At 71.5% G+C, this 56488-nt stretch carries 53 protein-coding genes (2 of these 53 cut by a window edge); 36 read left to right on the top strand and 17 right to left on the bottom strand.

The window, feature by feature from the left end:
- Positions 1-1164: the 5' portion of an amino acid permease gene (locus IOD14_RS30705; protein WP_212672085.1), read on the bottom strand. It extends 408 nt beyond the left edge of the window; 1164 of the gene's 1572 nt are visible here — the first part of the coding sequence; the start codon lies at positions 1162-1164; its stop codon lies off the left edge, out of view.
- A 220-nt stretch (positions 1165-1384) separates the two neighbouring features.
- Here IOD14_RS30705 and IOD14_RS30700 point away from each other — a divergent pair, with 220 nt between their 5' ends.
- From IOD14_RS30700 to IOD14_RS30690, 3 genes are all read left to right on the top strand, one after another.
- Complete coding sequence (locus tag IOD14_RS30700) at positions 1385-1999, top strand: PadR family transcriptional regulator (RefSeq protein WP_123988056.1); 615 nt, start codon at positions 1385-1387, stop codon at positions 1997-1999.
- A 193-nt stretch (positions 2000-2192) separates the two neighbouring features.
- Positions 2193-3182 (top strand): ATP-binding cassette domain-containing protein, encoded by a 990-nt coding sequence (locus IOD14_RS30695; protein ID WP_123988055.1) that lies wholly within the window; start codon positions 2193-2195, stop codon positions 3180-3182.
- Positions 3179-3955, top strand: a complete 777-nt coding sequence (locus IOD14_RS30690; RefSeq protein ID WP_212672084.1) for an ABC transporter permease — start codon at positions 3179-3181, stop codon at positions 3953-3955. Before IOD14_RS30695 ends, IOD14_RS30690 begins: the two co-directional genes overlap by 4 nt.
- A gap of 119 nt (positions 3956-4074) precedes the next feature.
- On the opposite strand, the gene IOD14_RS30685 is transcribed toward IOD14_RS30690, so the two are convergent.
- Both IOD14_RS30685 and IOD14_RS30680 read right to left on the bottom strand, forming a co-directional pair.
- On the bottom strand, positions 4075-4920 hold the full coding sequence (locus IOD14_RS30685) for a siderophore-interacting protein (RefSeq protein WP_123988053.1): 846 nt from the start codon (positions 4918-4920) through the stop codon (positions 4075-4077).
- 93 nt (positions 4921-5013) lie between these two features.
- Positions 5014-5943, bottom strand: coding sequence for a 5'-3' exonuclease (locus tag IOD14_RS30680; protein ID WP_174269290.1), 930 nt, complete (start codon positions 5941-5943; stop codon positions 5014-5016).
- Positions 5944-6173: 230 nt separating this feature from the next.
- Between IOD14_RS30680 and IOD14_RS30675 the strand changes: the two genes are divergently transcribed.
- The 4 genes from IOD14_RS30675 (at position 6174) to IOD14_RS30660 (ending at position 11404) form a co-directional block, all read left to right on the top strand.
- Positions 6174-7223: a betaine/proline/choline family ABC transporter ATP-binding protein gene (locus IOD14_RS30675; protein WP_212672083.1), complete on the top strand. Its 1050-nt coding sequence runs from the start codon at positions 6174-6176 to the stop codon at positions 7221-7223.
- The gene (locus IOD14_RS30670) at positions 7216-9825 is read left to right on the top strand and encodes an ABC transporter permease/substrate binding protein (RefSeq protein WP_212672082.1); all 2610 of its coding nucleotides are present in this window, start codon (positions 7216-7218) and stop codon (positions 9823-9825) included. Before IOD14_RS30675 ends, IOD14_RS30670 begins: the two co-directional genes overlap by 8 nt.
- 293 nt (positions 9826-10118) lie before the next feature.
- On the top strand, positions 10119-10688 hold the full coding sequence (locus IOD14_RS30665; RefSeq protein ID WP_123988049.1) for an XRE family transcriptional regulator: 570 nt from the start codon (positions 10119-10121) through the stop codon (positions 10686-10688).
- Positions 10685-11404, top strand: coding sequence for a helical backbone metal receptor (locus tag IOD14_RS30660; protein ID WP_123988048.1), 720 nt, complete (start codon positions 10685-10687; stop codon positions 11402-11404). The genes IOD14_RS30665 and IOD14_RS30660 overlap by 4 nt, the downstream gene beginning before the upstream one ends.
- Here the strand turns inward: IOD14_RS30660 and IOD14_RS30655 are convergent.
- A complete protein-coding gene (locus IOD14_RS30655; RefSeq protein ID WP_212672081.1) occupies positions 11316-12440 on the bottom strand; it encodes a TDT family transporter in 1125 nt (374 codons plus the stop codon). The two genes, IOD14_RS30660 and IOD14_RS30655, sit on opposite strands and share 89 nt — an antisense overlap.
- A gap of 70 nt (positions 12441-12510) precedes the next feature.
- Here IOD14_RS30655 and IOD14_RS30650 point away from each other — a divergent pair, with 70 nt between their 5' ends.
- Positions 12511-13437: a LysR family transcriptional regulator gene (locus tag IOD14_RS30650; RefSeq protein WP_123988046.1), complete on the top strand. Its 927-nt coding sequence runs from the start codon at positions 12511-12513 to the stop codon at positions 13435-13437.
- 190 nt (positions 13438-13627) lie between these two features.
- On the opposite strand, the gene IOD14_RS30645 is transcribed toward IOD14_RS30650, so the two are convergent.
- Positions 13628-14320, bottom strand: a complete 693-nt coding sequence (locus tag IOD14_RS30645; protein ID WP_123988045.1) for a gamma-glutamyl-gamma-aminobutyrate hydrolase family protein — start codon at positions 14318-14320, stop codon at positions 13628-13630.
- A gap of 66 nt (positions 14321-14386) precedes the next feature.
- Complete coding sequence (locus IOD14_RS30640) at positions 14387-15124, bottom strand: FCD domain-containing protein (RefSeq protein WP_123988044.1); 738 nt, start codon at positions 15122-15124, stop codon at positions 14387-14389.
- A 92-nt stretch (positions 15125-15216) separates the two neighbouring features.
- Here IOD14_RS30640 and IOD14_RS30635 point away from each other — a divergent pair, with 92 nt between their 5' ends.
- From IOD14_RS30635 to IOD14_RS30620, 4 genes are read left to right on the top strand one after another with little or no spacing between them, the layout of a single operon-like run.
- The gene (locus IOD14_RS30635) at positions 15217-16575 is read left to right on the top strand and encodes a glutamine synthetase family protein (protein ID WP_212672080.1); all 1359 of its coding nucleotides are present in this window, start codon (positions 15217-15219) and stop codon (positions 16573-16575) included.
- Between the two features lie 11 nt (positions 16576-16586).
- Entirely contained in the window at positions 16587-17969 is a 1383-nt protein-coding gene (locus IOD14_RS30630) for an aldehyde dehydrogenase family protein (RefSeq protein ID WP_212672079.1), read from the top strand.
- On the top strand, positions 17966-18748 hold the full coding sequence (locus IOD14_RS30625; RefSeq protein WP_123988041.1) for a 3-oxoacyl-ACP reductase: 783 nt from the start codon (positions 17966-17968) through the stop codon (positions 18746-18748). The genes IOD14_RS30630 and IOD14_RS30625 overlap by 4 nt, the downstream gene beginning before the upstream one ends.
- Before the next feature lie 21 nt (positions 18749-18769).
- Positions 18770-19552, top strand: a complete 783-nt coding sequence (locus IOD14_RS30620; RefSeq protein ID WP_212672078.1) for a DUF2510 domain-containing protein — start codon at positions 18770-18772, stop codon at positions 19550-19552.
- A gap of 1 nt (position 19553) precedes the next feature.
- Here the strand turns inward: IOD14_RS30620 and IOD14_RS30615 are convergent, their stop codons facing one another.
- Together IOD14_RS30615 and IOD14_RS30610 are read right to left on the bottom strand one after the other, a co-directional pair.
- Positions 19554-20756 carry an amino acid deaminase/aldolase gene (locus tag IOD14_RS30615; RefSeq protein ID WP_212672077.1) on the bottom strand — a complete coding sequence of 401 codons (1203 nt, stop codon included), beginning with the start codon at positions 20754-20756 and terminating at the stop codon, positions 19554-19556.
- A 1166-nt stretch (positions 20757-21922) separates the two neighbouring features.
- Positions 21923-22591 carry a hypothetical protein gene (locus tag IOD14_RS30610; RefSeq protein ID WP_212672076.1) on the bottom strand — a complete coding sequence of 223 codons (669 nt, stop codon included), beginning with the start codon at positions 22589-22591 and terminating at the stop codon, positions 21923-21925.
- Here IOD14_RS30610 and IOD14_RS30605 point away from each other — a divergent pair.
- Positions 22590-23435 (top strand): hypothetical protein, encoded by an 846-nt coding sequence (locus tag IOD14_RS30605; RefSeq protein WP_249126105.1) that lies wholly within the window; start codon positions 22590-22592, stop codon positions 23433-23435. The genes IOD14_RS30610 and IOD14_RS30605 overlap by 2 nt on opposite strands.
- The gene (gene mycP / locus IOD14_RS30600; RefSeq protein WP_212672075.1) at positions 23432-24616 is read left to right on the top strand and encodes a type VII secretion-associated serine protease mycosin; all 1185 of its coding nucleotides are present in this window, start codon (positions 23432-23434) and stop codon (positions 24614-24616) included. Before IOD14_RS30605 ends, mycP begins: the two co-directional genes overlap by 4 nt.
- 14 nt (positions 24617-24630) lie before the next feature.
- Here mycP and IOD14_RS30595 read toward each other — a convergent pair whose 3' ends face one another.
- On the bottom strand, positions 24631-25626 hold the full coding sequence (locus IOD14_RS30595) for a serine hydrolase (protein ID WP_212672074.1): 996 nt from the start codon (positions 25624-25626) through the stop codon (positions 24631-24633).
- A gap of 150 nt (positions 25627-25776) precedes the next feature.
- On the opposite strand from IOD14_RS30595, the gene IOD14_RS30590 reads away from it, so the two are divergent.
- Positions 25777-26508 carry an SseB family protein gene (locus IOD14_RS30590; protein WP_212672073.1) on the top strand — a complete coding sequence of 244 codons (732 nt, stop codon included), beginning with the start codon at positions 25777-25779 and terminating at the stop codon, positions 26506-26508.
- Position 26509: 1 nt separating this feature from the next.
- Here IOD14_RS30590 and IOD14_RS30585 read toward each other — a convergent pair whose 3' ends face one another.
- Positions 26510-26884, bottom strand: coding sequence for a DUF1844 domain-containing protein (locus IOD14_RS30585; RefSeq protein WP_212672072.1), 375 nt, complete (start codon positions 26882-26884; stop codon positions 26510-26512).
- Positions 26885-27254: 370 nt separating this feature from the next.
- Between IOD14_RS30585 and infC the strand changes: the two genes are divergently transcribed.
- The 10 genes from infC to IOD14_RS30535 all read left to right on the top strand — a co-directional run bounded on the left by infC (position 27255) and on the right by IOD14_RS30535 (position 38049).
- Positions 27255-27920, top strand: coding sequence for a translation initiation factor IF-3 (infC, locus tag IOD14_RS30580; RefSeq protein ID WP_123988034.1), 666 nt, complete (start codon positions 27255-27257; stop codon positions 27918-27920).
- Between the two features lie 109 nt (positions 27921-28029).
- Complete coding sequence (gene rpmI, locus IOD14_RS30575; RefSeq protein WP_003977225.1) at positions 28030-28224, top strand: 50S ribosomal protein L35; 195 nt, start codon at positions 28030-28032, stop codon at positions 28222-28224.
- Positions 28225-28325: 101 nt separating this feature from the next.
- The gene (gene rplT / locus IOD14_RS30570) at positions 28326-28709 is read left to right on the top strand and encodes a 50S ribosomal protein L20 (protein WP_020137982.1); all 384 of its coding nucleotides are present in this window, start codon (positions 28326-28328) and stop codon (positions 28707-28709) included.
- Positions 28710-28896: 187 nt separating this feature from the next.
- Positions 28897-29748, top strand: a complete 852-nt coding sequence (locus tag IOD14_RS30565) for an RNA methyltransferase (protein ID WP_123988033.1) — start codon at positions 28897-28899, stop codon at positions 29746-29748.
- A 49-nt stretch (positions 29749-29797) separates the two neighbouring features.
- Positions 29798-30916: an ATP-binding protein gene (locus IOD14_RS30560; RefSeq protein ID WP_212672071.1), complete on the top strand. Its 1119-nt coding sequence runs from the start codon at positions 29798-29800 to the stop codon at positions 30914-30916.
- A gap of 143 nt (positions 30917-31059) precedes the next feature.
- A complete protein-coding gene (gene pheS / locus IOD14_RS30555) occupies positions 31060-32181 on the top strand; it encodes a phenylalanine--tRNA ligase subunit alpha (RefSeq protein WP_212672070.1) in 1122 nt (373 codons plus the stop codon).
- Positions 32181-34679, top strand: coding sequence for a phenylalanine--tRNA ligase subunit beta (gene pheT, locus IOD14_RS30550; RefSeq protein WP_212672069.1), 2499 nt, complete (start codon positions 32181-32183; stop codon positions 34677-34679). The genes pheS and pheT overlap by 1 nt, the downstream gene beginning before the upstream one ends.
- Before the next feature lie 144 nt (positions 34680-34823).
- Complete coding sequence (locus IOD14_RS30545; RefSeq protein WP_212672068.1) at positions 34824-35882, top strand: PP2C family protein-serine/threonine phosphatase; 1059 nt, start codon at positions 34824-34826, stop codon at positions 35880-35882.
- Between the two features lie 205 nt (positions 35883-36087).
- A complete protein-coding gene (locus IOD14_RS30540; protein ID WP_123988028.1) occupies positions 36088-37428 on the top strand; it encodes a transcriptional regulator in 1341 nt (446 codons plus the stop codon).
- 75 nt (positions 37429-37503) lie between these two features.
- Positions 37504-38049 (top strand): NUDIX hydrolase, encoded by a 546-nt coding sequence (locus tag IOD14_RS30535; RefSeq protein WP_123988027.1) that lies wholly within the window; start codon positions 37504-37506, stop codon positions 38047-38049.
- Between the two features lie 25 nt (positions 38050-38074).
- On the opposite strand, the gene IOD14_RS30530 is transcribed toward IOD14_RS30535, so the two are convergent.
- Together IOD14_RS30530 and IOD14_RS30525 are read right to left on the bottom strand one after the other, a co-directional pair.
- Positions 38075-38332, bottom strand: coding sequence for a hypothetical protein (locus IOD14_RS30530; RefSeq protein WP_123988026.1), 258 nt, complete (start codon positions 38330-38332; stop codon positions 38075-38077).
- A 209-nt stretch (positions 38333-38541) separates the two neighbouring features.
- Positions 38542-39441: a 3-hydroxybutyryl-CoA dehydrogenase gene (locus tag IOD14_RS30525; protein ID WP_280843508.1), complete on the bottom strand. Its 900-nt coding sequence runs from the start codon at positions 39439-39441 to the stop codon at positions 38542-38544.
- 157 nt (positions 39442-39598) lie between these two features.
- Here IOD14_RS30525 and IOD14_RS30520 point away from each other — a divergent pair, with 157 nt between their 5' ends.
- Complete coding sequence (locus IOD14_RS30520) at positions 39599-40858, top strand: family 10 glycosylhydrolase (RefSeq protein ID WP_212672067.1); 1260 nt, start codon at positions 39599-39601, stop codon at positions 40856-40858.
- Here IOD14_RS30520 and IOD14_RS30515 read toward each other — a convergent pair.
- Complete coding sequence (locus tag IOD14_RS30515; RefSeq protein WP_123988024.1) at positions 40827-41027, bottom strand: DUF1918 domain-containing protein; 201 nt, start codon at positions 41025-41027, stop codon at positions 40827-40829. The two genes, IOD14_RS30520 and IOD14_RS30515, sit on opposite strands and share 32 nt — an antisense overlap.
- 90 nt (positions 41028-41117) lie before the next feature.
- On the bottom strand, positions 41118-42029 hold the full coding sequence (locus tag IOD14_RS30510) for a DMT family transporter (protein WP_212672066.1): 912 nt from the start codon (positions 42027-42029) through the stop codon (positions 41118-41120).
- On the opposite strand from IOD14_RS30510, the gene IOD14_RS30505 reads away from it, so the two are divergent.
- On the top strand, positions 42028-43458 hold the full coding sequence (locus tag IOD14_RS30505; protein WP_123988022.1) for a PLP-dependent aminotransferase family protein: 1431 nt from the start codon (positions 42028-42030) through the stop codon (positions 43456-43458). The two genes, IOD14_RS30510 and IOD14_RS30505, sit on opposite strands and share 2 nt — an antisense overlap.
- Here the strand turns inward: IOD14_RS30505 and IOD14_RS30500 are convergent.
- Complete coding sequence (locus IOD14_RS30500) at positions 43455-44075, bottom strand: DUF6461 domain-containing protein (RefSeq protein ID WP_212672065.1); 621 nt, start codon at positions 44073-44075, stop codon at positions 43455-43457. The genes IOD14_RS30505 and IOD14_RS30500 overlap by 4 nt on opposite strands.
- 91 nt (positions 44076-44166) lie before the next feature.
- Here IOD14_RS30500 and IOD14_RS30495 point away from each other — a divergent pair, with 91 nt between their 5' ends.
- On the top strand, positions 44167-44607 hold the full coding sequence (locus IOD14_RS30495) for a GNAT family N-acetyltransferase (RefSeq protein WP_212672064.1): 441 nt from the start codon (positions 44167-44169) through the stop codon (positions 44605-44607).
- A gap of 73 nt (positions 44608-44680) precedes the next feature.
- A complete protein-coding gene (locus IOD14_RS30490) occupies positions 44681-45274 on the top strand; it encodes a histidine phosphatase family protein (RefSeq protein WP_123988019.1) in 594 nt (197 codons plus the stop codon).
- On the opposite strand, the gene IOD14_RS30485 is transcribed toward IOD14_RS30490, so the two are convergent.
- Positions 45256-45699 carry a DUF6314 family protein gene (locus tag IOD14_RS30485; protein ID WP_123988018.1) on the bottom strand — a complete coding sequence of 148 codons (444 nt, stop codon included), beginning with the start codon at positions 45697-45699 and terminating at the stop codon, positions 45256-45258. The genes IOD14_RS30490 and IOD14_RS30485 overlap by 19 nt on opposite strands.
- A 138-nt stretch (positions 45700-45837) precedes the next feature.
- On the opposite strand from IOD14_RS30485, the gene IOD14_RS30480 reads away from it, so the two are divergent.
- The 7 genes from IOD14_RS30480 to IOD14_RS30450 all read left to right on the top strand — a co-directional run bounded on the left by IOD14_RS30480 (position 45838) and on the right by IOD14_RS30450 (position 56073).
- Positions 45838-48315 (top strand): alpha-L-arabinofuranosidase C-terminal domain-containing protein, encoded by a 2478-nt coding sequence (locus IOD14_RS30480; protein ID WP_212672063.1) that lies wholly within the window; start codon positions 45838-45840, stop codon positions 48313-48315.
- 228 nt (positions 48316-48543) lie between these two features.
- A complete protein-coding gene (locus IOD14_RS30475; protein WP_212672062.1) occupies positions 48544-51177 on the top strand; it encodes a YfhO family protein in 2634 nt (877 codons plus the stop codon).
- Positions 51178-51242: 65 nt separating this feature from the next.
- Positions 51243-52271, top strand: coding sequence for an N-acetyl-gamma-glutamyl-phosphate reductase (argC, locus tag IOD14_RS30470; RefSeq protein ID WP_123988015.1), 1029 nt, complete (start codon positions 51243-51245; stop codon positions 52269-52271).
- On the top strand, positions 52268-53419 hold the full coding sequence (gene argJ / locus IOD14_RS30465; protein ID WP_123988014.1) for a bifunctional glutamate N-acetyltransferase/amino-acid acetyltransferase ArgJ: 1152 nt from the start codon (positions 52268-52270) through the stop codon (positions 53417-53419). The genes argC and argJ overlap by 4 nt, the downstream gene beginning before the upstream one ends.
- Positions 53416-54324: an acetylglutamate kinase gene (gene argB / locus IOD14_RS30460; protein ID WP_123988013.1), complete on the top strand. Its 909-nt coding sequence runs from the start codon at positions 53416-53418 to the stop codon at positions 54322-54324. Before argJ ends, argB begins: the two co-directional genes overlap by 4 nt.
- A complete protein-coding gene (locus IOD14_RS30455) occupies positions 54321-55508 on the top strand; it encodes an acetylornithine transaminase (protein ID WP_123988012.1) in 1188 nt (395 codons plus the stop codon). Before argB ends, IOD14_RS30455 begins: the two co-directional genes overlap by 4 nt.
- Positions 55509-55527: 19 nt before the next feature.
- On the top strand, positions 55528-56073 hold the full coding sequence (locus tag IOD14_RS30450; RefSeq protein WP_007380783.1) for an arginine repressor: 546 nt from the start codon (positions 55528-55530) through the stop codon (positions 56071-56073).
- A 70-nt stretch (positions 56074-56143) separates the two neighbouring features.
- Here IOD14_RS30450 and IOD14_RS30445 read toward each other — a convergent pair whose 3' ends face one another.
- Positions 56144-56488, bottom strand: the end of a protein-coding gene (locus tag IOD14_RS30445; protein WP_249126104.1) for an FAD:protein FMN transferase. Its footprint extends 456 nt past the window's final position; only the last 345 of its 801 coding nucleotides appear in the window; the start codon falls outside the window, past its right edge — the gene reads right to left on this strand; its stop codon occupies positions 56144-56146.

Raw genomic sequence — 56488 nt, 5'->3', positions numbered from 1 at the left:
GTTGAGCAGGAGCAGAGCGGCGGCCAGGATGCCGACGATCAGGGCGGGGGCCGTGGGCATGCCCGTGCGGGGGTTAACGCGCGCGAGGCGGGCCGCGAAGGGCAGTTGGCCGTCGCGGGCCATGGAGAAGAGCATGCGGCAGGCCGCTGTCTGGATGGCGAGCGTGGCCACCGTGATCGCGATGACCACGTCGGCCAGCAGCGCCTTGCCGACGCCGTCGCCGAGGCTGCTGGTGAGGACGTAACTGAGGCCGTCGACCCCGAGGCGGCCGTCGGTGAGGCTGGGGGCGGCGAGCAGCCCGGCCAGGACGATCAGTCCGCCGAGCGCGCCGGCCGCGCCGAGCGCCGTGAGGATCGTGCGGGGCGCGGTGCGGCGCGGGGACCGGGTCTCCTCGCTCATCTCGCCCGCGCTGTCGAAGCCGATCATCACGTACGCCGCCGTGAACGAGCCCACCAGCAGTGCTCCGACGAGACCGTTCTGCGCGGCGCCCGTGGTGTGGAAGGTGATGCTCGGTGTGCGCTCGGAGTGGGTCAGCAGGAGCACGATGATCAGCACCGCGCCGATGATCTCGGCGGTGACACCGACCCGGTTGACCAGGGACAGGACACGGTTGTCGACGATGTTCACCACGGTCGTCAGGACCAGCAGGATCACGCCCAGGACCGCCGCGTTGGCCGCCCCGTCGGCCGAGGTCGGCGCCGGGTCCGTGCCGACCAGCTGGAAGCCGGACCAGATCGCGGGGAGCACCATCTGCAGGGCGAGTGCCGCCGCGGCGACCACGACGATCTGACCGATCACCATGATCCAGCCGGCGAACCAGCCGAAGGCCGGGGTGGAGAGGCGGGACGACCACTGGTAGATCGCGCCGGAGAGGGGGTAGCGGGCGGCCAGTTCCGCGAAGCAGGCCGCCACCAGCAGCTGCCCCACCAGCACCACCGGCCAGGCCCAGAAGAAGACGGGCCCGCCGAACGCGTACCCGAAGGCGAAGAACTGGAAGACGGTGGTCAGGACGGAGATAAAGGAGAAGCCCGCCGCGAAGGAGGCGTACCGGCCCAGGCTGCGGTGCAGCTCCTGGGGGTAGCCGAACTCGGCGAGGGACCGGTCGTCGGGGGAGGGGGAATGCGGTGGATCGGGACGAACGTCGGAGGGACTGGTCGTCGTCACGGCGGCACCTGCCTTCGGCGGCGAATTCCTGTCGGGCGACAGAAATTAGGGATCCGCTGTTTCCGGTGCGTGACGCGGTCGTGTCGGGGTTGGGCCCAAGTCCTCACGTCCGTGCGGCGGTCTCTGCCGAAACGCGATACATCGTGTCTCTTGACGTCCCGGCGTAGATCGCGATATGTTCGGCCACGGATATTCGATCGCGAGGATGTGAGGTGGGGTCATGCAGCGCCGCAGACTGCGCAACCCCCTGGCGCTCGCCGTCCTGGCCACCCTGTGGCAGAAGCCGATGCATCCCTACGAGATCGCCCAGACCCTGCGCAGCCAGGGCAAGGACTCCAGCACGAAGATCAACTACGGCTCGCTCTACACCGTCGTGCAGAACCTCGAAAAGCACGGCTTCGTCGAGGTCACCGACGTGGAGCGGCAGGGCAACCGGCCCGAGCGCACGGTCTACGGCATCACCGAGACCGGACGGCAGGAGGCGACGGAGTGGATGTCGGACCTGATAGCCGTCCCGGCCAAGGAGTTCCCGATCTTCGAGACCGCGCTCTCCCTGCTCGGTGTCCTGCCGCCCAGTGATGTGGAGCGGCTCCTCGAGGAGCGGCTCAAGGCCCTGGACGTGCAGGTGGCGAGCGGCCGCGGGGCCCTGGAGAAGCTGTACGAGACGCTGCCTCGGCTCTTCCTCGTGGAGAACGAGTACCAGCTCCACATGACCGAGGCCGAGGCCGCATGGGTCCGCGGCTTCCTCGACGAACTCAGAACGGGCGCGCTTCCCGGAATCGACCTGTGGAAGTCGTTCCACGAGCCAGGAGGAGAGCAGGACACCAGGACCTGAACAAGAACAGGCCCCGGCACAGCTGTTGCAGCAGCGCGCCGGGGCCTCGAACCCCGAACTGAATCCGCCCTGAGGCACATCCAGGCGATCGAGGTGCGGCACACCCAGGATAGCCCGGTGCTCCTCAAGCGGATCAGTTGTCATCCGTTCCCGGATCCGTCCACCGGATCCGTTCACCGGGAGAGCACCTGTCATGAACACCCGTGCGCCCGCCATCGAGGCGCGTCAACTGACCAAGACCTACGGCGGTGAGGTCACCGCGCTCAGCGGCATCGACGTCGTCGTCGAGCGGGGCGGCGTCTTCGGCCTGCTCGGCCCGAACGGCGCGGGAAAGTCCACCACCGTCAAGATCCTCACCACCCTGGCCCGCCCCGACTCGGGCTCGGCCACCGTCGCGGGCCATGACGTGCTGCGCCACCCGGACCGGGTCCGGCGGGCCATCGGCGTGGTCGCCCAGGGCTCCGGCGCCGACCCGGTCGCCACCGGACGCGAGAACCTCCGGCTCCAGGGCAGGCTCCACGGCCTGAAGGGCGCCGCCCTCGAACAGCGGGTGGACGAGCTCCTCGACCGTTTCACGCTCACCGAGGCCGCCCGGCGCCCGGTCAAGGGCTACTCCGGCGGTATGCGACGCCGGCTCGACGTCGCCCTCGGCCTCGTGCACCGCCCCGAGGTGCTCTTCCTCGACGAGCCCACCACCGGTCTCGACCCCGAGGCCCGCACCGCCATGTGGGACGAGATCGGCCGGCTCGCGGGGGAGGAGGGGCTGACGATCCTGCTCACCACCCACTACCTCGAAGAGGCCGACCGGCTCGCCGAGCGGGTCGCGGTGGTCGACCGCGGCCGGATCGTCGTCGAGGGCACCCCGGACGCCCTCAAGGGCGAACTCCGCGGTGACGCGGTGCACATGGAGCTGCGCGAGCCGCTCGGCGACGCAGGGCGCATCCTGCTGACCGGTGCCCTGCGCGAGGTTCCCGGCGTCCATGAGGTGCTGGCCGACGGACGCCGCGTCAGCGTCCGCACCGACGACGGGGCCGCCGCCGTACCCGCGCTGCTCGCCGCGCTGGAGCGGGCCGGGGTCAAGGTCGCCTCCGCGACCGTCGCCCGCCCGTCCCTCGACGACGTCTACCTGCGCTACGCGGGCCGCCGTTACGCCGACGCCGAAGCCCTGGTGGGTGCCCGATGAGCACGGCCGTCTCCCAGACCTGGTACATGACGCAGCGTCAACTCATGGTGTTCGTACGGCAGCCCGCGTACGCGATCATCACCCTGATCCAGCCGGTGATCTGGCTGTTCCTGTTCGGCAGCCTCTTCCGGAAGGTCGTCGAGCTCGGCGGCTTCGGCACCACCTCCTATCTCGACTACCTCGTCCCGGGCGTGGTCGTGATGAGTGCGCTCAGCTCCAACATGTGGGCGGGGATGGGCACGTTGGAGGAGATCCAGCGCGGCACCCTCGACCGCTTCCTGACCACTCCGGTCAGCCGGGCCGCGCTGATGAACGGCAACGTCGTCAACAACGGCCTGGTCACCGCCTTCCAGTCCGTGGTGATCGTGCTGCTCGGGCTCCTCGGCGGCGCCGACTATCCGGGCGGTGCCGTGGGGATCGCGGTCCTGGTGCTCGCCTCGGTGCTGCTCGGCACCGTCTTCGGGGCGCTGTCCAACGCGCTCGGCATGCTGGTGCGCGAGCGGGAGTCGATCATCGGGATCAACACCTTCCTGCTGCTCCCGCTCACCTTCCTGTCCAGCGCCTTCATGGCGCCCTCGCAGATGCCCGCATGGATGCGGCACACAGCCGACTTCAACCCGCTGAACTGGGCGATGGTGGCGGGCCGTTCGGCCCTGTCCGCCGACCCGGACTGGGGTGTGGTCATCGGTCGCGGGGGAGCGCTGCTCGGGCTGGCGGTCGTCGCGGTGTGGCTGTCGATCCGGACGTTCCGGTCGTACCAGCGGTCGGTGTGACTCCGGGTACCGCTGGAGTGCGGTGCCGGGTGTGACGAGGCGGCGGTACCTGAGGGGTGCCGCCGCCTGTACTGCCGTAGAACCGGGGTGGTGCTGTTGTGGAACTGGAGCGGTGCGGTCTAAGCGGCCGGGGCCGCTCCCTCCTGCTCGGCCTCGATGCGGGCGTTCCAGTCGCGCTTGGAGGCCTGCCAGCCGTCCTCGTTGTGGCCCAGGCGCCAGTAGCCGGAGATCGACAGGTCCTCGCGCGGGATGGCGCGTTCGACCCGCAGCAGGTGGCGCAGCTGCTTCACGAAGTGCGCCTCGCCGTGCACGAACGCGCACAGCCGGCCCTCCGGGAAGTCCAGCGCGCGCACGGCCTCCACCAGGGCCTCGCCGACAGGGCGGGAGCCGCGGTGCAGCCAGACGACCTCCACGTCGGAGTCGATCTTCTGCTCCTCCTCGGGGCCGGAGACCTCGATGAAGGCGTGTGCCCGGGTGCCGTCGGGCAGCGACTCCAGGGAGCGGGCGATCGCGGGCAGCGCGCTCTCGTCGCCGACGAGCAGATGCCAGTCGGCGTCGAGGTCGGGGGCGTAGGCCCCGCCCGGGCCCATGAAGTGCACGGTCTCACCGGGCTGGACGCGCGCCGCCCAGGGGCCGGCGAGGCCCTCGTCGCCGTGGACCACGAAGTCCAGGGTGAGCTCGCGGTGTTCGGCGTCCCAGTGGCGCACGGTGTAGGTGCGGGTCACGGGCCACTGCTCGCGCGGGAACTCCTCGCGGATGCGCTGCACGTCGAAGGGCTCGGGGTAGGTCGCGCCCTCGGCCGGGAACAGGATCTTGACGTAGTGGTCGGTGCAGGTGTCCGCCGTGAACTCGGAGAGTCCCTCGCCGCCGAGCACCACGCGCTGCATGTGCGGAGTGAGGCGTTCGGTGCGGACCACCTGCGCGGAATGAGGTTTCCGCGGCTTGCGTCCCGGTCCTTCTGCCATGGCGGCCTCCCAGTTCCCTGTGCTTAGGCTTACCTAAGTTAGCATCCGCCCCCCTGGCGATGGCATGCCACTCGTGGAAAGCGAGGGCAATATTTACGCGCCGAGCGTCGCCGTCAGTCGCCGCAGTGATCCACCCAGCCCCCAGCGTTCGGCCAGCTTCTCCAGTGCCGCGGGATCGCGCGGGGTGCGCGGAAGCGCGGTCTCCACCTTCGGCAGCGGCACGTCACCCGCCACCCGCACGACCTTCGGTGCCACGGCCACGTAAGGCCGCGACTCGTCCAGCCGCTTGCGCTGCGAAGGAGTGAGCTTCGCCTTCGGGTCGTCGACCGCGGCCATGATCCCGGCCACGTCACCGAACTCGGCGAGCAGCTTGGCGGCCGTCTTCTCGCCGATGCCGGGCACGCCCGGCAGACCGTCGCTCGGGTCGCCCCGCAGCAGCGCCAGATCCGCGTACCCACGGCCGTCGACGCCATACTTCTCGCGCAGCCACGCCTCGTCGGTCAGCTGGAGCGTGCCCACGCCCTTGAGGGGGTACAGCACCCGCACCTGCCGTTCGTCGTCCACCAGCTGGTACAGGTCGCGGTCGCCGGTGACGATGTCGACCGGTCCCGTCGCCAGAGCGGTGAACGTCCCGATCACGTCGTCCGCCTCGTAGCCCGGCACGCCCACGCGCGCGATCCCGAGCGCGTCCAGGACGGCCTCGATGACCGGCACCTGCGGCGACAGCGTGTCCGGCACCTCCTCCTCGTCCGGGCCGGTCTCGCGCTCCTCGGCGACGCGGTGGGCCTTGTAGGAGGGGATCAGGTCGACCCGCCACTGGGGGCGCCAGTCGGCGTCCATGCAGGCCACCAGCGCGTCGGGGTGGTGGTCCTTGACCAGGCGGTCGATGAATTCGAGAAGCCCGCGCACAGCGTTCACCGGGGTGCCGTCCGGCGCCTTCACCGACTCCGGCACGCCGAAGTAGGCACGGAAGTAGAGCGAGGCGGTGTCAAGGAGCATCAGTCGTCCGGTCACGCCTCGCATCATGCCGTACGGCACCGACAGCGGCCGCCGCCGTGTCCCTCGTCCGGCGGGTGCCCGCCTCCCGCGCGGGTGTGAGCGTCCTGTGAACCGCGACACCAGCGTGTTTGGCCGAAAGGCATTCGGGCAGGCGCGGCCCCGGAGCGAGGCAGGTTGCATCTTCAACTGTTCGCGGCCCTTCGTCTCCCCCTGTCGCCGGGGATCCCCTGTTGTCGAGGAGACGAGAGATACGCGTGTCATCAAGGCTTGAGGCAGAGCAGCTGTACAAGGTCTTCGGAAGACGGCCCCACGAGGCCGTCGAGCGGCTCCGCGAGGGCGCCGACCGGGAGGGACTGCGCGCCGACGGCACCACCGCCGCGGTGATCGACGCCTCCTTCACCGTGGACCCGGGGCAGATCTTCGTCGTCATGGGCCTGTCCGGCTCCGGCAAGTCCACCCTGCTGCGCATGCTCAACGGCCTCCTGGAGCCGACCGCGGGCCACGTCCGCTTCGACGGCCAGGACCTCACCGCCCTCACCGACCGCGAACTGCGGGCCGTACGCGCCCAGAAGATCAGCATGGTCTTCCAGCACTTCGCGCTCTTCCCGCACCGCAGCGTCCTGGAGAACGCCGCCTACGGGCTCGCCGTCCAGGGCGTCGCCAAGGCCGAGCGCATCGAGCGGGCCACCGAGGCCCTGGACCTGTGCGGACTGGGGGGCTGGGAGAAGTCCTGGCCCGACGAGCTGTCCGGCGGCATGCAGCAGCGCGTGGGCCTGGCCCGCGCCCTCGCCACCGACGCCGACCTGCTGCTCATGGACGAGTCCTTCAGCGCGCTCGACCCGCTGATCCGACGGGACATGCAGGACCAGCTCCTCCAGCTCCAGAAGACCCTGAAGAAGACCATCGTCTTCATCACCCACGACCTCAACGAGGCCATGCGGCTCGGCGACCGCATCGCCGTCATGCGCGACGGCCGGATCGTCCAGATCGGCAGCGCGGAGGACATCCTGGTGCGGCCCGCCGACGACTACGTCGCCTCCTTCACCAAGGACGTCGACCGCTCCCGCGTCCTGACCGCGTCCGCCGTCATGGACACGGACGTGCGCGGCGACGAGGCCGACTGCGGCTGTGCGAGCGACTGCGAGACCGCGACGCCCGACACCCCGTTCACCGAACTGTGCGCGATCAGCGCGCGCTCGACGCACCCGGTGGCGGTCCTCGACGACAAGCAGCGGCTCGTCGGGGTCGTGCCCCAGCAGCGGCTCGTGGGCTTCATCGGCGACGAGGAGGCCGCCCATGCCTAGGATCCCGCTCGGCGACTGGGTCAACGACACCGTCGACTGGCTGCTCGATCACGTGGCCTGGCTCTTCGACTTCTTCAAGACCGTCTTCACCGGCACCTACGACGGTATCGACGCCGTCCTCCAGGCGCCCCAGCCCCTGCTCCTCGCGGGCATCTTCGCCGTGATCGCCTTCTGGCTGCGCGGCACCCTCGCCGGCCTCCTCACCTTCGCGGGATTCGCCTTCATCGACTCCCTCGAACTGTGGGAGAACGCGATGATCACGCTCTCGCTGGTCCTCGTGGCCACGATCATCGCGCTGGTCGTGGCCGTACCCGTGGGCATCTGGGCGGCCCGTTCCGACCGGGTCAGCGGCATCGTCCGCCCCGTTCTGGACTTCATGCAGACGCTGCCCGCGATGATCTACCTCATCCCGGCGATCCTGTTCTTCGGCACCGGCGCCTCCGCGGGCATCGTCGCCACACTGATCTTCGCGCTCGCCCCCGGCGTCCGCATGACCGAGCTCGGCATCCGCCAGGTCGACAAGGAACTGGTCGAGGCCGCCGAGGCGTTCGGCACCACGCCCCGCGACACCCTCCTGCGCGTCCAGCTGCCCCTGGCCCTGCCCACCGTGATGGCGGGCGTCAACCAGGTCATCATGCTGGGCCTGTCCATGGCCGCGATCGCCGGCATGGTCGGCACCGGCGGCCTCGGCGGTGACGTCAACGAGGCCATCGGCCAGCTCAACGTGGGCCTCGGCTCCGAGGCCGGTGTCGCCATCGTGATCCTCGCGATCTACCTCGACCGCATGACCAGCGCGCTCGGCACCCAGGTCTCCCCGCTGGGCCGGCGCGCCGCCGCCAAGGCCCGTGCCGCGCAGGGCGGCCTGAAGATCTGGTCCTACCGCCCCCGTCCCCAGATCGCTGTCATCGGTGTCGTCGTCCTCGCCCTCGTCGCGGGCGGCATGGGCGTCTTCGGCGGCACCTCCGGCGAGGCCACGGCCGTCTCCGGTGGCAAGGACGTTGGCCAGGGCAAGAAGATCAGCATCGGCTACGTCCCCTGGGACGACGGCGTCGCCTCCACCTTCCTCTGGAAGGAGATCCTGGAGGAACGCGGCTACCAGGTCGACGCCAAGCAGTTCGACGCCGGACCGCTCTACACCTCCATCGCCTCCGGCAACGCCGACTTCATGACCGGCGCCTGGCTGCCCACGACCCACGAGCAGTACTGGAAGAAGTACGGCGGCGAACTCGACGACCTCGGCGCCTGGTACGACAAGACGTCTCTCGAGCTGACCGTCCCCTCGTACATGAAGGACGTCGACTCCCTGGCCGACCTCAAGGGCAAGGCCTCGCAGTTCGGCGGGAAGATCACCGGCATCGAGTCCAGCGCCGGCGAGACGGCCCTGCTGAAGAGCAAGGTCCTGAAGGCGTACGGCCTCGACAAGGAGTACAAGGTCGTCGACAGCTCCACGCCCGCCATGCTGGCCGAGCTGAAGCGGGCGTACGCCCAGAAGGACCCGATCGTCGTCACGCTCTGGTCGCCGCACTGGGCGTACAACGACTACGACCTGAAGAAGCTCAAGGACCCCAAGGGCGCCTGGGGCTCCGGCGACGGCATCCACACGGTGGCCCGCAAGGGCTTCGCCGACGACAACCCGGTCGTCGGACAGTGGCTGAAGAACTTCAAGCTGGACGAGAAGCAGCTCACCAGCCTGGAGGCCGAGATCAACAAGGCCGGCAAGGGCAGGCAGCAGGACGCCGTGCGCACCTGGCTGAAGCGGAACCCGGGTCTGGTCGACAGGCTGGCCCCGGTCCGGGAGGCGGCGGCGGAGACGAAGCGGCCGGTGAACGTGGCCTGGTTCCCCTGGGACGAGGACATCGCCGTCACCTACCTGTGGAAGAACGTCCTCGAGAAGCGCGGCTACAAGCTCAACCTCAAGCAGATGGACGTCGGCCCGGTCTACACCGGCCTCGCCTCCGGTGACCTGGACCTCAACTTCGACGCCTGGCTGCCGTACGCCCAGAAGAACTACTGGGACCAGAGCAAGGACAGACTCAAGGACCTCGGCACCTGGTACCGGCCGACGTCCCTGGAGGTCGCCGTGCCCTCGTACGTCAAGGGTGTGAAGTCCTACGAGGACCTCAAGGGCAAGGCGGACCTCTTCGACGGGAAGATCATCGGGATCGAGCCGGGCACCGGCGAGATGAACCTCCTCAAGAACAAGGTCCTGCCCGGCTACGGCCTCGACAAGGAGTACGACGTCGTCGACGGCTCCACGCCCGCGATGCTGGCCGAGCTCAAGCGTGCCTATGCCAGGAAGCAGCCCGTCGCCGTCGTCCTGTGGTCCCCGCACTGGGCGTACAGCCAGTACGACCTGACCAAACTGAAGGACGACAAGAAGCTCTTCGGCGAGGGCAACACGATCCGCACCATCTCCCACGAGGACTTCCCCTCGCGCTACCCGCAGCTCACCAAGTGGATCAAGGGTTTCCATATGAGCGAGGACGAGCTCGGCACCCTGGAGAGCGAGATCAACAAGTACGGCCAGGGCCACGAGGAGCAGGCGGTCGACGCCTGGCTGAAGGAGCACCCCGAGATGATCGGGCGGATGACACCGTCATAACCGCTGCGCGAGCACGGTAAGAATCCGGCCAACCACATAGAGCTACGCCATCACCCGAACTCGGATGCCGACAAGGGGACTTGGGTGCCCCGTGGCGGACGGGTGACCGAGAACCGGCCCCCTGGCAGATTCCAGGGGGCCGTTCGGCTGGCGCGAAGTGTGAGGTACGGTCGCACGCCGTGTGACATCGATGTGACGGCCGCGTGAAACGGTTTGCCGAACATGCGTAGGGTGCAGACAACTCATCAGGGGACGTGTCCGAGGACCGACGAGCGGAGGAGGGAGCCGGAGCCATGGGCGACCACAAAGAACAGCCCCTTCGGGTCGGCGCGGCCGTGCGCCGCAGGCGCCGTGCGCTGGAGCTCACCCTCGCCGTCGTCGCCGAGCGCAGCGGCCTCTCGGTCCCCTTCCTGAGCCAGATCGAGAACGAACGCGCCCGCCCGAGCCGCAGCTCCCTGGAGAAGGTCGCCGACGCCCTGCGCACCACCGCCGTCGAACTCCTCGCGGCCGCCGACCCGGCGTGCAGCGTCGACGTCGTGCACGCCGAGGGCCCGGAACCGCGCGACGAGCCGCGGATGCGGTCCCTGGTGCGCGGCCACCACCAGATGCATGCCCAGGAGTTCACCGGCGACCATGACGCGGGCCGTGAACTGCAGTACCGCAACGACCAGTTGATGTACGTCGCCGACGGCGCGGTGGACGTCGAGGCGGAGGGCCGCGCCTACCGTCTCGGGCGCGGCGACACCCTGTACCTGACCGGTGGGGTGCGGCACCGCTGGCGGGCGACCGTGGCGGACACCCGCGTGGTCGTCGTCGCGGTTGCCGAACACATCGAGGCGGTCCAGGACCGGCCCCGGCAGTGAGAGTCGTCTCCCTGGTCCCCTCGCTCACCGAGGCGATCGCCCGCTCGGCACCCGGCGCCCTGGTCGGCGCCACCGACTGGTGCACCCACCCGGCGGACCTCGACGTCACTCGGATCGGCGGCACCAAGAACCCGAAACTCGACCGGATCGTCGCCCTCGCACCCGACCTGGTGATCGCCAACGAGGAGGAGAACCGCGAGCCGGATCTCGCGGCGCTGCGCGAGGCGGGCCTGGAGGTCCTGGTCACCGAGGTGCGGGACGTCCCGCAGGCGTTCCGGGAACTGGCGAGGGTCGTGACGGCGTGCGGAGTGCCCGTACGACCGCGCTGGCTGGACGAGGCCGAGGAGGCGTGGTCGGTGCTCCCCGCGGACGAGCATCGGGTGACGGCGGTCGTGCCGATCTGGCGCAGGCCGTGGATGGTGCTGGGCCGCGACACCTTCGCGGGCGACGTGCTCTCCCGCCTCGGCGTGGACCATCTGTACACCGGCCACGGGGACCGCTATCCGAAGGTCCCCCTGGAGGAGTTGCGGGCGGCGGCCCCTGACGTGGTCGTCCTGCCCGACGAGCCGTACGCCTTCACCCCCGACGACGGCCCGGAGGCCTTCCCCGGCCTGCCCTGCGCCCTCGTCAGCGGACGGCACCTGACGTGGTACGGGCCGTCGCTGGCCGAAGCACCACGGGCGCTGGGCGAGGCCCTGCGAGCAGCGCTCCGCTGACGACTCCGCGCGCGGTGTGCACGGCGGCGATGGCCCAGGCGGCGACGAGGACGACGTACAGACCCGTGGCGAGCCAGTCGTAGACGACGAGGCCCGTGTGCCGGGCCAGCGCCTCGGCGCCCGTGACGCAGGTGCCGACCGGGAAGGTGAACGCCCACCAGGTCATCGAGAACCCCATCCCGTGCCTGCGGGCGCGCACCACGTGCGCGGTGGCGAGCCCCAGCCACAGCAGGGCGAACCCCATCACGGGGACGCCGTACAGGACCGCGAGGACGCCGAAGCCCTGGCTGTACGGGGCCGGTACGACCCCGGGGGCCACGTCCGCGAACTTGCCGACGGCGGTGGTGGACTGGCCGAGCGGACCGAGGACCAGGAAGAGCGCCGGGGTGAGGGCGAGGGGGAGCGGGCCGCCGGTGACGATCCGGGCGAAGACCAGCGGCAGCATGACGAGGGTCGCGAGGAGGCTGAGCCCGAACATCGCGAAGCAGGCGAGGAGCAGGGTCTCCCGCGGCTGCCCGGCGGGGAGATGCGGCACGAGGAGCGGCCCGAGCGCGGCGGACACCATCGGGGCGACCAGGGGCAGCAGCCACACGGGTGTGGCCTGCTGCGGCTCCACCTTGTGCCGTACGGCCATGAGGTACGGCACGACGACGGCGGCCGCGAGCCCCACGGCCGTGCCGGCGGTGAACAGCACGGCGTCGAGGGCGACCGCGGCCGTGGTGCCGATCCAGTACCGGCCGACGGTGAGGGCACCCCCGCCGACGGCCAGCAGGGCCATCGCGAGGCAGCCGTAGAAGGGCGCCGCGGCGGGGTCCAGGAGGTGGGCGCGGGCCTGGTCGGCGTGGTGGCGCCAGTGCAGGGCGCGGGCGCAGAGGAGGGTGAGCAGCAGGGCGAGCGACAGCAGCCAGACGGCCGCGCAGATCGTGCGCAGGCCGGGGAGGTGCACAGGAAGCGCGACGCCGGCGGTGGCGACGATCGCGGTGCCCATGACGGAGGCGTACCAGTTCGGCCCGAGGTGACGGACGGCGGTGACCATGGCTCCACGGTGCCGCCGGGGGAGGGCCGCGACCAGGGAGTACGGCTCTATGAGGGCATAAGCTGTCTTTATGAGCGGTGAGGGAGAGGTTCGGCCGGCGGTGGGCGGGATGCTGGCACATCGCGTGCCCGATCTCGGGGCGCTGGAACTGCTGCTGGCCGTGGCGCGCCTCGGCAGTCTCGGTGGGGCGGCTCGGGAGCTGGGCATCACGCAGCCGGCGGCGAGCAGCCGCATCCGCTCGATGGAACGGCAACTGGGGGTCGCCCTGGTCGACCGCTCGCCCCGGGGGTCCCGGCTCACCGACGCCGGGGCGCTGGTGACGGACTGGGCGCGGCGGATCGTGGAGGCGGCGGAGGCCTTCGATGCCGGGGCGCAGGCGCTGCGGGTCCGCCGCGACTCGCGGCTGCGGGTGGCGGCGAGCATGACGATCGCGGAGTACCTGCTGCCGGGATGGCTGCTCGCCCTGCGCGCGGGACGCCCGGACACGGCGGTGTCGCTGCACGCGGGGAACTCGGCGACGGTCGCGGAACGGCTGCTGGCGGACGAGGCCGACCTCGGCTTCGTGGAGGGCCTGACGGTCCCTTCCGGCCTCGACTCGGTGGTCATAGCCCACGACCGCCTCATCGTGGTGACGGCGCCGGGCCACGTCTGGGCCCGGCGCCGACGCCCCCTGGAAGCCGCCGAACTGGCCGCGACGCCGCTGATCCTGCGCGAGAAGGGCTCGGGCACCCGCCAGGTCCTGGACGCGGCGCTGGGAGGACTGGCCCGCCCCCTGATCGAGCTCTCGTCCACCACGGCGGTGAAGGCGGCGGCGGTGGGCGGAGCGGGTCCGGCGGTCCTGAGCGAACTGGCGGTAGGGGACGAACTCGCCCTGCGGCGACTGGTGGCGGTCCCGGTCGCGGGCGTGTCCCTGGCCCGGGACCTGCGCGCGGTCTGGCCCACGGGCCACCGTCCGGTGGGACCGGCCCGGGACCTGCTGTCGCTGACGCGGGCGTAGGGGGGGCCGCGGCGAGGCGGGGGAGGGGGCGTCGGGAAACGGGGCGAGTCGGTTGAGGCGGGCGTCGGGAAACGGGGCGAGTCGGTTGAGGCGGGCGTCGGGAAACGGGGCGAGTCGGTTGAGGCGAGCGTCGGGAAACGGGGCCAGTCGGTGGACGCCGGCCCATGCCGGCCCTGGCTCCGGTGACGGCTCACCTGGAGCCGGCGGCCGTCACCAGCCCCCGCATCACCCGCAGGTCCGCACCCATCTCCGGATGCCACTGCACGCCCAACACCCAGTGGGGGCCGGGGAGTTCGACCGCCTCCACGGTGCCGTCCGGGGCGTGTGCCGAGGGCAGCAGGTCCGTTCCGAGGCGGTCCACCGCCTGGTGGTGGTAGGTCGGTACGGCGGTCTCCTCAGGGGCGAGGTCGCCGTACACCGTGCCCGGTACGGGCTTGACCGCGTGATGGCCGAAGACGCCCGGGGTCACCGCGTGCCCGTCGATGTGCTGGGTGAGCGTGCCGCCCAGGGCCACGTTCAGCAGCTGCATGCCCCGGCAGATGCCCAGCAGGGGGACGCGGGCGGTCAACGCCGCCTGGATCAGGGCCAGTTCCCAGGCGTCACGGGCGCGTGCCGGCGGTCCCGTGCGGGGGTCGGGCGTCGCGCCGTAGTGGACCGGCTCCACGTCCGGGCCGCCCGCGATCACCAGGCCGTCCAGGCGGGCCACCGTCGCCGCCGCGTGCTCCGGGGCGTCCGGCGGGAGCATCGCGGCCAGACCGCCCGCACGCTGGACCAGTCGCGGATAGCCGGCCGGGAGCAGAGCCGCCTCCAGCTCCCAGACGCCCCAGCGCGCGCCCGCCTCCAGATACGTGCTGACACCGATCAGCGGTCGTACGGTCGTCACTCGGCCCTCCCAGGCTTGCAATGGCCCACAGTCATACCTTTGCCTTCCGGGTGCCCGGCCGCAAGGTCACGCCAGGAATCCCCGCAGCAGGGCCGCCGTCCCCGCGCAGTGCTCCCGCATCATCTCCCGCGCCCCGTCGGCGTCCCCGTCGAGGACCGCCTCGACCAGCGCCGCGTGCTGCCGCTGCGAGTGCTCCAGGTTGCGGACCAGGAGCGGGATGCAGTCCAGGAGGTCGTTCACCGAGGCCCGTACCGCCGCGTACTGGGCGGTCAGCGTCGGTGAACCGCACAGCTCCGCCAGGGTCAGGTGCAGCAGGGTGTCCAGGCGCCGGTAGTCCGCCAGCGGCGCCTCCTGCGTGGCCGCAAGCGCCTCGCGCAGCCGCTCCGCCTGCTCCTCGGTGAGGCCGTGCGCCGCGCACAGGCCCGCCGCACCCACCTCCAGGACCTCACGGAAGCGCAGCACGTCCTCGATGTCCACCTCGGCGATCCGGCGCCGCAGCTCCTCCTCGCCGATGGCGTCCTGGGCGCGGGGCAGCACGAACGTGCCGCCGTACCGTCCGCGCCGCGACTCCACGAGACCCTGGTCCTGGAGCACCTTGAGGACCTCGCGCAGCGTCACCCGGCTGATCCCGAGCCGCTCCGCGAGCTCCCGCTCCGCCGGCAGCCGCTCGCCCCCCGGCACCAGCCCGAGCCGCACGACCTGGAGGATCTGCTCCAGCGCCTCCTCGAAGCCGTTGCCCGCCCTGACCGGCCGCAGTACCGGAGTCAACCTGTCGTCCGGACCGCCGTCAGCGTCCACCGACATATGGCCGAGCCCCCTTCCCAAGCAATGGTTCAGAGCAATACCTTATGGCTCCCGGCCCGGTCGGAAAAACGCGCAGCCGAAGGAGCTCTCCCGTGGCAGACCGCACACCCCCGCTCAGCGTCGAGGAGCTGCACGCCCTCGTCGCGAGCGGCGAGATCGACACTGTCGTCCTGGCCTTCCCCGACATGCAGGGACGGCTCCAGGGCAAGAGGTTCGCCGCCCGCTTCTTCCTCGACGAGGTACTCCACCACGGCACCGAGGGCTGCAACTACCTCCTCGCCGTCGACACCGAGATGAACACTGTCGACGGCTACGCGATGTCCTCCTGGGACCGCGGCTACGGCGACTTCGCCATGCACCCCGACCTCGCCACCCTGCGCCGCGTGCCCTGGAACGCCGGGACGGCCATGCTCATCGCCGACCTCGCCTGGGAGGACGGCTCGCCGGTCGTCGCCGCGCCCCGCCAGATCCTGCGCCGCCAGCTGGAGCGGCTCGCCGAGCACGGCTTCACGGCCAAGGTCGGCACCGAGCTGGAGTTCATCGTCTTCAAGGACACCTACGAGCAGGCCTGGGACGCGAACTACCGGGGGCTGACGCCGGCGAACCAGTACAACATCGACTACTCGGTGCTCGGCACCGGCCGCATCGAACCCCTGCTCCGGCGCATCCGCAACGACATGACCGGCGCCGGTCTCACCGTCGAGTCCGCCAAGGGCGAGTGCAATCCGGGCCAGCACGAGATCGTGTTCAAGTACGACGAGGCCCTGACCACCTGCGACCAGCACGCCATCTACAAGACCGGCGCCAAGGAGATCGCCGCCCAGGAGGGCGTGTCGCTCACCTTCATGGCCAAGTACAACGAGCGCGAGGGCAACTCCTGCCACATCCACCTCTCGCTCGCCGACGCCGCCGGCAACAACGCGATGGCGGGCCCCGACGGCATGTCCGACGTGATGCGGTACTTCCTCGCCGGACAGCTCGCGGCCCTGCGGGACTTCTCGCTGCTCTACGCCCCCAACATCAACTCCTACAAGCGCTTCCAGCCGGGTTCCTTCGCCCCGACGGCCGTCGCGTGGGGCAACGACAACCGCACCTGCGCGCTGCGCGTCGTCGGCCACGGCCGCTCGCTGCGCTTCGAGAACCGGCTCCCCGGCGGGGACGTCAACCCGCACCTCGCGGTCGCCGGGCTGGTCGCGGCCGGCCTCCACGGCATCGAGCACAAGCTGGAGCTGCCCGAGGCGTGCCCCGGCAACGCCTACACCGCCGACTTCGCCCACGTCCCGACCACCCTGCGCGAGGCCGCCGAGCTCTGGGAGAACAGCCCCATCGCCAAGGCCGCCTTCGGCGACGAGGTCGTCGCGCACTACCGCAACATGGCCCGCGTCGAACTCGAAGCCTTCGACGCGGCGGTCACCGACTGGGAGCTGCGCCGCTCCTTCGAACGTCTGTGAAAGGTACTTCGTTGTCCCCGTCGTCCAACGAGCATGAGCTGACCGTCCTCAACCCGGCCACCGAGGAGGTCGTCGCCACCGTCCCCGCCGCCACCGCGGCCGACGTGGACGCGGCGGTCGCCCGAGCCGCAGCGGCACAGGTGAAGTGGGCCGCGGCGGCCCCCGCCGACCGGGCCCGGCTGCTGCGCCGGTTCGCCGACGTCGTCGACCAGCACGTGGAGGAACTGGCCCGGCTGGAGGTCCGCGAGGCCGGCCACCTCCTCGGCAACGCCCGCTGGGAGGCCGGCAACGTCCGGGATCTGCTGGCCTACGCGGCGGGCGGAGTGGAGCGGCTGAACGGCCGCCAGATCCCGGTCCCCGGCGGCCTCGACGTCACGATCCTCGAACCACTCGGCGTGGTCGGCGTCATCGCGCCCTGGAACTTCCCCATGCCGATCGCCGCCTGGGGCACGGCCCCCGCGCTCGCCGCCGGCAACGCGGTGGTCCTCAAGCCCGCCGAGACGACCCCGCTGACCGCCCTGCGGCTCGCCGAGCTCGCCCTGGAGGCAGGGCTGCCGGAAGGCCTGTTCCAGGTGCTGCCTGGCCACGGGCCGGTCGCGGGCACCGCCCTCGTCGAGCACCCCGGCGTCGCGAAGATCGTCTTCACCGGCTCCACCCGCACCGGCCGTGACGTCATGGAGCGCTGCGCCCGCCAGGTCAAGCCGGTCACGCTCGAACTCGGCGGCAAGAGCCCCAACATCGTCTTCGCCGACGCGGACCTGCGCACGGCCGTCGACCCCTTCTCCTTCCTCGACAACTCCGGCCAGGACTGCTGCGCCCGCACCCGGATCCTGGTCCAGGAACCCGTCTACGACGAGGTCCGGGAGCTGCTCGCCGACGCCCTGAGCGCGGTGGTCGTCGGCGACCCGGCCGACGAGAAGACCCAGATGGGCCCGCTGATCTCCCGTCAGCAACTGGACCGCGTACGGGCCCTGGTCCCCGAGGACGCCCCCGGCCTGCGCGGCAGCGCACCCGACGGGCCCGGCTTCTGGTTCGCCCCGACCGTCCTCACCGGCGAGGCGCCCGACTCCGAGGCCGCCCGTGAGGAGATCTTCGGCCCGGTCGCCGTCCTGTTGCCCTTCACCGACGAACAGGACGCGATCCGGCTCGCCAACGACACCCCCTACGGCCTCTCCGGCTCCCTGTGGACCCGCGACATCGGCCGCGCCCTGCGCCTCTCCCGGGCCGTCAGGGCGGGCAACCTGTCCGTCAACTCCCACTCCAGCGTCCGCTACTGGACCCCCTTCGGCGGCTACAAGCAGTCCGGACTCGGCCGCGAGCTCGGCCCGGACGCCCTGACCGCCTTCACCGAAACCAAGAACGTCTTCATCAGCACGGAAGGCCCCGCCCAGTGACCGATCAGATTGTGTGCCGTCGCCTTGTCGGCCGTACGGCCGTCATCACCGGAGCCGGCAGCGGCATCGGGCTCGCCACCGCCCGCCGGCTCGCCTCCGAGGGCGCGAACGTCGTCTGCGCCGATGTCGACGAGGCCCGCGGCAAGGCCGCCGCCGAGGAGGTCGGCGGCATCTTCGTGAAGGTCGACGTCACCGACCAGGAGCAGGTCGAGGCCCTGTTCAGGACGGCGTACGACACCTACGGCAGCGTCGACGTCGCCTTCAACAACGCGGGCATCTCGCCGCCCGACGACGACTCCATCCTGGAGACAGGGCTGGAGGCCTGGAAGCGCGTCCAGGAGGTCAACCTGACCTCCGTCTACCTGTGCTGCAAGGCCGCGATCCCCTACATGCAGCGCCAGGGCAAGGGTTCCATCATCAACACGGCGTCCTTCGTGGCCCGGATGGGCGCGGCGACCTCGCAGATCTCCTACACCGCTTCCAAGGGCGGCGTGCTCGCCATGTCCCGGGAACTGGGCGTGCAGTTCGCGAGGGAGGGCATCCGCGTCAACGCCCTGTGCCCCGGGCCGGTCAACACCCCGCTGCTCCAGGAACTGTTCGCCAAGGACCCCGAGCGGGCCGCCCGCCGCCTGGTCCACATTCCGGTCGGCCGGTTCGCCGAGGCCGAGGAGATCGCCGCCGCCGTCGCCTTCCTGGCCAGCGACGACTCCTCCTTCGTCAACGCCAGCGACTTCCTCGTCGACGGCGGCATCTCGGGGGCGTACGTCACACCGCTGTAGGTCCCGCCCTACAGTGCCCCAATGAGCAGCACGCTCCCGCCCGGCTGGTACCCGGACCCCGACGCCCCGCATCTGGAGCGCCGGTGGGACGGGACCGCCTGGACGGACCACCGGCGCCTCCCCGGGGCGCCCGGCCCGCCACGAGCGGCCGGCGGGGCCTCGGGGCGGGCCAAGGCCGTCGCCCTCACGGTCTCCGGGGCCGTCCTCGTCGCGGCGATCGTCAGCGGGGCGTTCGCCCTCGCCCGGGGCCACGGGGACGACGTGGTGGCGGACACGGCACCGACGGTCACCGCACCGCCGCCCGTCCCGGCCTCCCCGTCCCCGGCCCCGACGCCGCCCCCGTCACCGTCCCGCCTGGTCGACGAACTCGACGGCATCAGCCTGCCGTTGCCCGAGGGCTGGGTCCCCGCGAAGTACGTGACCCGCGACAACGTGGTGATGACCACCGGGGGCGGCAAGGTCTTCGCCCGGACGCTGCCCGGGAACCCGGCGAGATCCCCGGAAGCCCTCGCCGAGAAGGACATACCGCAGGCCGCCGACAGCTCCTACGGCGCCATTCGCAGCCACCGGATCGTCAGGTCGGAGCACGTCGCCGTCTCCGGACGCGCCGGATACCTGGTGCGCTGGCGGGTGCGGACGGCTCAGGGACCCGGCGGTTACGTCCAGACGCTGGCCGTCGCCCCGGCCCGCGGCGGACCCCCGGACGCCGTCGTCGTGCGCTTCGCCTTCGACGCGGGCCCGGACGGCCCGCCGCTCGCCGACATGGACCGGATCACCAGGGGAATCCGGTCCGTCGACCGCTGACCTACAGGAACGTGTGGCCCTCACCGCGGTACGTCGGGACGGTCTCCGTCACCGCGTCCCCCTCGATCAGGTGCAGCTTCTCGAACCGCTCGCACAGCTCACCGGCCTTGGCGTGCCGGAACCACACCTTGTCGCCGAGCAGCAGATCGTCGGCGGGGGAGCCGAGCAGCGGGGTCTGCACCTCGCCGGGTCCCTCCTGCGGGTCGTACTTCAGCCCCTCCGGCAGATACGGCACCGGCAGCCGGTCGGGTCCGGCGGCACCGGAGGCCGGGTAGCCGCCGCCGAGGACGGTCACCACGCCCACCCCGGGCCTGCGCACGACGGGCATGGCGAACAGGGCGGCCGGACGCCCGCTGAAGGACGTGTAGTTGTCGAACAGCCTCGGCACGTACAGCCCCGAACCCGCGCCGATCTCCGTGACGGCGTCCTCCGCGGCGGTGTGCTGCACACTGCCCGTGCCGCCGCCGTTGACGAACTCCAGGTCCGGTACGACGGCCCGCACCGCGCGCACCACCGCCGCCCGCCGCTCGGCCAGCTCCTTGCGGGCCGTGGCCTGCATCAGCCGCACCGCCCGCGAACGCAACGGCCGCCCGGCGACCGAGTCCCCGACACCGGCGATGTGCCCTTCGTAGGCCATGATCCCGACGACCTGGAACCCGGGCCGTCGCGCCACGGCCCGCGCCATGTCGGCGACCTGCGCGGGGGAGTGCAGCGGCGAACGCCGGGCGCCGACGCGCACCTTGCCGCCGAGAAGCTTCAGCGAGGTGTCCAACTCCAGGCAGACCCGGATGACTTCGGTGCCGCCCGCCCGGGACTCGTCGATGAAGGCGAGCTGCTCGGGGCTGTCCACCATCACGGTGACGGCGGCCGCCAGCTTGGGATCGGCGGCCAGTTCGGCGTACCCGGAGCGGTCGGCGGACGGGTAGGCGAGCAGGATGTCCTCGAAGCCGCTCCGGGCCAGCCACAGGGACTCGGCGAGGGTGAAGGACATGATGCCCGCGAAGCCGTCCTTCGCCAGCACGCGTTCGAGCAGCGCGCGGCAACGCACGGACTTGCTGGCGACGCGGATCGGCTTGCCCGCCGCCCGGCGGACGAGATCGTCCGCGTTGGAGTCGAAGGCGTCCAGGTCAACGATCGCGAGGGGGGCGTCGAGATGGGCGGTGGCCCGGTCGTAACGGGCCCGGTCGGCGGCGCGCGCAGTCATGAACGAAGCCTGCCAGACAGGATTACCGCAGGGTAGGGGGACGTTCCGGGCAGATGCCCCCGGCCTGGTGGACTGGTTCCCGTTCGCCCAGGAACAACCCGTAGAGTGACGCGCACGCACGCAGGGCTGTTCGCCCCCCGTCGCCGCCGCGCCGGGATGCCGGCCCTTCCGTGCGGGTATGCGTGCCCGGACGGCCGTCTTCCACACCGGCGACTCCGACGAGGGCCCGCGCATGACAGAACGGCCCGGACTTGAGGAAACGGGGGGTGCATGAGTACGGAAGCCCGCCGCGCCTCGATTCCTCCACGGCCGGCACAGCCGCCGACGGTGGGCCTGGGCGAGCCCGGCGCCGAGGCGCCCCAGTCGCCCCCGGAGCAGTCACGAGGGACGGGCGAGAGGCCCGGCAGAAGCGAACAGGACGCGTCCGCGGGCCGGGATTTCACCGCTCCTGGCGCACGTGTGACGGACGACACCGAGTGGCAGGCCTTCGGCGAGCGAGGCCGACGGGGCACGGGAGCGCAGGGCCGGCCGATGTTCGGCGGCTTCGACTGGCAGGACTCCGCCGAGAACGGCCGACGGGGCTCCGGCGGCGCGGACCGGCGGGAGGCCGGTGCGGCGGGCGAGGAGCGGCCCCCGGCGCAGGACCCCGCGGGGCGGCCCCCGATACGAACGAGCAACGACGCGGGCCCCGGCTCGACACCGACCAGCGGTGAGACGCGCACCATGCCCGAGGGCCGCGGCCCCGGGGCCGGCGGCCCCCAGGGCCACGCCCCCGCGACCGGCGCCAACGGCTCCGGCACCCCGGCCCAGGGATCGCCCCAGGGAGCGGCGCACCCCGGCGGGTCCCGCACGGGGAACGCGTCGGCGAACTCTGGTGCGTCTCGCCTCGAGAACGCGTCGGCGGACGCTGGTGCGTCTCGCCCCGGGGCGGCGTCGGCGAACTCTGGTGCGTCCCGCCTCGGGAACGCATCGGCGGATGCTGGTGCGTCCCGCCTGGGGAACGCATCGGCGAACCCTGGTGCGTCCCACCCCGGGGACGCCTCGCCGAACCCTGCCATGCCCCGCCCCGGGAACCCGTCGGCGCACCGTGGCGCGGGCTCGGCATCCTCCGGGGCGGCGTCGGCCTCCGTGCCGTCCGGCAGCGACGACCGCTCCGCTCCCGGTTCTCAGGCCCGCCGCCCCGGCTCCCCGGACCGGGAAGCCCCTGCCCCCGGCGGCACCATGCCCCCGCCCCCGGCCTCGGCCCGCTTCCCCGACATGCCCCCGGCGTCCGGTCCCGGCACGGCGACCCCCGCCCCCGACTCCGCCCCGCCCCGACCGCGCGGAGGCACCTCCACGCCGGGCACCGAGCCGCGCACGCCGAGGCCAGGGACCGTCGGTCCCGGTCCGCTGCCGCCCGAGTCCGGCGCCGTTCCCGCACAGGGGCCCGGCACCTCCGGTGTCGTGCCGCCCCGTCCGAGTTCGCGGCCCTCCGTGCCCCCACGTCGTCCCGACGCCGTTCCCGCACAGGCTCCCGGCACCTCCGGTGTCGTGCCGCCCCGCCCGAGTTCACGGCCCTCCGCGCCTCCACGTCGTCCCGGCGCACCCGCCGAGACCGCGTTCGAGACGACCTTCCGGATGCGGCCCGTGCCGACGGAACCGGCGTCCGGAGACGTCCGTACGGGCTCGACGCGTACGGCCCCCGCCTCCGCGGGCCGGCCCACCGCGCCCCCACCCCCCGCGGCCCCGCCGACCACACCCCCGCCCCCCGCCGAGCCGCCCTCCGCGGCGACCCCGGGTGCCGGGGTACGGGCGCCGCTGATGCCCGACCCGGCGCTGTCCTGGAGCGCCTCCATGCCCGCGCATGGCGCAACTCCCGGCAGCGGGCGGCCCGTTGTGTCGTTCGGGGAGCCCGAGGTCGGTTACAAGGAGCGGTCGTGGGGAGTGCGGATTCCTCCCCGGATCGCCGCCGTGGCCGCGTGCGCCGTGCTCGGACTCGGGCTCATCGGCGGTGCCGTGACCGGGAGTTGGCTGATCGGGGACTCCGGTGACGAGGGCGGCGGCGACACCTTCGCCCAGGCCGGCGAGCTCTGGCACAGCGTGCCCGTCGACCGGCTGTTCCCGCCCACCGTGGACGGCCAGGGCGCCGGACCCGGCGGAGCCGACCGCACCTGGACGCGGATCGCCGTCGCCCCGGACAGCGGCTGCAAGGACGCCTTCGACCCCCTGCTGCGCAAGGCCCTCGCCCCCGTCGGCTGCGAACGCCTGCTGCGCGCCACGTACACGGACGCCACCCAGAGCTACGTCACCACCGTCGGCCTCCTCTTCACCGACGCCGACGCCACCGCGATGCGCGACCTCGACACCCGCTTCGCCCGGGAGGGCCTGGACACCCGCACCGACCTGATGCCCCTCCCGTACGCCGCGAAGAACACCCTCGCGGCCGGCTTCGGCGCCGCGCAGCGGGCCTCCTGGACGATCTCCGTCCTCACCGACGCCCCCGTCGTCGCCTACGCCGTCTCCGGCTGGGCGGACGGCCGTACGGTCGACACCCCGGAGCCCGCCGAGAAGGCCATGGAGTCCGGCGACACCAGCCCCGCCGCCCAGGCCGGCCTCGGCAACGAGGCCCAGGGCCTGGCCGACCGTGTCGAACGCGCGCTGCGCAAGACCGTCACCTCGCCCCCGGAGCAGCCCTCATGAGCGTCACCACCCGCCGGGCAGGCCTCCTGAGCGTCCTCCTCGCCGCCTCCGTCGCCCTCGTCCCGCCCACCGCCGCGCACGCCGACGGCATCCGCGCCAAGCAGTGGGCCCTCGAGGCCATGCACACCCAGCAGGCCTGGCAGACCACCAAGGGCGCGGGCGTCACCGTCGCCGTCCTGGACACCGGTGTCGAGGACGACCACCCCGACCTCGTCGGCAACGTCCTCACCGGCAAGGACATGATCGGCTTCGGGGCCGTGCGGGGACAGCGCGCCTGGGCCCGGCACGGCACCGCCATGGCCGGCATCATCGCCGGCCACGGACACGGCGTCGGCAACGGCGACGGCGTCATGGGCATCGCCCCCGAGGCCAAGATCCTCCCCGTCCGCGTGATCCTGGAGGACGGCGACCCGGCCCGCGCCAAGGCCCGCAACACCCGCGGCAACGCCCTCGCCGAGGGCATCCGCTGGGCCGCGGACCACGGCGCCGACGTCATCAACCTCTCCCTCGGCGACGACTCCGCCTCCGCGCACCCCGAGGCCGGTGAGGACGACGCCGTCCAGTACGCCCTGAAGAAGGGCGCCGTCGTCGTCGCCTCGGCGGGCAACGGCGGCGAGAAGGGCGACCACATCTCCTACCCGGCCGCCTACCCGGGCGTCATCGCCGCCACCGCCGTCGACAAGTTCGGCACCCGCGCCTCCTTCTCCACCCGCCGCTGGTACGCCACCGTCGCGGCCCCCGGGGACGACGTGGTCATCGCCGACCCCGACCACAAGTACTACGAGGGCTGGGGGACCAGCGCCGCCTCCGCGTTCGTCTCCGGCGCGGTCGCCCTCGTCAAGGCCGCCCACCCCGGCCTGACGCCCGCGCAGGTCAAACGGCTCCTGGAGGACACGGCCCGCAACGCCCCGGCAGGCGGCCGTGACGACTCCCGGGGCTTCGGCTTCGTCGACCCCGCGGCGGCGCTCAAGGCGGCGGCCCGTCTGAAACCGGCGGGCCTGCAGCCGGCCTCCTACGGCGACAAGTACTTCGGATCCGGCCCCGACACCGCCAAGTCCGAGGACGACACGGCCAGTTGGGCAGCCCCGCTGGCGGGCGGACTGGGCGTGGCGCTGCTGATCGCCGCGGTGGTCCTGTGGCGTGGCCGACGGGGGCCCCGGCAGTCCTACGAGGGTTTCTGAGGCGGGGCGAAACCTCAGCGAGCCGCCACACCGGTGGCGTTCGCCGACGCGGACACCGACGGGTCCGCTCCCGTGAACACCGACACCGCGGCCTTCGCCGCCGCCTCCACCAGCGAAATACCCTTCGCCTGCGTGGGGCTGCCGTTCGACAGCACCGCCACCAGGTACTCGTCCCCGTCCACCGTCACCCGCCCGATGCTGTTGACGTCCCACAGCCCGGTCGTGCTGCGCGGCAGCCACCCGTTCTTCAGCGCCCACCCGGAGCGGTCGCCCGCGGCCGACACCCCCCACCGCTGGTCGGCCTCCACCTGCCCCATCAGCCCCTGGAGATACGACCGCGAGGCCCCGCTCAGCTCCGAGTCGTCCCCGAACACCTGCTGGAGCAGGGTGAGCTGGTCGGCCGCCGTGGTCTGGGTGAGCCCCCACAGCGCCCCGTCGCCGCCCTCCGTGCCGGTCAAGCCGAGCTTGGCGTTGGCCGCGTCGAGCCCCGCCGCCCTCCCGATGGCGTCCCACAGCGCCGATGCCGAGGCGTTGTCGCTGTTCTCGATCATCGTGGTGGCGTACGCCTTCTCCTGCGCGCTCAGCCGCGTCCCGGCCTCCTGGTGCCGCAGCAGCAGCGCCGCGAGGATGTCGACCTTCACGATGCTCGCCGTGTCGAAGGCGCCGTCGCCGTGGACCGCGCTGTCGCCCGACCCCAGGTCGATTACCGCTGCCGACACCTTCTGCTCGCCCGTCACGCCGACCGACTTCATGGCGTCGGCCAGTCGCGCGTCGAGATCCACCACCGGCTCCGCCACGGCCGCCTCCTGAGTCGTGGTCGCCGGCGAGCCGGAGGCCGACGGCGTCGCCGCCGACGATACTGCGCCGCTGCCGGAGTGCGCCTGCGCCTTCACGTACACGGTCCCCGCGGCCGTGGCGCCGACGACGGCGACGGAGGCGAGCGCGGCGTACAGCAAGGGCCGCCGGGGGGACCTGCGGACGGGGCGTCGGACGGCTCTGGAGGACTCCATGCCGCCGATGCTCGGGCCGTCGGCTGTGCGGGCCGTTAGACGGACGTTAGAGCTGTGTCAGCGAACTCTGAGAAACCCGTGAAAGCCGTCACGGGCGGGTTTCCGGGCCCGCACAACCGCAGCAGCAAGCCCCCTATAGGGTCGGTGACCGTGGCGAACAAGAACATTCCCGACCCCGGCTTCTCCGACGACGACGGCTCCGCCGATCCCCGGCTGAGCGCGGCGCTCGCGGCCTGGGCCGAGGACCGCGCCGCCGTGGGCCCCGTCCTCGCGGCCCTCAAGGGCGCCCGGCTGCTCGTCCCCGTGGTGGCCGTGCTCGGCGAGGTCGAGGAGGACGAGAACGGGTTGCGCCGTGAGAAGACCAGCGACATGGCCGTCCCGACGCTGAAGGCCGGATCCCGGACCGCCCTGCCGGCCTTCACCTCCACCGAGTCCCTCGCCCGCTGGGACCCCGAGGCCCGCCCCGTCGCCGTACCCCTGCACCAGGCGCTGCAGGCCGCCGCGCATGAGAAGGCCGACACGGTCGTCCTGGACCTGGCCGGTCCGGTGTCCTTCGAGCTGACGGGCCCGGCGCTGCGCGCGCTCGCCGAGGGCCGGGTGAGCGCCGACCCGCTCGCCGATCCGGCCGTGATCGCGGCCGTACGGGACGTCGTGGCCGCCGAGCCCGCCGTCCTGCGCGCCCACCTCGGGCCGGGACAGGCCGACGGCACGCTGGCTCTCGTGCTGGAGCCGTCCGCGACCCCCGCGACCGCCGCGCGCGCCGTCGCCGAGCGCCTCGCCGGAGACGAGACGCTGAGGGCCCGCCTGGTGCGCGGCCTCGACCTGGCGGTGCTGCCGGCCGGGGCCACGCCTCCGGGCGAGCCCTTGTACGTACGGGGATGAGCTAGCCGTAGACCGGCCCGGTGTACTTCTCACCGGGGCCCTGGCCCGGCTCGTCCGGGACCAGGGACGCCTCGCGGAAGGCCAGCTGGAGGGACTTGAGGCCGTCCCGCAGCGGTGCCGCGTGGAAGGAGCTGATCTCCGTCGCGCTTCCGTCGAGGAGACCGGCGAGGGCGTGGATCAGCTTGCGGGCCTCGTCCAGGTCCTTGTACTTGTCGCCCTCCTCGGTCAGACCGAGCTTCACGGCGGCGGCGCTCATCAGGTTGACCGCGACCGTCACGATCACCTCGACGGCGGGGACCTCGGCGATGTCGCGGGTCATCTCGTCGAAGTCGGGAGAGCCGGCGGAGTCAGCAGACGGGGGAGGGGTGTCACTCATGCCCCACACGATAGGGCCCGGTGCACGCCGGTTCGCACCACCCCCCGGATGCTGCTAACCTTGTGTGACGACCGGCTGGACACGCTTGTGTGTAAGTGTGACCGGCCCACAAGTGGAGGCTCCGATCTCCCACCCGGCCGCCCTTAGGGACGGCGGGTCACCCCGGTCAGGCGGCCACCATCGTTCCGTACGGACGATGGAGTCGCCCGAAAGCGCGCCCCGCATGATCGCGGCGGTGCTCCGGCAGTGTTTGGAGCCCCGTCTGTGATCGTCCGGGGCATTTTTTGTGCTTCGGCGCGGTTAGGTCTGACGAAAATGACATACGCGGCTGTCCGCCAGACCGCCGTGTGGTGCTAACCGAGGAGGATCCATCAGCGCCGAGCCCCGCATCAACGACCGGATTCGCGTTCCCGAGGTGCGACTTGTCGGTCCCAGTGGCGAGCAGGTGGGCATTGTCCCGCTGGCCAAGGCACTGGAGCTTGCGCAGGAGTACGACCTGGACCTGGTCGAGGTCGCGGCGAACGCCCGTCCGCCCGTGTGCAAGCTCATGGACTACGGGAAGTTCAAGTACGAGTCGGCCATGAAGGCCCGTGAGGCGCGCAAGAACCAGGCGCACACGGTCATCAAGGAGATGAAGCTCCGGCCGAAGATCGACCCGCACGACTATGACACCAAGAAGGGTCACGTCGTCCGGTTCCTCAAGCAGGGCGACAAGGTCAAGATCACGATCATGTTCCGTGGTCGCGAGCAGTCCCGGCCCGAGCTGGGCTACCGACTGCTCCAGCGGCTCGCGGAGGACGTCCAGGACCTCGGCTTCGTGGAGTCGAATCCGAAGCAGGACGGCCGAAACATGATCATGGTTCTCGGTCCGCACAAGAAGAAGACCGAGGCGATGGCCGAGGCCCGCCAGGCGCAGGAAGCCCGCAAGGCAGACGCGAAGGCCAATCCCGGCAAGTCGCAGAACGCCGCGGAGTCCGAGCACCCCGAGGACGAGGCCGCGATCGAGGCCCCGGCCGAGGCTTCCGCCGAGGCGTGACCCCCGGGGACGTCAGTCCCCAGGACACAACCGATACAAGAGCGACGCTCACAGTGCCCGGTTTCAGGACCGGGCACCGGAGCGCCACCGACGAGGAGAGAACGGCGCTATGCCGAAGAACAAGTCGCACAGCGGTGCCAGCAAGCGCTTCAAGATCACCGGCTCCGGCAAGGTGCTCCGCGAGCGCGCCGGCAAGCGCCACCTGCTCGAGCACAAGTCGTCCCGCGTGACGCGTCGCCTCACCGGCAACGCCGAGATGGCCCCGGGCGACGCCGCGAAGATCAAGAAGCTTCTCGGCAAGTGACGTCCGCGGCGCCCTGCCTGAGCGCCGCACGTCTGGACCGGGACCCAATCGATACCGGGCCGTGTGAGTCCAACCACGGCCCCGCTACAAGGAGTTAACAAGTGGCACGCGTCAAGCGGGCAGTCAACGCCCACAAGAAGCGCCGGGCGATCCTCGAGGCGGCCTCCGGCTACCGCGGTCAGCGTTCGCGCCTGTACCGCAAGGCCAAGGAGCAGGTCACCCACTCGCTGGTCTACAACTACAACGACCGCAAGAAGCGCAAGGGTGACTTCCGTCAGCTGTGGATCCAGCGCATCAACGCCGCTGCCCGCGCCAACGGCATCACGTACAACCGCTTCATCCAGGGTCTGAAGGCCGCGAACATCGAGGTCGACCGCAAGATCCTGGCCGAGCTGGCCGTCAACGACGCCACCGCGTTCGCCGCGCTGGTCGAGGTCGCTCAGAAGGCCCTGCCGGACGACGTCAACGCCCCCAAGGCCGCGTGACGTCGCATTTGGCCTAGGCCGACGTGACTGGATGGACCCGTGGGTTTCTGCCTGCGGGTCCGTTGCGTTGAGAGGTGCGGGACGGCTCGGCACCTCCCCCACTGCCTCAAGGGCGTGGGGGGACCCCAGATCCGCCGTCGTGGTCGATCGCCGTTGCGGCGGAAAACTGGTACCGAAGGTGAGTCGAATGTCCCCCGTCACCCCCGAGCTGATCTCCCCCCGGTCGCCGCGCGTCCTGGCCGCCCGGCGGCTGGCCCGGCGGAACTTCCGGGGCAAGGAGCGGCTGTTCCTCGCCGAGGGGCCGCAGGCCGTGCGGGAGGCCGCCGGACACAAGGACACACTGGTCGAGCTGTTCGCCACCGTGGAGGCCGCGGAGCGGTACGCCGACATCGTCGGCGAGGCCCGGGCCGTCGGGGCCCGTGTGCACCTCGCCGCCGAGGACGTCATCGCGGACATCTCCACCACCGTCACCCCGCAGGGGCTCGTCGGGATCTGCCGGTTCCTGGACACCCCCTTCGAGGAGATCCTCGCCGCCCGCCCCCAGCTGGTCGCCGTCCTCGCCCATGTGCGGGACCCGGGCAACGCCGGCACCGTCCTCAGGTGCGCCGACGCCGCCGGTGCCGAGGCCGTCGTGCTGACCGACGCCTCCGTCGACCTCTACAACCCCAAGGCGGTACGGGCCTCCGTGGGCTCCCTCTTCCACCTGCCCGTCGCCGTCGGCGTGCCCGTCGAGGAGGCCGTCGAGGGGCTCAGGCGGGCCGGGGTGCGCATTCTCGCCGCCGACGGGGCCGGGACCGACGACCTCGACGACGAACTCGACCAGGGCACTATGGGCGGGCCGACCGCCTGGGTGTTCGGCAACGAGGCCTGGGGGCTCCCGGAGGAGACCCGCGCACTCGCGGACGCCGTGGTGCGCGTCCCGATCCACGGGAGGGCCGAGAGCCTGAACCTCGCCACCGCGGCCGCCGTATGTCTCTATGCGTCAGCCCGTGCACAGCGCGCCCCCGGAGGGTGCCGCTCCGTCACCGACAACCAGTAGGGTGACCAGCTCGGGGGCCCCTCAGACGCCTGAGAGGTGGGGTGCGGGGATGAGTGTCGGCACGAGGAGCGCGCAAGGCGTGTCCGAGGCCTGTGCCGGTGGTCCCGTCGAGCTCGGCATCGATCCCGACCAGCTGCCCGACGGCCTCGTCGTCGCGGACGAGCAGGGCCGCGTGATCTGCTTCAACGCCGCTGCGGCCCGGATCACCGCCCTGCCCGCCGAGGAGGCCCTCGGACAGCGGCTGGAGAAGGCCCTGCCATTAGAGGACCTCGAGGGGCGCCGCTGGTGGCAGCTGACCGATCCCTACGGCGGCCTCGCCATCCGCCGCCGGCAGCCCGAGCGGAACCTGCTGCTGCCCGGCGGCCGTGAGGTCCTCGTCTCCGCCCAGTACGTGCGCGTCCGGCCCACCGGACCCGTCCACCGGGTCGTCGTCAGCCTGCGCGACACCGAGGCCCGCCGCCGCACCGAACGCAGCCATGCCGAGCTGATCGCCACCGTCGCCCACGAGCTGCGTTCCCCGCTCACCTCCGTCAAGGGCTTCACCGCGACCCTCCTCGCCAAGTGGGAGAGGTTCACCGACGACCAGAAGCGCCTGATGCTGGAGACCGTCGACGCGGACGCCGACCGGGTCACCCGGCTCATCGCCGAGCTCCTCGACATCTCCCGCATCGACTCCGGGCGCCTCGAGGTCCGGCGCCAGCCCGTCGACATCGGCGCCGCCGTAGGACGCCACATCCAGGCCTACGTCGCCGCGGGCCTCGCCGCCGACCGGTTCCTGCTGCGCCTGGAGCAGCCGCTGCCCGCCCTGTGGGCCGACCCCGACAAGATCGACCAGGTGCTCAGCAACCTGCTGGAAAATGCGGTGCGGCACGGCGAGGGAACCGTCACGATTGCCATCACGCCCACGGAGTCACCCCGCGAAGGGGAGGACACCGGTACGTCGGTCACGGTGAGCGACGAGGGCCCCGGCATCCCGGAGGAGTCCATGAACCGCGTCTTCACCCGCTTCTGGCGGGGCAGCAAGCGCGGTGGCACCGGCCTCGGGCTCTACATCGTCAAGGGCATCGTCGAAGCCCACGGCGGCACCATCACGGTCGGCCGCGGCCCCCAGGGCGGCGCCGAGTTCCGATTTACGTTGCCCGTGAGCGCTCCGGCCTACCTGAGCTGAGAGCCCACGGGCGCATCCGTACACCTCCACCCCGTTAGACTCGGCCTTTGGCACCTTTGTGTCCCATGGACGGTCCGTCCGAAAGAGACGGCGCGAGTCGGTGACGGGGACCTTCAGCCAGCCAATCGGAAGCACGGGAAGAGATGTCGGCACCGAACAAGTCGTACGACCCTGTAGAGGTCGAGGCCCTGAAACCCGAAGAGATCGAGCGCATGCGGGAGGAGGCGCTCGCCGCCTTCGCCGCGGCGGACTCCCTCGACGCGCTCCAGGAGGCCAAGGTCGCCCACACCGGGGGCACCTCGCCGCTGGCGCTCGCCAACCGCGAGATCGGCGCCCTGCCTCCGCACGCCAAGGCAGCCGCCGGCAAGCTCGTCGGCCAGGCCCGGGGCGCGGTGAACAAGGCCCTCGCCGGCCGCCAGGCCGAGCTGGAGGCGGAGCGCGACCAGCGCGTGCTGGTCGAGGAGGCGGTGGACGTCACACTGCCCTACGACCGTGTGCCGGCCGGCGCCCGCCACCCGCTCACCACGCTCTCCGAGCGCATCGAGGACGTCTTCGTGGCCATGGGCTACGAGGTCGCCGAGGGCCCGCAGGTCGAGGCCGAGTGGTTCAACTTCGACGCGCTCAACATCGGCCCGGACCACCCGGCCCGTGGTGAGCAGGACACCTTCTTCGTCGAGGGCCCGCAGGGCGGCACCGAGTCCGGTGTCGTGCTGCGCACCCACACCTCGCCCGTGCAGATCCGCTCGCTGCTCAGCCGTGAGCTGCCGGTCTACGTGATCTGCCCCGGCGTCGTCTATCGCACCGACGAGCTGGACGCCACGCACACCCCGGTCTTCCGCCAGGTCGAGCTGCTGGCCGTCGACGAGGGTCTCACCATGGCCGACCTCAAGGGCACCATGGACCACATGGTCCAGGCCCTGTTCGGCGAGGGCATGAAGACCCGGCTGCGCCCGAACTTCTTCCCCTTCACCGAGCCGTCCGCCGAGATGGACATGGTGTGCTACGTCTGCCGCGGCGAGTCCGTCGGCAACCCCGACCGCCCCTGCCGCACCTGCTCCTCGGAGGGCTGGATCGAGCTGGGCGGCTGCGGGATGGTCAACCCCAAGGTGCTCACCGCCTGCGGTGTCGACCCGCAGAAGTACAGCGGCTTCGCCTTCGGGTTCGGCATCGAGCGGATGCTGATGTTCCGCCACAACGTCGAGGACATGCGAGACATGGTCGAGGGTGACGTCCGGTTCACCCGGCCGTTCGGGATGGAGATCTGATGCGGGTCCCGCTTTCTTGGCTGCGGGAGTACGTCGACCTGCCGGCGACCGAAACCGGCCGTGACGTCCAGGCCAAGCTCATTTCGGCCGGTCTCGAGGTCGAGTCCGTCGAGCACCTCGGCGCCGACCTCAAGGGCCCCCTGGTCGTCGGCCAGGTGCTGACCATCGAGGAGCTGGAGGGCTTCAAGAAGCCGATCCGCTTCTGCACGGTCGACGTCGGCCAGGCCAACGGCACCGGTGAGCCCCAGGAGATCGTCTGCGGCGCCCGGAACTTCGCCGTCGGCGACAAGGTCGTCGTGGTCCTCCCGGGAGCCACGCTGCCCGGCGGATTCTCCATCTCCGCCCGCAAGACCTACGGCAAGACCTCCCACGGCATGATCTGCTCCGGCGACGAGCTGGGCATGGGCGACGACGGCAGCCACGGCATCATCGTGCTGCCGCCGGAGACCGAGGTCGGCAAGGACGCCATCGAGCTCCTGGAGCTGGTCGACGAGGTCCTCGACATCGCCGTCACCGCCAACCGCGGCGACTGCCTGTCCATCCGCGGTGTGGCCCGCGAGGCCGCCATCGCCTACGGCCTCCCGCTGAGCGACCCCGCGCTGCTCGACGTGCCGGGCCCGAACGCCTACGGCTACCCGGTCCAGGTCTCCGACCCGGTCGGCTGCGACCGCTTCACCGCGCGCACCGTCACCGGTCTGAGCCCCGAGGCCCGCTCGCCGATCTGGCTCCAGCGCCGGCTCCAGAAGGTCGGCATGCGCCCGATCTCGCTCGCCGTCGACGTCACCAACTACGTGATGATGGAGCTCGGCCAGCCGCTGCACGCCTACGACCGCTCCCTGGTCCAGGGCACCATCGGCGTCCGCAGGGCGGCCGAGGGCGAGCAGATCAAGACCCTCGACGGCGTCGAGCGGAAGCTGCACGCCGAGGACCTGGTCATCACCGACGAGCGCGGCCCGATCGGTCTCGCGGGTGTCATGGGCGGCGCCAACACCGAGATCGCCGACCACTCCGAGGCCGAGGGCACGACCGACGTCGTCATCGAGGCCGCGCACTTCGACGCGGTCTCCATCGCGCGTACGGCCCGTCGCCACAAGCTGTCCTCCGAGGCGTCCCGGCGCTTCGAGCGCGGTGTCGATCCGCAGGCCGCCGCCGCTGCCGCGCAGCGCACGGTCGACCTGCTGGTGCTGCTCGCGGGCGGCACCGCCGAGGCCGGTGTCACCGAGGTCGTCGCCCCGTCCGCCCCGCACACCATCAGCGTCCCCGCGGACCACCCCGACAAGGTCGCCGGTGTCTCCTACGGCCGCGAGACCGTCGTACGGCGTCTCCAGGAGGTCGGCTGCGACGTGTACGGGCAGGACGAGCTCATCGTCACCGTGCCGTCCTGGCGTCCCGACCTCCAGGAGATCAACGACCTCGCTGAAGAGGTCATCCGACTGGAGGGCTACGAGAACCTGCCCTCCACGCTGCCCAGGCCGCCGGCCGGCCGCGGCCTGACCCACCGCCAGCGGCTGCACCGCCGGACCGGACGGGTGCTGGCCGGTGCCGGGTACGTCGAGGCGCCGAACTACCCCTTCGTGAGCGAGCAGGTCTTCGACCAGCTCGGTCTTGAGCCTGACGACCCGGCCCGCCGGGTCGTCAGGCTGACGAACCCGCTCAACGACGAGGAGCCCGCGCTCCGTACGTCCCTGCTGCCGGGTCTGCTCGGTGCGCTGCGACGCAACGACGGGCGGGGCTCGCACGACCTGGCGCTGTTCGAGACCGGGCTGGTCTTCCTGCCGCGCTCGGAGCAGCGGGTGGCCGCGGTGCTGCCGGTCGACCGGCGTCCCACGGACGCCGAGATCGCCGAACTGGACGCAGCTCTGCCGGAGCAGCCGCGGCACGTGGCCGTGGTGCTCGCCGGGGCGCGCGAGCAGGCCGGCTGGTGGGGCAAGGGCCGTCCGGCCGACTGGGCCGACGCGGTCGAGGCCGGGCGTCTGGTCGCGCGTGAGGCCGGCGTCGAGCTGGTCGTGCGGGGCGGTCAGTACGGGCCGTGGCACCCCGGGCGCTGTGCCGAGTTCGTGGTCGGCGACACCGTCGTCGGTCACGCCGGTGAGCTGCATCCGAGGGTCGTGAAGGCGTTCGGGCTGCCCGCGCGCACCTGCGCGATGGAGCTGGACCTGGACGTCCTGGAGGCGGCCGGCGACGACACCCCGCAGGCGCCGAACATCTCCACGTTCCCGGTGGCCACGCAGGATGTCGCCCTGGTCGTCGACAAGTTCGTGCCGCACGCCGAGGTCGAGGCCGCGCTGCGCGAGGGCGCGGGTGAACTCCTCGAGGCGATCCGGCTGTTCGACGTGTACGAGAACCCGGAGCAGCTGGGCGACGGCAGGAAGTCGTTGGCGTACGCGCTGCGGTTCCGTGCGGCTGACCGGACGCTGACGGTGGACGAGGCGTCGGCGGCTCGGGACGCGGCGGTCGCCCTGGCGGGCGAGCGTACGGGAGCGGTCCTCCGCGGCTAGGTCACCCCTATCGGGTCACCTCACTCGATAGGGTGACTTTCCCTGGTGATCTGGCCCTTTCGGCTCATACGGTCGACAGAATCGGACCGGCCTTTCGAGGCCGGTCCGATCGCGTGTGCAGGGCCTAGCTGGGGGGCCGTCGGCATGATGTGCATCAAGGCTGCTGTTCCCCGGGTGGGGTCGTTGCGCCGTGTGCTCTCGATGGGCCTGCCCACCGTGTGGGGTGCCGTCGCGATCACCTACAAGCTGACCTGCCCGCTCGCACAGCAGAACGGCCTGGGTGCGCGGGTCGTCACCAGTGCCGTGTTCTTCGCGGTGGGCACCGGGCTGATCGTCCACGTCCGGCGCGCTCTGCTGCGTGAGCTCAGGCAGGCCAAGCAGGTCGCGGGCGCCGCCCAGAGCGTGCTGCTGCGGCCGTTGCCCCCGAGCGTCGACGGGCTCACCGTGGCCGCGGCCCAGCTGTCCGCCGACCGGGGCGCGACCATCGGCGGCGACCTGTACGAGGCCGTCGCCACCGAGCACGGCGTCCGAGTCGTCATGGGGGACGTGCGCGGCCACGGCCTCGCCGCCATCGGGACGGCCGCCGCGGTCCTCGGCAGTTTCCGCGAGGCCGTCCACGACGAGCCCGAACTCGCGGGCGTGCTGCGCAGACTGGACCGCGCCCTCGCCCGCCACCTGCGCGAGCGCGCCGAGCGGGACTGCACGGTCGCCGAGGAGTTCGTCACGCTGCTCCTGCTGGAGATCGGCCGGGACGGCGAGCTGCACGCGCTCAACTGCGGTCACCCGTGGCCGTACTTGCTCAGCGGGTCGCTCGTCGAGCCGCTCTCCCGCGTGGACCCGATGCCGCCGCTCGGCCCGTTCCCGCTGCCCGCCGACTTGTCGGGGCTGCGGTGCGGGCAGCTGCTGCCGGGGGAGAGCCTGGTCCTGCACACGGACGGTGCCGAGGACGCGAGGGACGCCGGTGGCCGTTTCTTTTCCCTGCGCGAGGTGCTCAGGGATGCAGGAGAGACGCCTCAAGCGGTTCTGGGCAGGGTTTTCACGGCACTTCTTCACCACTCGGGTGGCACCCCGAAGGATGACGTGGCCTTACTGGTGCTGAAAAACGACCGTCAACTGCAGCCCACCCAAGGGGCGCGTGGAACTGCGCGAACGGCCACGACGGCGCCGCGGTCGACAACGCACCTCCAGGGCAACGGTGTTTAGTCGCCCCCCTCGGCCCACGGCCAGGCCACCGCACTGTACGAGGGGGAGCCGGCGGCCCAGCCGGCCTCTTGCGAGGCAATTCAGTCAACCGGCTGGAAACTCTCCGCAACAGTGCGCACACCCTGCGGATTCGAGCACTCCGATCACACCCCGTGTGAAGACGAACCCACTAATCTGACGGCACCGAGCCACCCGGGGGGCATATATGCAGCCCAACACTCTGCTCGACGCGATCCTCGACGAAGCCGGGATCTCGCACGCGGGGCTTGCCGCACATGTGAACCAGGCGGGGAGGGCACGCGGCCTGGCGCTCAGGTACGAACACACCGCCGTGGCGCGGTGGTTGAAGGGCCAGCGCCCGCGCGGCCAGGTGCCCGACCTGATCTGCGAGGTGCTCGCCGGCCGGCTCCAACGCCCCGTGACCCTCGACGACATCGGCCTCGGGGTCCCCGGCGAGCCCTCCGCCCCGCACGGCACCTCCCTGTCCGGCTTCGTCGAGCGGGCCACCGCCCTGTGGCGCTCCGACGAACAGCAGCGCCCGCACATCCTGGGCGCCCCCGCGGTCACCGGCACGCCCGCCGTCATGCCCGTGTGGGAGTGGGAGAACCCGCCCGAGGACGTCGACGTCTCCCGCGGCGGCCGGCACCGGGTCACCCACGCCGACATCGAGATGCTGCGCGCGGCCCGCACCCACTACGAGCAGATGTACCGCAAGGCCGGCGGGGTGGCGACCCGGAGCCGGATCGTCGGCTTCCTCAACGCCGAGGCCGCCCCGCTGCTGCGCGGCAGCTACACCGACGGGACGGGCCGTCAACTGCACCGGGCCACCGGCGGACTGGTCGCCGTCGCCGGCATCTGCGCCTACGACTCCGACGCGCACGGTCTCGCCCAGCGCTACTTCCACCAGGCGCTCCGGCTCGCCAAGGCCAGTGGGGACAGGGGACTCGGCGCGTATGTGATCGCACTTCTCGTCAACCAGTCCCTGTTCATGCGGGAGTACCGCCAGGCCGTCGCCTTCGCCGAGGCCGCGCTCAGGGCCGCGGGCAAGCACATCACCCCGGCGCTCGCCTGCGACCTCTACGCGATGCAGGCCAAGGCGTACGCCCACCTCGGCGACGGCACGACCGCGCTGTCCTGCATCCGGCGGGCGGAGCAGGCCGCCGAACGCATCCGGCGCGGATACGAGCCCGACGAGACCGGCTATGTCCAGCCGGGACTCGTCAACGTCCAGGTGGCGGAGGCGCTCCTCAGCCTCGGCGAACTCGCGGCCGCCGCCGCGCACGCCGCGGCCGCCGTCGACAACCCGGCCCACGACCGGGGCCGGGTGCACCGGCTCGCCATGCTCAGCACGATCGAACTGCGCCAGGGCAACGCCGACAAGGCGGTGGCCACCGCCGTGCAGATGGCGGAGCAGGCGCGGGGAATGGAGTCCCAGCGCCTGCGCGACAGACTCAGAGCGGTGCGTGAACATCTGGTCCGCAGTGGCTGCGCGGGCACGGCCGCTGCAGCCGAACTGATCGACGGCGCACTGCGCGTGCCTCTGTAGTCCGGCACACGGACGCCGACACCTCACAGTCCCTGCTGCGATATTGCCACTTACTCGACGGAAGGTGGCAGAACCGTGCAGTGGACGAAACAGAACGAACAAACCGTGTATGAAAACCGCTGGTTCAGCGTGAATCTCGCCGATGTCGAACTACCGGACGGGCGGCATCTCGACCACTTCCTGATACGGCTGAGGCCGGTCGCCGTCGCCACCGTGGTGAACGAGGCCAACGAAGTGCTCCTGCTGTGGCGCCACCGCTTCATCACCGACAGCTGGGGCTGGGAACTGGCCGCGGGTGTCGTCGAGGACGGCGAGGACATCGCCGTCGCGGCCGCCAGGGAGCTCGAGGAGGAGACCGGCTGGCGGCCGGGGCCGCTCCAGCACCTGATGAGTGTGGAGCCCTCCAACGGGCTCACCGACGCCCGGCACCACATCTACTGGGCCGAGGAGGGCGAGTACGTCGGGCACCCCGTGGACGACTTCGAGTCGGACCGCCGGGAATGGGTCCCCCTGAAGCTCGTTCCCGACATGGTCGCCCGTGGGGAGGTCCCGGCCGCCAACATGGCGGCCGCGTTACTGCTGTTGCATCACCTGAGGCTCGGTCAGGACACCTTGCCCTGATTCCCCACCCGTCTGTCCCGAAGCCTCAGTGACCGAGGGCCTGCCAGATCGCCACGACGAGCGCGCCCACGGCGGTGATCGCCGCGACCGCGGGAAGCGGCCAGCGGGCGTGCTCCAGGGCGATGATCCGTGCGCTCAGATCGTCGATCTCCTTGTCCGTCTCCTCCGTACGATGACTGAGCAGAGCCAGACCTCCCTCGACACGTGCGTACGCGACATCGAGGCGGCGCCGTAACTCTGCGAGTTCCCCATGGATCACGGGATGCTCCGGGTCGGCGGTCACGAGTCCGCTCCTTTCCGTAGTCGTCACATCCCTTGCATGCGCATGAAGAGTCAACTCGCCTGGTGGGTGCGTGGGGAGAGTGTGCGACAGGCATATGCGGGCCCGGCGCGCACACGGTGTGTGAATGCCACGGGCCCGGCGCTCCGGAGAGTGCCGAGCCCGTGGTCGTAGCACTGTGTAATCAACACCCTGGAACGGACAGGGTGCGGTCAGCCGTAGGTGTAGAAGCCCGAGCCGGACTTGCGGCCCAGCCGGCCCGCGTCGACCATGCGCTGGAGCAGCGGGGGAGCGGCGTACAGGGGCTCCTTGTACTCCTCGTACATGCTGAACGCGACCGAGGCGACGGTGTCCAGGCCGATCAGGTCGGACAGCTTCAGCGGGCCCATCGGGTGGGCGCAGCCGAGCTCCATGCCGTTGTCGATGTCCTCGCGGCTGGCGATGCCCGACTCGAACATCCGGATCGCGGACAGGAGATACGGGATCAGCAGTGCGTTGACCACGAAGCCGGAGCGGTCCTGGGCGCGGATCGCGTGCTTGCCGAGGAGCTTCTCGGCGAAGGACTGGGCGCGGGCCAGGGTGCCCTCGGAGGTGGTCAGCGCCGGGATCAGCTCGACGAGCTTCTGCACCGGGGCCGGGTTGAAGAAGTGGATGCCGACGACCTGGTCGGGCCGCGAGGTGGCGACCGCGAGCCGCACCAGCGGGATGGAGGAGGTGTTGGAGGCCAGGATCGCGTCCGGGCGGGTCACCACCTGGTCGAGCACCTGGAAGATCTCCGTCTTCACCTGCTCGTTCTCCACGACGGCCTCGATGACGAGGTCACGGTCCGCGAACTCGCCGAGGTCGGTGGTGAAGGAGAGCCGGGCCTGCGTGGCCGCCAGCTCGTCCGCGCTGATCTTGCCGCGTTCGGCGGCCTTGGTCAGGGAGTTGAACAGCCGGGTGCGGCCGATCTCCAGGGCCTCGCCGGTGGTCTCGGCGACCTTCACGTCCAGACCGGCACGGGCGCACACCTCGGCGATGCCCGCCCCCATCTGGCCGCAGCCCACCACTCCGACGCGTGCGATGTCTCCCGCCGGGAAGTCCGTCACTTCGTCCCTTTCGCTGGTCTTCACCTCGTGGCAGGTCCGCCGTGGCCGGTACCTGCTCCGTTCGTGCACGTTACTCCCAAGTATCGATGATCGATCGTCGGGGTCCGGCATCCGTCGGGCATTCTGGGGCGCGGAGACGATCCGTGACCGAGCGGATCCATGGTGTTGGGGGAGTGTGCACATGGGACGTCTGTCGCGCCGGGCCTTCGCGCTGGCCGCGCTTTCCACCCTGACGACGGCCTCGGGAGCGGCCGCCGCACCACGCCACCCGCGGCGGACGGCGACCGAGATGCGGGGTGTGTGGCTGGCCACGGTGTCCAACCGGGACTGGCCGTCGAAGCCCGGGCTGACCGCCGCACAGCAGCGCGCCGAGCTGATCGCCCACCTCGACCGGGCGGCCGCGGACCGGCTGAACGCGGTGATCTTCCAGGTACGGCCCACCGCCGACGCCCTGTGGCCCTCTCCGTACGAGCCCTGGTCGCAGTACCTCACCGGGACGCAGGGCAAGAACCCCGGCTGGGACCCGCTGGGCACCGCTGTCGCCGAGGCGCACAAGCGGGGCCTGCAACTCCACGCCTGGTTCAACCCGTACCGCGTCGCGAACCACGGCGACCCGGCCAAGCTGGTCGCCTCGCACCCCGCCCGCGTGCACCCGGACTGGGTGGTGCCGTACGGCGGGAAGCTCTACTACAACCCCGGCCTGCCCGAGGTCCGCGCCTTCGTCGAGAAGGCGATCCTCGACGCGGTGCGCAAGTACCCCGTGGACGCGGTCCACTTCGACGACTACTTCTACCCGTACCCGGTGGCCGGCCAGACCTTCGACGACGACGCGGCCTACGACGCGTACGGCGGCGACTTCGTGAACCGCGGCGACTGGCGGCGGCACAACATCGACAAGCTGGTCCTGGAGACGGCGGCAGCGGTCAAGCGGATCCGTCCGACCGCACAGTTCGGGATCAGCCCCTTCGGGGTGTGGCGCAACGTGGCCTCCGACCCGCTCGGCTCGGACACCCGCGCCGGAGTGCAGTCGTACGACGACAACTTCGCGGACACCCGCAAGTGGGTGCGCGAGGGCTGGATCGACTACCTCGTGCCGCAGCTCTACTGGAACATCGGCTTCGCGGCCGCCGACTACGCGAAGCTGGTGCCCTGGTGGGCGGAGCAGGCGCGCGGGAGCAGGACGAAGCTCTACCTGGGCGAGGCCCTCTACAAGGCGGGGGACCCGGCACAGCCCGCCCCCTGGCAGGACCCCGCGGAGCTGTCGCGGCACCTCACGCTCGCACGGCGGTACAAGCAGGCGCGCGGGCATGTCTTCTTCGCCGCGCGGGAGGTCGCCTCCGACCCGGTCGGGGCGATGGCGCGGGTGGTCGCCGACCACTACCAGGAGCCGGCGGTTCCCCCGCGCCGGTTCACCGGCCGGTCTGCTGGAAGCGGTGCCTGATCTCGGTGTCGGGCCCCGGTGAGCACACGCCCTCGTGCCCGTCCTGGAAGCGGACGCGGTACGGGGGGTTGCCCTCCTGACCCATCACCTCGACGATCTCGCCGACCTTGTCCTGCTGTCCGACCACCCTGCCGTGCTGGACAAGCTGGTCGCCCACGGTTGCACGCATCGTCTGGGGCCTCCTCACGAAGTGCGGGAGCAGCGGTCCGTGGCCCCGATTTTACGGCGCGGGGGCGTGGTTGGACCGGCGCGTGCGCCGTCAGCCCCGGGCCCGCTGGGTGACGGCGATGCACACGAGCACCGCCGCGGCCGTCAGCGGGGCGGCCACCGTCAGGTGCTCGCCGAGCAGCAGCACCGACCACACCAGTGTGAGCAGGGGCTGGGCCAACTGCAACTGGCTGGCCTTGGGGATCCCGATCGCCGCCATGCCCCGGTACCAGACGACCAGCCCGAGGAACTGCGAGCCCGCCGCCACCCACAGCAGCCCGGCGACGCCGTGCGCGGTGAGGTGCACCGGCTCGTACGAGAGCGCGAGCGCCGCCGCCGGCACGCTGACCGGCAGGCACAGCACCAGCGCCCACGCGATGACCTGCCAGCCGGGCATGACCCGGGCCAGCCGGCCGCCCTCGGTGTAGCCGGCCGCGCACACCAGCAGCGCGGTGAAGAGATACAGGTCGGCGGTGGTCAGGGCGCCACCGCTCTGCTGCACGGTGAAGGCGACCACCGCGGCGGCACCCGCGAGCGAGGCCGTCCAGAAGGTGCGCGAGGGGCGGGCGCCGACCCGCAGGGCGGACAGCAGCGCGGTCGTCAGGGGGAGCAGACCGACCACGACGGCGGCGTGCGCGGTGGTCGACGTCCGCAGGGCGAGCGTGGTCAGCAGCGGGAACCCGACGACGACCCCGGCGGCCACGACCGCGAGCCCCGGCCAGGCACTGCGGCTCGGCGGCGCCACGCGCAGTGCCAGCAGACAGCCGCCGGCGATCAGCGCCGCCAGGACGCTGCGGACCGCGACGAGGGACCAGGGCCCGAAGCCTTCGAGCCCCCACGCGGTGGCCGGGAAGGTGAGGGAGAACGCGGCGACCCCGAGAGCGGCCTGGACGGTGCCGAAGGTCCTGGGCGGGCCGGTGACCGCTATCCCGGTCGGTGCAGTAGCGCTACTCTGTACTCTCATGCAAGAGCGTAGCAGCGTCAGTGAACTGGCAGAACAACTGCGGCGAGAGCTGGACCGCTACTCACCTGAAGGAAAGCTCCCGTCGAGCCGGACCCTTGTGGAGAGGTTCCGGGTCAGTCCCGTGACCGTCTCCCGCGCCCTCGCCCAGCTCGCCGCCGAGGGACTCGTGGTCACCCGCCCCGGCGCCGGCGCCTTCCGCGCACCGGCCCGCACGGCCACCACCGCGACCGGGGACACCTCCTGGCAGGAGGTCGCGCTGAGCGCGGACGGCGCCGCCGACCTCGTGCCGCGGTCGGTCGACGCGTCCGGTGTCCTGGTCTCGCTGGCCGCCCCGCCGCCCGGGGTGATCGAGTTCAACGGCGGCTATCTGCACCCCTCCCTCCAGCCCGAACGCGCGATGTCCGCCGCCCTGGCCCGCGCGGGCCGCCGCCCCGGAGCCTGGGGGCGACCACCGACGGAGGGACTGCCCGAACTGCGCGAGTGGTTCGCGCGGAACATCGGCGGCGCGATCACCGCCGCGGAGGTGCTGATCACCGCGGGCGGCCAGTCGGCGCTCACGACGGCACTGCGCGCGCTGGCCCCGCCCGGCGCACCCGTCCTCGTCGAGTCGCCCACCTATCCCGGCATGCTGGCCATCGCGCGCTCCGCGGGGCTGCGTCCCGTCCCCGTCCCGGTGGACCCGGCCGGGGTGAAGCCGGACCTGCTCGCCGACGCCTTCCGGGCGACCGGCGCCCGGGTGTTCGTCTGCCAGCCGCTCTTCCAGAACCCGACCGGCGCGGTACTGGCCCCCGAACGCCGGGGCGAGGTGCTGCGGATCGCCCGCGAGGCCGGCGCCTTCGTCGTCGAGGACGACTTCGTACGACGGCTCGTGCACGAGGACGCCGGCCCGCTGCCGCGTCCGCTGGCCGCCGACGACCCCGACGGAGTCGTCGTCCATGTCGGCTCACTGACCAAGGCGACCTCGCCGAGCTTCCGGGTGAGCGCGCTCGCCGCACGCGGCCCGGTGCTGGAACGCCTGCGCGCCATCCAGATCGTCGACACCTTCTTCGTGCCCCGCCCGCTCCAGGAGGCGGCCCTGGAACTCGTCGGCTCGCCGGCCTGGCCCCGCCATCTGCGGTCGATCTCGGCGGAATTGAAGGCCCGCCGCGACACCATGACCACCGCCCTGCGCCTGGACCTCCCCGAACTCGCCCTCCCGCACATCCCGTCGGGCGGCTACCACCTGTGGCTGCGCCTGCCCGAGGGCACGGAGTCCGCGCTGACCTCGGCCGCACTGCGCGCGGGCGTCGCGATCACCCCAGGCCGCCCGTACTTCAGCGCGGAGCCCCCGGCGGGTCATGTGCGGCTGAGCTTCGCGGCGGTGGCGGGCCCGCAGGAGATCCGGGAAGGCGTACGACGGCTGCGGACCGCCTGCGCGGAGGTGCTCTAGCCGGACGGCGCCACCCCGCACCGGAACTCGGCGGTGGCGAAGAGCTCCGGCGTCAGGCGTATGCCGGTGAGGCGGTGGGCGAGGGCGAAGGAGGCGCCGGTCAGGGACGCGTAGTACGCGTCGTGGTCGCCGTCCTCGTCGCGCTCGGCCAGGTCGAACCCCGACTCCCGCATCTCGGCGAGGAAATCGTCGGGATGGCTGCCGTACCGCTCGTCGGCGAAGAGCGGTTGGAAGTCCAGACGCAGATCGCCGTCCTCGTACCAGCAGAAGCGGTCCACCGCGTTCACGTTGAGGAAGTGCGAGACCACCCGGCGGCCGCGCGAGAGCGGCAGCATGGCCTCCTCGGTGACGCCGAGGTAGCCGTTGTACTCGACCATCAGCGTCCAGCCGTCCAAGGCCGCGGCACCGACGAACCGTCCGCCGGAGCGCGACGCCTCGTGCGAGGGCCCCGACAGCGCCTCCACGCCGACGAGGTGGATCCGTGCTTCGGCTCCCAGCTCCCGGAGCAGCTCCTCCGGGCCGAGGCCCCGCACCAGCGTGACGCAGTACGCCTCCAGCAGGAGCTGGTACCGCTCCTTCAGCCAGCCGTAGTCCGCGGCCGTCGTCATCCCCGTCATGTCCGCAGCATCGCACCCGGCACTGACAACGCGCCGCGCTCACCGGGAAAACCGCTCGACGCCCGCGGCCGTGAGCTGGGAATCTCCCGGCATGGACGACATTCCGCCCCTCGCCGAGGGCTACGAGATCACGACCGACCCCGACCGCGTCGACGCCGAGCGGGTGCACCACTGGCTGTCGACCGACGCGTACTGGGCGATCGGGCGGACCCGGGAGAAGCAGGACCGCGCGATCGCAGGGTCGCTCAACTTCGGGGTGTACGACACGGGGTCGGGGGAGCAGGTGGCCTACGCGCGCGTGGTCACCGACATGGCCACGTTCGCCTGGCTGTGCGATGTGTACGTGGACCGTGCCGTGCGCGGGAAGGGAATCGGTGTGGCGCTCGTCGGGGCCGTACGGGAACACCTGCGGCCGCACGGACTGAGGCGGGTCATGCTCGCCACTCAGGACGCCCACGGGGTCTACGAGAAGCTCGGCTTCGCCCCGCTGGCCGAGCCCGACATCTGGATGGTGCTCGCCTTCGACCGGTGAGCCCGCGCGCACCCATGGTAACTCCCCGGTAACGCCTCTTGACCTGCGCACTTTCGCGGCTCACGATCGCCGCATGCAACTTCGGGTCACGTTCGTCGCCGCCGCGCGCAGCTCCTCGCTGCTCGCCGAGCGGTTCGAGGACGACCGTCCGCTCGACCAGGCGGGCTGGGACGAGGTGCTGGGCGTGGCGCACGACCTGCTGCCGCTGGCGGCGGCGGAACTGCGGTACTGCTCGCCGACACCCCGCAGCCGTGCCACGGGGGACGCCCTCGGGTACGCGCCCTTGGTCCAGCTCGCCCTGCGGGACTGCGACATGGGCCGCTGGCGCGGGCTGACGCTCGGCGAGGCGATGGCCCGCGAGCCGGAGGCCGTGGACGCCTGGCTCGCCGACCCGCGTGCGACCCCGCACGGCGGCGAGTCGCTGCTGACCTTCATCTCCCGGGTGGGGGAGTGGCTCGACACCCGGCCGGTGGAGGACGGCGGCCGGGTCGTCGCCGTCGCGGAGCCCGCCGTGATCCGGGCCGCGCTGGTGTACGCGCTGAAGGCTCCGCCGTCGACCTACTGGAACATCGACGTGCGCCCCCTGTCGGCCACCACGGTGACCGGCCGGGCCGGCCGCTGGAACCTGCGCTTCGAGGGTGTGCCGGTTCAGCCCACGCGCGTGTAGTCCGTCGTCAGGACCAGGTCCTTGGCCGGGCCGCCGACCCGCCACACCGTGTGCCAGTGGTCCGCGTCCAGCGCGGTGAACTCCCCGCGGTAGAGGTCCGCCGCGCACGGGTGGTCGGCGATGTGGTGGCCGGAGGACAGGTCCAGGTCGTGAAAGGGGCGTCCGTCGAAGAAGCGGACGTCCGCCGTGCCCGGTGTTTCCCCCGGCAGGAAGCGGAGGGTCCGTTCGGCGGGGCGCTCCACGCCCTGCCAGACGAAGGTGCCCGATTCCCGGGAGAGCAGCCCGCCGCCCTCCAGTTGGCCGAAAGCGGTGGTGCCCGAGAACACCCCCTGCTCGCCGCTCGCCAGATCCCGCACGGTCCGCTCGGTCCGCCAGCTCCCGGCCAGATACCCCAGCACGTCCGCCACCGGCCAGAACTCGCCCATCCCCGCCTCGCTTCCGACACTTTCGATACCGCGCGACCCGTTGACGCTCCCGATCACCCTCCCTATCTTGCCGTTCGAAGTGCTGATCATCGTTTGGTATTTCGAACGTCACCTTCGACAGAGAGCCGCGGAGCATCCATGTCACGCACCCGCTGGAGACTCGGTCTCAGCGCCACCGCCTTCCTGGTGGCCGCCGGTCTGGTCCCCGCACCCGCCCATGCCGAGGACGTCACCGACTACGCGATCACCGTCGACCCGGCGGCCAAGGGCCCGAAGATCGACGACACGATGTACGGCGTCTTCTTCGAGGACATCAACCGGGCCGCCGACGGCGGGCTGTACGCCGAACTCGTGCAGAACCGGTCCTTCGAGTACTCCACCGCCGACAACTCCTCGTACACCCCGCTCACCTCGTGGACGGTCGACGGCACCGCCCGGGTCGTGAACGACGAGGGACGCCTGAACGAGCGCAACCGCAACTACCTGTCCCTGGGCTCCGGTTCGGCCGTCACCAACGCCGGGTACAACACCGGCGTCCATATCGAGGCAGGCAAGAAGTACGACTTCTCGGTGTGGGCCCGCGCGGACGCCGGTACGGCCCTCACGGTCTCGTTGCAGGACACGGACGGCACCCTCGCACCCGCCCGCAAGGTGGCCGTGCGCAAGGGCGGCTGGGCCCGGTACGAGCTCACCTTCACCGCGACCCGGACCAGCAGCGCCGGCCGCCTCACCGTGGCCTCCTCCGCCGCGGCCGCGCTCGACATGGTGTCCCTGTTCCCGCGTGACACCTTCCGCGGTGAACCCAACGGTCTGCGCAAGGACCTCGCCGAGAAGGTCGCCGCCCTGCACCCGGGCTTCGTACGCTTCCCCGGCGGCTGCCTGGTCAACACGGGCTCGATGGAGGACTACAGCGAGGCCTCCGGCTACCAGCGCAAGCGGTCCTACCAGTGGAAGGACACCGTCGGCCCGGTCGAGCAGCGCGCGACCAACGCCAACTTCTGGGGCTACAACCAGAGCTACGGCCTCGGCTACTACGAGTACTTCCGGCTCTCCGAGGACATCGGCGCCATGCCGCTGCCCGTGGTCCCCGCGCTGGTGACCGGCTGCGGCCAGAACCAGGCCGTCGCCGACGAGGCACTGCTCAGGCGGCACATCCAGGACACCCTCGACCTCATCGAGTTCGCCAACGGCCCGGCGAGCTCCACATGGGGCAAGGTGCGGGCGAGGATGGGCCACGCCAAGCCCTTCCGCCTCACCCACATCGAGGTCGGCAACGAGGAGAACCTGCCCAACGAGTTCTTCGCCCGGTTCAAGCAGTTCCGCGCCGCCATCCAGGCGAAGCACCCGGAGATCCAGGTGATCTCCAACTCCGGCCCGGACGACTCCGGCACCACCTTCGACACGGCCTGGCAGCTCAACAAGGACGCCAAGGTCGACATGGTCGACGAGCACTACTACAACAGCCCGCAGTGGTTCCTCCAGAACAACGACCGCTACGACTCCTACGACCGCGGCGGCCCCAAGGTCTTCCTCGGCGAGTACGCCTCCTGGGGCAACACCTTCAAGAACGGCCTGAGCGAGGCCGCGTTCATGACCGGCCTGGAGCGCAACGCCGACGTCGTCAAACTCGCCTCCTACGCCCCGCTGTTCGCCAACGAGGACTACGTCCAGTGGCGCCCGGACCTGATCTGGTTCAACAACCACGCCTCCTGGAACTCCGCCAACTACGAGGTCCAGAAGCTGTTCATGAACAACGTCGGCGACCGCGTGGTGCCCTCCACGGCCACCGGCACGCCCTCGCTGCTCGCCCCGATCACCGGCGCGGTGGGCCTGTCGACCTGGGCGACGACGGCGGCGTACGACGACGTGAAGGTCACGGACGCCGACGGCCGGGCGCTGCTCACCGACGACTTCTCCTCGGGCGCCTCGCAGTGGACCCACACCGGGGGCGGCGCCTGGAGCGTCCAGGACGGGCAGTACGTGCAGACGGACGTGAACGCCGAGAACACCATGGTCTCGGCCGGCGACCCGTCCTGGCACGACTACGACCTGAAGGTGAAGGCCACCAAGAAGGCCGGCAAGGAGGGCTTCCTCGTCGCCTTCGGCGTCAAGGACACCGGGAACTACTACTGGTGGAACATCGGCGGCTGGAACAACACCCAGAGCGCCGTCGAACAGGCCGTGGACGGCGGCAAGTCGACGCTGATCTCCAAGGCCGGGTCGGTGGAGACGGGCCGTACCTACGACGTCGACGTCAAGGTGCGGGGCCGCCAGGTCACCCTCTACCTGGACGGGCAGGAATGGGGCAGCTTCAAGGACGACAAGCCCGCCGAGCCGTTCCGCCAGGTCGTCACCAAGGACAGGAAGACCGGTGAACTGATCGTCAAGGTCGTCAACGCACAGGACTCGGCCGCCCGTACGGCGATCGACCTGGGCGGCGCCGAGGTCGCGTCCAGGGCCAGGGTGACCACCCTGGCGGCCGCCCCGGACGCCGTGAACAGTGAGACGTCGACCGCGGTCGCCCCGGTGACGTCCACCTTCGACGGGGTCGCCGGGAAGTTCTCGTACACCTTCCCGGCGAACTCGGTCACCTTCCTGAGGATCAGGCAGAGGTAGCGGGTGGGGCGGGGGCTGCTGTTCCGACGGACAGCAGTCCCCGCAGATCTCTTCGAACCCCCGGGCGATGCGGCACTTTCCCGTCGCTTTCGAGCCGTACCGAATTCACTTCACGGTCATCGGCAGGAGCACAACCAACCGGATTCACCCCCCGTCTAATTCGGCGCAGAAACAACGCGCTGGGGTGAAAGCCCCGGACGGGGGCCTGAATTGACCAGCGAACAGGGCGTGCGACCGACCATCCCGCCCGAACTGAGGACCGCCGACGACCTCGCGGGAGTGCGGCCGTCGCGGCCCGCACCACGCCCGCCCGCCGCACCGAGCCCGCCCGCCGGACCGGGGCAGGCTGCCCTGCTGGCGGCGACGATCACCGTCGTCGTGCTCTGCGCGGCCGACGCCGTCGCCCGCAGCTACCCCTTCGGCCCGCGCACCCGGAACGTCAACGACCTGGGCAACCAGTACGTCCCCTTCCACGCGCACCTGTGGGACCTGCTGCACGGAAAGGCCACCGGCGGTCTCCTCGTCAACTGGCAGTCCGGCTTCGGCACCAGCTTCCTGCCCGACCTCGGCACCTACCTCACCAGCCCGTTCGCCCTGCTCGTGGCGGTGTTCCCGAGGGACGAGATCGATCTCGCGGTGTACGTGATCACCGTGCTGAAGATCGCCTGCGCCGGGGCCGCCATGACCTGGCTGCTGCTGCGGCTGCGCCCCGGCCGCTGGTGGGCGGCGGGGCTGCTGGGCGCGTCCTACGCCCTGTGCGGCTGGACCGTGGCGACCGCCTCGTACAACCTCATGTGGCTCGACGGCCTGATCGCCCTGCCGCTGCTGTGCCTGGTCGGCGAGTGGGTCCTCGCCGACCGGCGCCCGCTCCTCGGGGTGCTGGTCGTGACGGCCGCGTGGATCGCCAACTTCTACACCGCGTACATGGCGACCCTCGCCGCCGCTCTCGTGTTCCTGCTGCGGCTGTGGCTGGCCGGTCTGCCGCGCCGGCGCACTCTCAGCGCGGCGGGCCGGGCCGCACTGACCTTCGCACTCGGCATGGGCCTGGCCGCGCCCCTGGTCACGGTCGTGTACTTCGGCAGCGCGCACGCCTCCGAGGGCCGGTTCACCCGGTTCGCCCCGGTGGGCACGCAGGACCTGCTGGCCCGGCTGCTCCCGACGACGTACAGCTTCGGCTCCCCTGCGCTCTTCGTCGGCACCACGGCACTGCTGCTCGCGCTCGCCCTGCCCTTCCACCGGGCCGCACCCCGCCGGGTGCGCGCCGGGTGGACGCTGCTCGTGCTCGCCGTGACCCTGTCGATGCAGTGGGGCCCGACCCATCTGCTGTGGCACGCCTTCGTCGAACCGCAGGGCAGCTCGTACCGCCAGACCTTCGTGGTGTGCGCCCTCCTGGTGATCGCGGGCTGGCACACGCTCTCTTACGGCCCCCTCGACCGGCGGGCCCTGGCCGCGGCGGCCGGACTGCTCGCACTGATCGCGGCCGTCGCGAGCGGCAGCCCGCTGGTCCGTTTCTTCGTCTGGCCGGTGGCGGTGACGGCGGCCGTGGGCGCGCTGCTCGGACTGGTCCTGCTCGGCTGTGAACGACCCGTGCTGCGCGTGGCCCCGGCCGCGCTCGCGGCCGTCCTGCTCGTCGGAGTGCAGCTCGGCGAGGCCACCGCCACCGACGCGGTGGCCACCCGGATGCGGTTCGGGCACATGGACGACTACGCCCCCTGGGGCGACCGGCAGCGGGACCAGGCGGACGCGATCGCCCGGGCCGACGGCTGGCCCCGCTACCGCACCGACCCCGGCCGGGAGCAGACCGTCGGCAACGACCCGATGGAGGTCGGCGGACAGGGCGCCCAGTACTACAGCAGCCACACCTCCGCCGTGCTCAGCAGCACGCTCACCGCCCTCGGCGGCGGCTGGACCTCGGGCGGCCGCAGCCTGCAGAGCCTGGACAACGCGGTCACGGACGCGATCTTCTCCGTGGGCGCCCGGGTGCACTCGCCGCCGGACCCGCACCAGAACTGGTTCCCGCAGGACGGCAGCGGGGTGACCGTGACCCGTGAGGACGTCCCGCCCCTGGTGACGGTACGGCCGTCCGCCGCGACCGGTTCCTACGGGCCGTCGCCCTACCGCAACCAGGAACTCCTGCTCGGCGCCCGCGTCTACACCCTGCCCCGCATCACCGTCCTCAACGGCGCCGGGAAGAAGCCGGACCGCAGCACCGACCGGCGCCAGGGCGTGCGGACGGGAGGCAGGGCGACGATCACCGCCCAATGCCCGGCGGGGAACGAGGTCTACCTCTGGGCGCCGCACTTCGCGGGCACCGCACGGCTCGCCGGCCCCTCCGCCCACGGGCTGACCGGCCGGTTCCGGGCCGACTGGCGGCCCCTCACCAAGATCGCCGCCATGGCGCGGCTCGGCACGGTCCCGGACTCCGGGCGCCTGACGATCGAGCTGTCCGCGAAGCGGATGGGCGTCGTGCCGGACCGGGCGGTCGGCTGCCTGGACACCGGCCGTCTGCACTCCGTGGTACGACAGCTGCGGGCCACCGGCGCCACCGAGGTGACCGTCTCCGGCTCCGGCGGCACGATCCGGGCCCAGCTCCCGGCGGGCAGCAAGGGCGTCGCCGTCGTCGCCGCGCCCCGGATCGCGGGCTGGCGCTGCGCCTCCGGTGCCGCGGCCCCGGTGCCCGCCAAGGAGTACCACGGGCTGATCGCCGTCCCGCTCGACGGCACCTCGACGAGTGTCACCTGCGCTTTCCGACCGCCGGGGCTGCGCCTGGGGGCGGCGGTCGGAGGCGGCTCGCTGGTCACGCTCGCCGGACTCGGCACGTTCGCGGCCCTGCGCAGGAGGCGTGGTGTGAGGCGGGCGTGAGTATGCATGTGGTTGCATAAACGTGCAGCGAAACGTATAGTCATGCCATCCAGGAGGAGGATGACATGGCGGTACGTGCGGCGGTGGCCGGAGCGAGCGGATACGCGGGCGGTGAGGTCCTGCGACTGCTCCTCGCGCACCCCGAGGTCGAGATCGGCGCGCTGACCGGCAACTCCAACGCCGGGCAGCGACTCGGCTCGCTCCAGCCGCACCTGCTGCCGCTGGCCGGCCGGGTGCTCCAGGAGACCACGGCCGACGTCCTCGCCGGACACGACGTCGTCTTCCTCGCGCTGCCCCACGGCCAGTCCGCCGCCGTCGCCGAACAGCTCGGCCCGGACGTCCTCGTCATCGACATGGGCGCCGACTTCCGGCTGAAGGACGCTGCCGACTGGGAGCGCTTCTACGGCTCCGCGCACGCCGGCACCTGGCCCTACGGCCTTCCCGAACTGCCGGGCGCCCGCGCCGCGCTGGAGGGGTCCAAGCGCATCGCGGTGCCCGGTTGCTACCCGACCGCCGTCACCCTCGCCCTCTTCCCGGCCTACGCCGCCGCACTCGCCGAGCACGAGGCCGTGATCGTCGCTGCCTCCGGCACCTCCGGCGCGGGCAAGGCGGCCAAGCCCCATCTGCTGGGCAGCGAGGTCATGGGGTCCATGTCGCCGTACGGCGTCGGCGGCGGCCACCGGCACACCCCCGAGATCGTCCAGAACCTCAGCGGAGTCGCGGGGGAGCACATCTCCGTCTCCTTCACGCCGACCCTCGCGCCGATGCCCCGCGGCATCCTCGCCACGTGCAGCGCCAAGGCGAGGCCCGGCGTCACCGCCGAGTCCGTCCGCGCCGCTTACGAGAAGGCCCTCGCCGACGAGCCCTTCGTCCACCTGCTCCCCGAGGGCCAGTGGCCCGCCACGGCGTCCGTCTACGGTTCGAACGGCGTTCAGGTGCAGGTCGCCCTCGACGAGTCCGTGGGCCGCATCATCGCGATCAGCGCCATCGACAACCTGGCCAAGGGCACCGCGGGCGGTGCCGTCCAGAGCATGAACATCGCCCTCGGTCTCCCCGAGGAGCTCGGTCTTTCCACGATCGGAGTCGCACCGTGAGCGTCACGGCAGCAAAGGGGTTCCAGGCGGCGGGCATCGCCGCCGGAATCAAGGAGAACGGCAACCCGGACCTGGCCCTCGTGGTCAACACCGGGCCCCGCCGCGCCGCCGCCGGCGTCTTCACCTCCAACCGCGTCAAGGCCGCGCCCGTGCTGTGGTCCGAGCAGGTCCTCAAGAGCGGTGAGCTGACCGCCGTCGTGCTGAACTCCGGTGGCGCCAACGCCTGCACGGGGCCGAAAGGCTTCCAGGACACGCACGCCACCGCCGAGAAGGTCGCCGAGGTGCTGGAGATCGGCGCGGGCGAGGTCGCCGTCGCGTCCACCGGCCTCATCGGCCTGCTGCTCCCGATGGACAAGCTGCTGCCGGGAGTCGAGGCCGCGGCCGCTCAGCTGTCCGAGCACGGCGGTGAGAAGGCCGCCATCGCCATCAAGACCACCGACACCGTCCACAAGACGTCCGTCGTCACCCAGGACGGCTGGACCGTGGGCGGCATGGCCAAGGGCGCGGGCATGCTCGCCCCCGGCCTCGCCACCATGCTGGTCGTCCTCACCACCGACGCCGACCTGCCGAGTGACGCACTGGACAAGGCACTTCGGGCCGCGACCCGGACCACCTTCGACCGCGTCGACTCCGACGGCTGCATGTCCACCAACGACACCGTGCTGCTGCTCGCCTCGGGCGCCTCCGAAGCGACCCCGGCTCACGAGGAGTTCGCGGAAGCCGTACGGACGGTCTGCGACGACCTCGGCCAGCAGCTCATCCGGGACGCCGAGGGAGCCAGCAAGGACATCAAGGTCGAGGTGGTCAACGCGGCCTCCGAGGACGACGCCGTCGAGGTCGGCCGCTCCATCGCCCGCAACAACCTCCTCAAGTGCGCCATCCACGGCGAGGACCCCAACTGGGGCCGAGTCCTGAGCGCCATCGGCACCACGAAGGCCGCCTTCGAGCCGGACCAGTTGAACGTCGCCATCAACGGCGTCTGGGTCTGCAAGAACGGCGGCGTCGGCGAGGACCGCGACAAGGTCGACATGCGCTACCGCGAGGTGCACATCGTCGCCGACCTCGCCGCCGGGTCCGAGACCGCCACCATCTGGACCAACGACCTCACCGCAGACTACGTCCACGAGAACAGCGCCTACAGCTCATGAGCACCACGCGAAAGCACACCGCGCTCCCCAAGGCCCAGATCCTCATCGAGGCGCTGCCCTGGCTGGTCCGCCACAACGGCAGGACCGTCGTCATCAAGTTCGGCGGCAACGCCATGATCGACGAGGACCTCAAGGCCGCCTTCGCCCAGGACGTCGTCTTCCTGCACCACGCCGGCCTCAAGCCGGTCGTCGTGCACGGCGGCGGCCCGCAGATCAGCGCCGCCCTCGACAAGCACGGCATCGTCAGCGAGTTCAAGGCCGGCCTGCGCGTCACCACCGAGGACGCCATGGACGTCGTACGCATGGTGCTGGCCGGACAGGTGCAGCGCGAGCTGGTCAACCTGCTCAACGAACACGGGCCGCTCGCCGTCGGACTGACCGGCGAGGACGCCCACACCATCACCGCCACCAAGCACCAGCCCGAGATCGACGGCGAGTTGGTCGACATCGGGCGGGTGGGCGAGATCACCGCGATCGACACGGGCGCGATCGAGGCACTTCTCGCCGACGGCCGTATCCCGGTCGTCTCGTCGATCGCCCGTAGCCAGGACGACGGACATGTCTACAACGTCAATGCTGACACGGCGGCTGCGGCACTCGCTGCTGCTCTTGGAGCGGAGACTCTCATGGTCCTCACGGACGTCGAGGGTCTCTACGAGGACTGGCCGAACAGCGACGAGGTGATCAGCCGCCTCACGGCTTCCCAACTGGAGAAGCTGCTGCCGGAGTTGAGCTCCGGCATGGTCCCGAAGATGGAGGGCTGTCTGCACGCCGTGCGCAACGGCGTGAACACGGCCCGGGTCATCGACGGGCGGGTCCAGCACTCGATCCTGCTGGAGATCTTCACCGACGAGGGCATCGGCACGATGGTCGTGCCGGACACGCAAGAGGGGGATGCCGTATGACCGACAATCAGGAGCTCACCCAGCGTTGGCAGGGCTCGCTCATGAACAACTACGGCACCCCGCGCCTGCCCCTCGTCCGCGGCGAGGGACTCAAGGTCTGGGACAGCGAGGGGACGCAGTACCTCGACTTCGTCGGCGGTATCGCGACCAACGCCCTCGGCCACGCGCACCCGGCCGTCGTCGAGGCAGTGACCCGGCAGATCGCGTCCCTCGGCCACATCTCCAACTTCTTCATGGCGGAGCCGACCGTCGCCCTCGCCGAGCGGCTGCTCCAGCTCTTCGGCCGGGACGGCAAGGTCTTCTTCTGCAACTCCGGTGCCGAGTCCGTCGAAGCGGCCTTCAAGATCGGCCGGCTGACCGGGCGCACCCACATGGTCGCCACCGAGGGCGGCTTCCACGGCCGGACCATGGGCGCCCTCGCGCTCACCGGCCAGCCCGCCAAGCAGACCCCCTTCCTGCCGCTGCCCGCCGACGTCACGCATGTGCCCTACGGCGACGCGCAGGCCCTGGACGCCGCGGTCACCGAGGAGACCGCACTGGTCGTCATCGAGCCGATCCAGGGCGAGAACGGCGTCGTCGTCCCGCCCGCCGGCTACCTCAAGGCGGCCCGGGCGATCACGGCGGCCAAGGGCGCGCTGCTGGTCCTCGACGAGGTGCAGACCGGAATCGGCCGTACCGGGCACTGGTTCGAGTACCAGGCCCACGACGGCGTGCTGCCGGACGTGGTCACCCTCGCCAAGCAGCTCGGCGGCGGACTGCCGCTCGGCGCGACCGTCGCCTTCGGGCGGGCGGCCGAACTGCTCCAGCCGGGGCAGCACGGCACGACCTTCGGCGGTAACCCGGTCGCCTGCGCCGCGGGACTCGCCGTCCTCGACACCATCGCGAACGACGGGTTGCTGGAGAACGTCAAGCGGCAGAGCGAGAAGCTGCGCGACGGAATCGAGGCACTGGGGAACCCGCTGGTCGCCCATGTCCGGGGTGCGGGGCTGCTCCTGGGTATCGTGCTCACCGAGCCGCTCGCGCCGCAGGTGCAGAAGGCGGCTCAGGAGGCCGGTTTCCTGGTGAACGCGCCCGCCCCCGATGTCGTACGGCTGATGCCGCCGCTGAACCTCGGCGACGACGAAGTGGACGCGCTTCTTCAGGCTCTCCCCGGCATCCTGGGAGCCGCCGAGGGAGACGGATGATCCGGAGAATGAGACGACGATGAGTCATGCGCAGGAGCACGAGCACAACGGGGTCGCGGGGCCCGCGGTGCCGCAGACGCGTACCGCGCGCCACCGGCGGATCGTGGACATCCTCAACCGGCAACCGGTGCGGTCGCAGAGCCAGTTGGCCAAGCTGTTGTCCGACGACGGGCTGAGCGTCACCCAGGCGACGCTGTCCCGGGACCTCGACGAGCTGAACGCGGTGAAGATCCGCAACAACGACGGGGATCTCATCTACGCGGTGCCGAGCGAGGGGGGTTTCCGGACCCCGCGTGCTCCGCTGGGGGAGTCGGCGAAGGAGGAGCGGATGCGGCGGCTGTCGCAGGAGCTGCTGATCTCCGCGGAGGCTTCGGCGAACCTCGTGGTCCTGCGGACTCCTCCGGGGGCGGCGCAGTTCCTGGCGTCGGCCATTGATCAGGCCGAGCTGCACGACATCCTGGGGACCATCGCCGGTGACGACACGTTGATGCTGATCAGCCGGAATCCTACGGGGGGACAGGCACTGGCTGAGCATTTGTTGCGGTTGGCTCAGAACGGGCATTGAGGGGTGGTTCGTCGGGCGCGGGTCTGTGGGGGCTGGTCGCGCAGTTCCCCGCGCCCCTGGGGAAACCCGCTCACCCGAGTCGAGCTGCCAGGCCCCCTGTGATCAGGACCTCGTCGCCCGCCGTGATCAGCAGTGCCTCTGTGTCCGGCAGGCTCTCCAGCCAGGCCAGGCCCTCCCGGGAACCCATCGCGAAGGCGGCCGTGGCCCAGCAGTCGGCCCAGGTGACGGTGGGGGCCACTACCGTCACCGCCAGCAGGTCCGTGACCGCCGAGCGGCCCGTGCGCGGGTCGACGATGTGGGCGCCCCTCTCGGCCGTGCCCGAAGTCGCCACCGCCAGCTCCGTCGCGCCCGCCGCCGAGACCACCGCCGCCAGGCCGCCCGGGCGCAGGGGGTCCGAGACTCCCACGCGCCACGG

Origin of the sequence: Streptomyces sp. A2-16, assembly GCF_018128905.1 — a bacterium.
Classification (GTDB): domain Bacteria; phylum Actinomycetota; class Actinomycetes; order Streptomycetales; family Streptomycetaceae; genus Streptomyces.
This window is presented reverse-complemented; position numbering and strand designations above follow the sequence as displayed.

Bases quoted from the DNA above. Each gene is read 5' to 3' on its own strand.
- IOD14_RS30680 (WP_174269290.1), bottom strand. From the start codon at position 5,943: ATGCGAGGCGTGACCGGACGACTGATGCTCCTTGACACCGCCTCGCTC.
- IOD14_RS30485 (WP_123988018.1), bottom strand. From the start codon at position 45,699: ATGGGCGAGTTCTGGCCGGTGGCGGACGTGCTGGGGTATCTGGCCGGG.
- IOD14_RS30640 (WP_123988044.1), bottom strand. From the start codon at position 15,124: ATGTCGGTGGACGCTGACGGCGGTCCGGACGACAGGTTGACTCCGGTA.
- IOD14_RS30685 (WP_123988053.1), bottom strand. From the start codon at position 4,920: ATGGCAGAAGGACCGGGACGCAAGCCGCGGAAACCTCATTCCGCGCAG.
- IOD14_RS30655 (WP_212672081.1), bottom strand. From the start codon at position 12,440: ATGGTCACCGCCGTCCGTCACCTCGGGCCGAACTGGTACGCCTCCGTC.
- IOD14_RS30540 (WP_123988028.1), top strand. From the start codon at position 36,088: ATGCAGCCCAACACTCTGCTCGACGCGATCCTCGACGAAGCCGGGATC.
- IOD14_RS30490 (WP_123988019.1), top strand. From the start codon at position 44,681: ATGCAACTTCGGGTCACGTTCGTCGCCGCCGCGCGCAGCTCCTCGCTG.
- IOD14_RS30670 (WP_212672082.1), top strand. From the start codon at position 7,216: ATGCCTAGGATCCCGCTCGGCGACTGGGTCAACGACACCGTCGACTGG.
- IOD14_RS30665 (WP_123988049.1), top strand. From the start codon at position 10,119: ATGGGCGACCACAAAGAACAGCCCCTTCGGGTCGGCGCGGCCGTGCGC.
- mycP (WP_212672075.1), top strand. From the start codon at position 23,432: ATGAGCGTCACCACCCGCCGGGCAGGCCTCCTGAGCGTCCTCCTCGCC.
- pheS (WP_212672070.1), top strand. From the start codon at position 31,060: ATGTCGGCACCGAACAAGTCGTACGACCCTGTAGAGGTCGAGGCCCTG.
- IOD14_RS30650 (WP_123988046.1), top strand. From the start codon at position 12,511: ATGAGCGGTGAGGGAGAGGTTCGGCCGGCGGTGGGCGGGATGCTGGCA.
- pheT (WP_212672069.1), top strand. From the start codon at position 32,181: ATGCGGGTCCCGCTTTCTTGGCTGCGGGAGTACGTCGACCTGCCGGCG.
- IOD14_RS30695 (WP_123988055.1), top strand. From the start codon at position 2,193: ATGAACACCCGTGCGCCCGCCATCGAGGCGCGTCAACTGACCAAGACC.
- IOD14_RS30510 (WP_212672066.1), bottom strand. From the start codon at position 42,029: ATGAGAGTACAGAGTAGCGCTACTGCACCGACCGGGATAGCGGTCACC.
- IOD14_RS30520 (WP_212672067.1), top strand. From the start codon at position 39,599: ATGGGACGTCTGTCGCGCCGGGCCTTCGCGCTGGCCGCGCTTTCCACC.
- IOD14_RS30450 (WP_007380783.1), top strand. From the start codon at position 55,528: ATGAGTCATGCGCAGGAGCACGAGCACAACGGGGTCGCGGGGCCCGCG.
- IOD14_RS30610 (WP_212672076.1), bottom strand. From the start codon at position 22,591: ATGGAGGCGCTCCAGGACAGCGCCGGGTCGGGCATCAGCGGCGCCCGT.
- IOD14_RS30700 (WP_123988056.1), top strand. From the start codon at position 1,385: ATGCAGCGCCGCAGACTGCGCAACCCCCTGGCGCTCGCCGTCCTGGCC.
- IOD14_RS30690 (WP_212672084.1), top strand. From the start codon at position 3,179: ATGAGCACGGCCGTCTCCCAGACCTGGTACATGACGCAGCGTCAACTC.
- IOD14_RS30505 (WP_123988022.1), top strand. From the start codon at position 42,028: ATGCAAGAGCGTAGCAGCGTCAGTGAACTGGCAGAACAACTGCGGCGA.
- IOD14_RS30495 (WP_212672064.1), top strand. From the start codon at position 44,167: ATGGACGACATTCCGCCCCTCGCCGAGGGCTACGAGATCACGACCGAC.
- IOD14_RS30615 (WP_212672077.1), bottom strand. From the start codon at position 20,756: ATGACTGCGCGCGCCGCCGACCGGGCCCGTTACGACCGGGCCACCGCC.
- argC (WP_123988015.1), top strand. From the start codon at position 51,243: ATGGCGGTACGTGCGGCGGTGGCCGGAGCGAGCGGATACGCGGGCGGT.
- IOD14_RS30455 (WP_123988012.1), top strand. From the start codon at position 54,321: ATGACCGACAATCAGGAGCTCACCCAGCGTTGGCAGGGCTCGCTCATG.
- IOD14_RS30515 (WP_123988024.1), bottom strand. From the start codon at position 41,027: ATGCGTGCAACCGTGGGCGACCAGCTTGTCCAGCACGGCAGGGTGGTC.
- rpmI (WP_003977225.1), top strand. From the start codon at position 28,030: ATGCCGAAGAACAAGTCGCACAGCGGTGCCAGCAAGCGCTTCAAGATC.
- IOD14_RS30565 (WP_123988033.1), top strand. From the start codon at position 28,897: ATGTCCCCCGTCACCCCCGAGCTGATCTCCCCCCGGTCGCCGCGCGTC.
- IOD14_RS30560 (WP_212672071.1), top strand. From the start codon at position 29,798: ATGAGTGTCGGCACGAGGAGCGCGCAAGGCGTGTCCGAGGCCTGTGCC.
- IOD14_RS30480 (WP_212672063.1), top strand. From the start codon at position 45,838: ATGTCACGCACCCGCTGGAGACTCGGTCTCAGCGCCACCGCCTTCCTG.
- IOD14_RS30595 (WP_212672074.1), bottom strand. From the start codon at position 25,626: ATGGAGTCCTCCAGAGCCGTCCGACGCCCCGTCCGCAGGTCCCCCCGG.
- IOD14_RS30585 (WP_212672072.1), bottom strand. From the start codon at position 26,884: ATGAGTGACACCCCTCCCCCGTCTGCTGACTCCGCCGGCTCTCCCGAC.
- IOD14_RS30620 (WP_212672078.1), top strand. From the start codon at position 18,770: ATGAGCAGCACGCTCCCGCCCGGCTGGTACCCGGACCCCGACGCCCCG.
- IOD14_RS30500 (WP_212672065.1), bottom strand. From the start codon at position 44,075: ATGACGGGGATGACGACGGCCGCGGACTACGGCTGGCTGAAGGAGCGG.
- IOD14_RS30605 (WP_249126105.1), top strand. From the start codon at position 22,590: ATGCCCGCGCATGGCGCAACTCCCGGCAGCGGGCGGCCCGTTGTGTCG.
- argB (WP_123988013.1), top strand. From the start codon at position 53,416: ATGAGCACCACGCGAAAGCACACCGCGCTCCCCAAGGCCCAGATCCTC.
- IOD14_RS30545 (WP_212672068.1), top strand. From the start codon at position 34,824: ATGATGTGCATCAAGGCTGCTGTTCCCCGGGTGGGGTCGTTGCGCCGT.